The 55,869-nt window shown below is 72.7% G+C and carries 52 protein-coding genes and 2 pseudogenes (2 of these 54 running past the window's edge); 24 read left to right on the plus strand and 30 right to left on the minus strand.

Features of this window, described 5'->3' with window-relative positions; genetic code table 11:
• On the plus strand, positions 1–520 hold the final stretch of the coding sequence (locus AC3ET4_RS05100; RefSeq protein ID WP_431946336.1) for an alpha/beta hydrolase. Its footprint begins 767 nt before the window's first position; only the last 520 of its 1,287 coding nucleotides appear in the window; the start codon falls outside the window, past its left edge; it ends in the stop codon at positions 518–520.
• Positions 521–842: 322 nt separating this feature from the next.
• Here AC3ET4_RS05100 and AC3ET4_RS05105 read toward each other — a convergent pair whose 3' ends face one another.
• Positions 843–2,816 carry a hypothetical protein gene (locus AC3ET4_RS05105; protein WP_431946338.1) on the minus strand — a complete coding sequence of 658 codons (1,974 nt, stop codon included), beginning with the start codon at positions 2,814–2,816 and terminating at the stop codon, positions 843–845.
• Between the two features lie 141 nt (positions 2,817–2,957).
• Positions 2,958–3,977 carry a glutamine synthetase gene (gene glnII, locus AC3ET4_RS05110; protein ID WP_431946340.1) on the minus strand — a complete coding sequence of 340 codons (1,020 nt, stop codon included), beginning with the start codon at positions 3,975–3,977 and terminating at the stop codon, positions 2,958–2,960.
• Between the two features lie 299 nt (positions 3,978–4,276).
• Between glnII and AC3ET4_RS05115 the strand changes: the two genes are divergently transcribed.
• Positions 4,277–4,651: a 5-carboxymethyl-2-hydroxymuconate Delta-isomerase gene (locus AC3ET4_RS05115; protein WP_431946342.1), complete on the plus strand. Its 375-nt coding sequence runs from the start codon at positions 4,277–4,279 to the stop codon at positions 4,649–4,651.
• A gap of 2 nt (positions 4,652–4,653) precedes the next feature.
• Positions 4,654–5,523 carry a Gfo/Idh/MocA family protein gene (locus AC3ET4_RS05120; RefSeq protein WP_431946344.1) on the plus strand — a complete coding sequence of 290 codons (870 nt, stop codon included), beginning with the start codon at positions 4,654–4,656 and terminating at the stop codon, positions 5,521–5,523.
• A 447-nt stretch (positions 5,524–5,970) separates the two neighbouring features.
• Here the strand turns inward: AC3ET4_RS05120 and tnpA are convergent.
• Positions 5,971–6,196, minus strand: a pseudogene (gene tnpA, locus AC3ET4_RS05125) (IS200/IS605 family transposase); the annotation flags it as partial.
• Positions 6,197–6,325: 129 nt separating this feature from the next.
• Entirely contained in the window at positions 6,326–7,162 is an 837-nt protein-coding gene (locus AC3ET4_RS05130; RefSeq protein WP_431946346.1) for an undecaprenyl-diphosphate phosphatase, read from the minus strand.
• A gap of 405 nt (positions 7,163–7,567) precedes the next feature.
• Between AC3ET4_RS05130 and AC3ET4_RS05135 the strand changes: the two genes are divergently transcribed.
• From AC3ET4_RS05135 to AC3ET4_RS05145, 3 genes are all read left to right on the plus strand, one after another.
• Entirely contained in the window at positions 7,568–8,656 is a 1,089-nt protein-coding gene (locus AC3ET4_RS05135; protein ID WP_431946348.1) for a magnesium and cobalt transport protein CorA, read from the plus strand.
• 104 nt (positions 8,657–8,760) lie between these two features.
• On the plus strand, positions 8,761–9,462 hold the full coding sequence (locus AC3ET4_RS05140; protein WP_431946350.1) for a (2Fe-2S)-binding protein: 702 nt from the start codon (positions 8,761–8,763) through the stop codon (positions 9,460–9,462).
• A gap of 138 nt (positions 9,463–9,600) precedes the next feature.
• The gene (locus AC3ET4_RS05145; RefSeq protein ID WP_431946463.1) at positions 9,601–10,392 is read left to right on the plus strand and encodes an SAM-dependent methyltransferase; all 792 of its coding nucleotides are present in this window, start codon (positions 9,601–9,603) and stop codon (positions 10,390–10,392) included.
• 13 nt (positions 10,393–10,405) lie between these two features.
• Here AC3ET4_RS05145 and AC3ET4_RS05150 read toward each other — a convergent pair whose 3' ends face one another.
• Together AC3ET4_RS05150 and glnA are read right to left on the minus strand one after the other, a co-directional pair.
• Positions 10,406–10,864 carry an SRPBCC family protein gene (locus AC3ET4_RS05150; RefSeq protein ID WP_431946352.1) on the minus strand — a complete coding sequence of 153 codons (459 nt, stop codon included), beginning with the start codon at positions 10,862–10,864 and terminating at the stop codon, positions 10,406–10,408.
• Between the two features lie 210 nt (positions 10,865–11,074).
• On the minus strand, positions 11,075–12,487 hold the full coding sequence (gene glnA / locus AC3ET4_RS05155) for a type I glutamate--ammonia ligase (protein WP_431946354.1): 1,413 nt from the start codon (positions 12,485–12,487) through the stop codon (positions 11,075–11,077).
• A gap of 199 nt (positions 12,488–12,686) precedes the next feature.
• Here glnA and AC3ET4_RS05160 point away from each other — a divergent pair, with 199 nt between their 5' ends.
• Positions 12,687–13,154, plus strand: a complete 468-nt coding sequence (locus tag AC3ET4_RS05160) for an RDD family protein (protein WP_431946356.1) — start codon at positions 12,687–12,689, stop codon at positions 13,152–13,154.
• A gap of 105 nt (positions 13,155–13,259) precedes the next feature.
• On the opposite strand, the gene AC3ET4_RS05165 is transcribed toward AC3ET4_RS05160, so the two are convergent.
• The 4 genes from AC3ET4_RS05165 to lipB form a co-directional block, all read right to left on the minus strand.
• Entirely contained in the window at positions 13,260–13,940 is a 681-nt protein-coding gene (locus tag AC3ET4_RS05165) for a DUF4191 domain-containing protein (protein WP_431946358.1), read from the minus strand.
• Positions 13,941–14,064: 124 nt separating this feature from the next.
• Positions 14,065–14,289 carry an SCO2195 family GlnR-regulated protein gene (locus AC3ET4_RS05170; protein WP_431946360.1) on the minus strand — a complete coding sequence of 75 codons (225 nt, stop codon included), beginning with the start codon at positions 14,287–14,289 and terminating at the stop codon, positions 14,065–14,067.
• Positions 14,290–14,526: 237 nt separating this feature from the next.
• Entirely contained in the window at positions 14,527–15,501 is a 975-nt protein-coding gene (gene lipA / locus AC3ET4_RS05175) for a lipoyl synthase (protein ID WP_431946362.1), read from the minus strand.
• A 39-nt stretch (positions 15,502–15,540) separates the two neighbouring features.
• Complete coding sequence (gene lipB / locus AC3ET4_RS05180; RefSeq protein ID WP_431946364.1) at positions 15,541–16,347, minus strand: lipoyl(octanoyl) transferase LipB; 807 nt, start codon at positions 16,345–16,347, stop codon at positions 15,541–15,543.
• Positions 16,348–16,688: 341 nt separating this feature from the next.
• Here lipB and AC3ET4_RS05185 point away from each other — a divergent pair, with 341 nt between their 5' ends.
• A complete protein-coding gene (locus tag AC3ET4_RS05185) occupies positions 16,689–18,224 on the plus strand; it encodes an NsdA family TPR-like regulatory protein (RefSeq protein ID WP_431946366.1) in 1,536 nt (511 codons plus the stop codon).
• A gap of 380 nt (positions 18,225–18,604) precedes the next feature.
• On the opposite strand, the gene AC3ET4_RS05190 is transcribed toward AC3ET4_RS05185, so the two are convergent.
• Both AC3ET4_RS05190 and AC3ET4_RS05195 read right to left on the minus strand, forming a co-directional pair.
• Positions 18,605–19,846 carry an NAD(P)/FAD-dependent oxidoreductase gene (locus tag AC3ET4_RS05190; RefSeq protein ID WP_431946368.1) on the minus strand — a complete coding sequence of 414 codons (1,242 nt, stop codon included), beginning with the start codon at positions 19,844–19,846 and terminating at the stop codon, positions 18,605–18,607.
• Between the two features lie 154 nt (positions 19,847–20,000).
• Positions 20,001–20,903, minus strand: a complete 903-nt coding sequence (locus tag AC3ET4_RS05195; RefSeq protein ID WP_431946370.1) for a TIGR01777 family oxidoreductase — start codon at positions 20,901–20,903, stop codon at positions 20,001–20,003.
• A 50-nt stretch (positions 20,904–20,953) separates the two neighbouring features.
• Between AC3ET4_RS05195 and AC3ET4_RS05200 the strand changes: the two genes are divergently transcribed.
• Positions 20,954–21,439, plus strand: a complete 486-nt coding sequence (locus tag AC3ET4_RS05200; protein WP_431946372.1) for a GNAT family N-acetyltransferase — start codon at positions 20,954–20,956, stop codon at positions 21,437–21,439.
• A gap of 72 nt (positions 21,440–21,511) precedes the next feature.
• Here the strand turns inward: AC3ET4_RS05200 and AC3ET4_RS05205 are convergent, their stop codons facing one another.
• From AC3ET4_RS05205 to AC3ET4_RS05230, 6 genes are all read right to left on the minus strand, one after another.
• Complete coding sequence (locus AC3ET4_RS05205) at positions 21,512–22,027, minus strand: DUF4240 domain-containing protein (protein ID WP_431946374.1); 516 nt, start codon at positions 22,025–22,027, stop codon at positions 21,512–21,514.
• A 61-nt stretch (positions 22,028–22,088) separates the two neighbouring features.
• Positions 22,089–23,054, minus strand: coding sequence for a helix-turn-helix transcriptional regulator (locus AC3ET4_RS05210; protein ID WP_431946376.1), 966 nt, complete (start codon positions 23,052–23,054; stop codon positions 22,089–22,091).
• A 136-nt stretch (positions 23,055–23,190) separates the two neighbouring features.
• On the minus strand, positions 23,191–24,924 hold the full coding sequence (gene sucB / locus AC3ET4_RS05215; RefSeq protein ID WP_431946378.1) for a 2-oxoglutarate dehydrogenase, E2 component, dihydrolipoamide succinyltransferase: 1,734 nt from the start codon (positions 24,922–24,924) through the stop codon (positions 23,191–23,193).
• Between the two features lie 51 nt (positions 24,925–24,975).
• Complete coding sequence (gene lpdA / locus AC3ET4_RS05220) at positions 24,976–26,364, minus strand: dihydrolipoyl dehydrogenase (RefSeq protein ID WP_431946380.1); 1,389 nt, start codon at positions 26,362–26,364, stop codon at positions 24,976–24,978.
• A gap of 301 nt (positions 26,365–26,665) precedes the next feature.
• Positions 26,666–28,177, minus strand: coding sequence for a leucyl aminopeptidase (locus AC3ET4_RS05225; protein ID WP_431946382.1), 1,512 nt, complete (start codon positions 28,175–28,177; stop codon positions 26,666–26,668).
• A gap of 286 nt (positions 28,178–28,463) precedes the next feature.
• A complete protein-coding gene (locus AC3ET4_RS05230) occupies positions 28,464–29,327 on the minus strand; it encodes an adenosylcobinamide-GDP ribazoletransferase (protein WP_431946384.1) in 864 nt (287 codons plus the stop codon).
• A 69-nt stretch (positions 29,328–29,396) separates the two neighbouring features.
• On the opposite strand from AC3ET4_RS05230, the gene AC3ET4_RS05235 reads away from it, so the two are divergent.
• Positions 29,397–30,134, plus strand: a complete 738-nt coding sequence (locus tag AC3ET4_RS05235; RefSeq protein ID WP_431946386.1) for a hypothetical protein — start codon at positions 29,397–29,399, stop codon at positions 30,132–30,134.
• Between the two features lie 45 nt (positions 30,135–30,179).
• Here the strand turns inward: AC3ET4_RS05235 and cobT are convergent, their stop codons facing one another.
• Together cobT and AC3ET4_RS05245 are read right to left on the minus strand one after the other, a co-directional pair.
• Positions 30,180–31,223 carry a nicotinate-nucleotide--dimethylbenzimidazole phosphoribosyltransferase gene (gene cobT, locus AC3ET4_RS05240; protein WP_431946388.1) on the minus strand — a complete coding sequence of 348 codons (1,044 nt, stop codon included), beginning with the start codon at positions 31,221–31,223 and terminating at the stop codon, positions 30,180–30,182.
• A gap of 159 nt (positions 31,224–31,382) precedes the next feature.
• Complete coding sequence (locus tag AC3ET4_RS05245) at positions 31,383–32,585, minus strand: bifunctional adenosylcobinamide kinase/adenosylcobinamide-phosphate guanylyltransferase (protein ID WP_431946390.1); 1,203 nt, start codon at positions 32,583–32,585, stop codon at positions 31,383–31,385.
• A 69-nt stretch (positions 32,586–32,654) separates the two neighbouring features.
• Here AC3ET4_RS05245 and AC3ET4_RS05250 point away from each other — a divergent pair, with 69 nt between their 5' ends.
• A complete protein-coding gene (locus AC3ET4_RS05250; protein ID WP_431946392.1) occupies positions 32,655–32,861 on the plus strand; it encodes a hypothetical protein in 207 nt (68 codons plus the stop codon).
• A gap of 112 nt (positions 32,862–32,973) precedes the next feature.
• Here the strand turns inward: AC3ET4_RS05250 and AC3ET4_RS05255 are convergent, their stop codons facing one another.
• The 3 genes from AC3ET4_RS05255 to AC3ET4_RS05265 form a co-directional block, all read right to left on the minus strand.
• Positions 32,974–34,068 (minus strand): S1C family serine protease, encoded by a 1,095-nt coding sequence (locus AC3ET4_RS05255; protein ID WP_431946394.1) that lies wholly within the window; start codon positions 34,066–34,068, stop codon positions 32,974–32,976.
• 49 nt (positions 34,069–34,117) lie between these two features.
• On the minus strand, positions 34,118–34,831 hold the full coding sequence (locus AC3ET4_RS05260; RefSeq protein ID WP_431946396.1) for a class I SAM-dependent methyltransferase: 714 nt from the start codon (positions 34,829–34,831) through the stop codon (positions 34,118–34,120).
• A 68-nt stretch (positions 34,832–34,899) separates the two neighbouring features.
• The gene (locus tag AC3ET4_RS05265; RefSeq protein ID WP_431946398.1) at positions 34,900–35,535 is read right to left on the minus strand and encodes a DUF3043 domain-containing protein; all 636 of its coding nucleotides are present in this window, start codon (positions 35,533–35,535) and stop codon (positions 34,900–34,902) included.
• A gap of 150 nt (positions 35,536–35,685) precedes the next feature.
• On the opposite strand from AC3ET4_RS05265, the gene AC3ET4_RS05270 reads away from it, so the two are divergent.
• The 5 genes from AC3ET4_RS05270 (at position 35,686) to AC3ET4_RS05290 (ending at position 42,471) form a co-directional block, all read left to right on the plus strand.
• A complete protein-coding gene (locus AC3ET4_RS05270) occupies positions 35,686–36,474 on the plus strand; it encodes a PspA/IM30 family protein (RefSeq protein WP_361801667.1) in 789 nt (262 codons plus the stop codon).
• A gap of 20 nt (positions 36,475–36,494) precedes the next feature.
• A complete protein-coding gene (pspAA, locus tag AC3ET4_RS05275) occupies positions 36,495–36,800 on the plus strand; it encodes a PspA-associated protein PspAA (RefSeq protein WP_431946400.1) in 306 nt (101 codons plus the stop codon).
• Between the two features lie 293 nt (positions 36,801–37,093).
• Positions 37,094–38,314 (plus strand): sensor histidine kinase, encoded by a 1,221-nt coding sequence (locus tag AC3ET4_RS05280; protein ID WP_431946465.1) that lies wholly within the window; start codon positions 37,094–37,096, stop codon positions 38,312–38,314.
• Positions 38,311–39,099, plus strand: coding sequence for a response regulator transcription factor (locus AC3ET4_RS05285; RefSeq protein WP_431946402.1), 789 nt, complete (start codon positions 38,311–38,313; stop codon positions 39,097–39,099). The genes AC3ET4_RS05280 and AC3ET4_RS05285 overlap by 4 nt, the downstream gene beginning before the upstream one ends.
• A 228-nt stretch (positions 39,100–39,327) precedes the next feature.
• A complete protein-coding gene (locus tag AC3ET4_RS05290; RefSeq protein ID WP_431946404.1) occupies positions 39,328–42,471 on the plus strand; it encodes an efflux RND transporter permease subunit in 3,144 nt (1,047 codons plus the stop codon).
• A 37-nt stretch (positions 42,472–42,508) separates the two neighbouring features.
• On the opposite strand, the gene AC3ET4_RS05295 is transcribed toward AC3ET4_RS05290, so the two are convergent.
• The 3 genes from AC3ET4_RS05295 to nadA all read right to left on the minus strand — a co-directional run bounded on the left by AC3ET4_RS05295 (position 42,509) and on the right by nadA (position 44,511).
• Positions 42,509–42,667 (minus strand): hypothetical protein, encoded by a 159-nt coding sequence (locus AC3ET4_RS05295; RefSeq protein ID WP_431946406.1) that lies wholly within the window; start codon positions 42,665–42,667, stop codon positions 42,509–42,511.
• Positions 42,664–42,987, minus strand: coding sequence for a hypothetical protein (locus AC3ET4_RS05300; RefSeq protein ID WP_431946408.1), 324 nt, complete (start codon positions 42,985–42,987; stop codon positions 42,664–42,666). The genes AC3ET4_RS05295 and AC3ET4_RS05300 overlap by 4 nt, the downstream gene beginning before the upstream one ends.
• A gap of 348 nt (positions 42,988–43,335) precedes the next feature.
• Positions 43,336–44,511, minus strand: coding sequence for a quinolinate synthase NadA (gene nadA / locus AC3ET4_RS05305; protein ID WP_431946410.1), 1,176 nt, complete (start codon positions 44,509–44,511; stop codon positions 43,336–43,338).
• Between the two features lie 242 nt (positions 44,512–44,753).
• Between nadA and AC3ET4_RS05310 the strand changes: the two genes are divergently transcribed.
• Positions 44,754–45,107: a HesB/IscA family protein gene (locus AC3ET4_RS05310; protein ID WP_431946412.1), complete on the plus strand. Its 354-nt coding sequence runs from the start codon at positions 44,754–44,756 to the stop codon at positions 45,105–45,107.
• Between the two features lie 75 nt (positions 45,108–45,182).
• On the opposite strand, the gene AC3ET4_RS05315 is transcribed toward AC3ET4_RS05310, so the two are convergent.
• Positions 45,183–46,538, minus strand: a complete 1,356-nt coding sequence (locus AC3ET4_RS05315) for a hypothetical protein (protein ID WP_431946414.1) — start codon at positions 46,536–46,538, stop codon at positions 45,183–45,185.
• Positions 46,539–46,640: 102 nt separating this feature from the next.
• Entirely contained in the window at positions 46,641–46,847 is a 207-nt protein-coding gene (locus AC3ET4_RS05320; protein WP_431946416.1) for a hypothetical protein, read from the minus strand.
• Between the two features lie 137 nt (positions 46,848–46,984).
• Between AC3ET4_RS05320 and AC3ET4_RS05325 the strand changes: the two genes are divergently transcribed.
• A complete protein-coding gene (locus tag AC3ET4_RS05325) occupies positions 46,985–47,959 on the plus strand; it encodes a carbohydrate kinase family protein (RefSeq protein WP_431946417.1) in 975 nt (324 codons plus the stop codon).
• Positions 47,960–48,326: 367 nt separating this feature from the next.
• On the opposite strand, the pseudogene AC3ET4_RS05330 reads toward AC3ET4_RS05325, so the two are convergent.
• A pseudogene (locus AC3ET4_RS05330) lies at positions 48,327–49,706 on the minus strand (aminotransferase class V-fold PLP-dependent enzyme); the annotation flags it as partial.
• A 268-nt stretch (positions 49,707–49,974) separates the two neighbouring features.
• On the opposite strand from AC3ET4_RS05330, the gene ctaC reads away from it, so the two are divergent.
• The 4 genes from ctaC to AC3ET4_RS05350 all read left to right on the plus strand — a co-directional run bounded on the left by ctaC (position 49,975) and on the right by AC3ET4_RS05350 (position 54,459).
• Positions 49,975–50,940, plus strand: coding sequence for an aa3-type cytochrome oxidase subunit II (ctaC, locus tag AC3ET4_RS05335; protein ID WP_431946419.1), 966 nt, complete (start codon positions 49,975–49,977; stop codon positions 50,938–50,940).
• Positions 50,937–52,679, plus strand: coding sequence for an aa3-type cytochrome oxidase subunit I (gene ctaD, locus AC3ET4_RS05340; RefSeq protein WP_431946421.1), 1,743 nt, complete (start codon positions 50,937–50,939; stop codon positions 52,677–52,679). Before ctaC ends, ctaD begins: the two co-directional genes overlap by 4 nt.
• Positions 52,676–53,074: a cytochrome c oxidase subunit 4 gene (locus AC3ET4_RS05345; RefSeq protein WP_431946423.1), complete on the plus strand. Its 399-nt coding sequence runs from the start codon at positions 52,676–52,678 to the stop codon at positions 53,072–53,074. Before ctaD ends, AC3ET4_RS05345 begins: the two co-directional genes overlap by 4 nt.
• A gap of 119 nt (positions 53,075–53,193) precedes the next feature.
• Positions 53,194–54,459, plus strand: a complete 1,266-nt coding sequence (locus AC3ET4_RS05350; RefSeq protein ID WP_431946425.1) for a L,D-transpeptidase — start codon at positions 53,194–53,196, stop codon at positions 54,457–54,459.
• A gap of 2 nt (positions 54,460–54,461) precedes the next feature.
• Here AC3ET4_RS05350 and AC3ET4_RS05355 read toward each other — a convergent pair whose 3' ends face one another.
• The gene (locus tag AC3ET4_RS05355; protein WP_431946427.1) at positions 54,462–54,863 is read right to left on the minus strand and encodes a hypothetical protein; all 402 of its coding nucleotides are present in this window, start codon (positions 54,861–54,863) and stop codon (positions 54,462–54,464) included.
• Positions 54,864–55,032: 169 nt separating this feature from the next.
• Here AC3ET4_RS05355 and ctaE point away from each other — a divergent pair, with 169 nt between their 5' ends.
• Together ctaE and qcrC are read left to right on the plus strand one after the other, a co-directional pair.
• Positions 55,033–55,653 (plus strand): aa3-type cytochrome oxidase subunit III, encoded by a 621-nt coding sequence (gene ctaE, locus AC3ET4_RS05360; RefSeq protein ID WP_431946429.1) that lies wholly within the window; start codon positions 55,033–55,035, stop codon positions 55,651–55,653.
• Positions 55,654–55,733: 80 nt separating this feature from the next.
• A protein-coding gene (qcrC, locus tag AC3ET4_RS05365; protein ID WP_431946431.1) for a cytochrome bc1 complex diheme cytochrome c subunit crosses the window boundary here: on the plus strand, positions 55,734–55,869 show its 5' end (the start). 674 nt of this gene lie beyond the right edge of the window; 136 of the gene's 810 nt are visible here — the first part of the coding sequence; its start codon is at positions 55,734–55,736; its stop codon lies beyond the right edge, outside the window.

The following is a 55,869-nucleotide window of genomic DNA, read 5'->3' on the forward strand; positions in this document are numbered from 1 at the left end:
GATCGACGACAGCAACCGGGCGTCCTGGCCGCAGGGCGTCTCCATCCGCGCGGCGTTCGCCCTGGCCCCGGCACAGACCTGGGATCCCGTCACCGTGACCAAGACGCCGTTCGCGGTGATGTGGGGGACGTGCGACGTGACCAACGGCGGCACATACGTCGAGCAGAACGAGGGCGCCAACACCGTGCCCCTCCACAAGTTCACGGTCACCGGCGGGGTCCACAACTTCTACAACAGGCAGTGGTCGCCGGCCGGCGGGCAGGTCATGGCGGAGGACGACTCCGTACCCGGCAGCCGGCCCGGCACCTGCCAAGCGCAGTTCCAGGACGCGCCCCTGCCGCAGCCGGACCAGGACGAGCTGTCCGAGGCACAGCAGCGCCGCATCACCCAGGCATACGCCGGGGCGTTCTTCGCGCGGCACCTGCTGGGCGACAAGCGGTACGACCGCGTCCTGCGCGGCCAGGCGCGGTTCCCCGGCATACCCGACGTGATCGACGTGCGGTTCGACGCGGGCCGGTGACCGGCGTCCGAGGGGCGCGGCGCGTTCCGTGCCCCTCGGACGGGCTCGGGCGGGTCGGCGCTCGCGGTGGCGGCCCTCGCCGTCCCCACCCCGGCCCCCGCCGCCCTCCGACGCGGCGTTCGCCGCGCAGCCCGCGCGGCACGACCTCACACGGGGGCAGTTCTACTGCGTACTGCCGGATCGTTTCGCCGACGGCGACGGCTCCAACAACCGGGGCGGTCTGACCGGCACTCGGCTGAGCACGTGCTACGACCCCACCGACAGGCGGCCCGTCGTCGGCCCGTCACCTCACCCGCGCCCACCCGGCCCGTCCCCTCAGGGCTCAGCGCAGCGTCGTGAGCTCGGCGCCCGAGTCGAGTACCGCCGACAGTTCGGCCCGGGAGTCCTGTGCGGCCCGTACCGCCATCGTCGGGCCCTTCGAGGAGCCCGTCACGCCGCCCGTGGCCTTGATCCGCGCCACATCCCGGCTGCCCGCCGCCAGCAGATACCAGTGGCCGGCCGCCGACTTCCACAGCACTCCGGCGAGTACCCGCGGCACCGCCCGGCCGCACGCCCCGCCGTCCCGGTCGCTCTGGCCCACCGGCGCGCCCTGGGCGCCCGGTTCGGACACCGGGGGCAGGAACAGCGCCAGCGTCCGCCCGTCCGTGCCGCGCCAGGTGTCGGCGCGGGCGCAGACCCACGAGGCCTGCCCGTTGTCCTCCGGCAGGCGTTGCGTGGCGTACCGCCAGACATTGACCGAGCGCGTGCCCAGGCCGCTCATGGAGGAGAGGGTGCAGGCCGTCCGCGCCACGTGCGCCAGTGCCGCGGGGCCGGTCGCCTCCAGCGGTGTGCCGCCCTTCGGCGGCTGGTACGTCAGATGGGCCGGCACCAGGTCGCCGAGGTCGCTCAGGAGGAACGGCCGGTCCAACCCGAGCCCGTCCGCGGCCCGGAACTCCAGTGCGGGCCAGGTGTCCCCGCACACCCCGGGACGGCTGTCCGCACCCGGCATCCGCACCGGCTCGGTCACCCCGTCCGCCGTGCGGTCCAGCTTCGCCGGGGCGCGGCCCGGGTCCCGCAGGTCGCGCGAGGCCGCACCGGCCACCCAGGGGGCGGTCAGGAACCGGGTGTTGCCGTTCGTCCGCCCGAGGACGACGGCGGCCGTGGTCACCCCCGCGCCGTCCACCCGGGCGAAGTCCAGGGCGGCCGTGCCGCCGCCTCCACGCGGCTCGGCGTAGCGCACCAGCCGCAGACCGTCGTACATCAGCACCACGGTGGCCTCGTCCACGTCCCCCGCGTACAGCAACTGCGGCTGCTGCGCGGGCAGTCCCCCGGAGGTGCCCTTGGTGGCCGACACGGCGACCGCGGAGGAGGGCCGGGCCCATACCGCCATCGCCCGGACCAGCAGTGCCCGGTCGCCGGCCCGGCTGCCGCGGGTCGGCCAGGCCGTGAAGTCCACCCGGGAGGCGCGGGTCCAGGCGGTGTTCTCCACCCGTACCAGCTTCGCCGGATCCAGCAGCCCCGCGGCCCCGTACGGGCCCGGGGACCCGCCCGCCGCGTCCGGGCCCAGCCCGCCGGCCAGCACCGCGACCAGGGCCGCGGCCGCGGCCACGACGACCGCGCCGGCCGCGGCGAGGCCCACCCGCACGCGCTGCCGTCTGCGCAGCAGATCCGTCGGCCGGGCCCGCACGGTGCACGGGTCGAGTCCGCTGCCGCCCAGCAGCAGTCCCTCGGGCACCGCCTTGGCGGCCTTCAACGCGCCCCGCGGGTCGGCCACCCCGGCGGCCAGCAGCAGCCTGCGCACCTCGCGGCCGTCCGCGTGCCGGGGCCGCTCGAGTTCCAGCAGCGCATACGCCGCCCGCCCGGCCGCGTTCAGCCCGGCCAGCGCCCGGTCGAGCTCCGCCTCGTCCGTCCCGGTCGCCTTGGTGTGCAGCCGCAGGCCGAGGACGTGCGGCGCCAGGCCGGCCATCAGCGCCCTGCGCAGCCGCCCGCGCCAGCCCCGCTCGCGTCCGAACACCAGCGCCGTGTCCAGCACTTCATGACGCATGAGGGCGTACGCCGGGTCGATGGTCCCGCGCGGCCCGGCCACGTCCACCACGGCGGGGTCCGGTTCGCACGGCGAGCGCGGCAGCGCGCCCTGCGTGAGGGTGTGGGCGGTCAGCACCCTGCGGTGCCGGCCGAGCGACGGCGGCAGCGTCAGGTAGGCGAGCCGGACCAGGTGCGGGTAGTTCTCGACGAGTGCGGCCTCCGCCTCCTCGACGTCCACGATCACGGGTGCGCCGTGCCGGGGGCGGGTGGCGGTCGCGTGCTGGGCGTTCACGGTCCGTGCAACGAGTGGACCCCGGGGATGGTCACCGGGCGGCCGGGCGGGCGCCCGCGCCTTCGGCATCGGGCGGCGCACCCCGGACACGCCGAAGGCGCCCGACATGTGGACGGGCGCCTTCGGGGACGGTGCGGAGGGTCAGACGAGGTCGGCCTTCTCCAGGGCGGTGCAGCAGGTGTCGACGATGAGGCGGGTCACGACGTAGGGGTCGACGTTGGCGTTGGGCCGGCGGTCCTCGATGTAGCCCTTCTTGTCGACCTCGACCTGCCACGGGATGCGGACGGAGGCGCCGCGGTTGGAGACGCCGTAGCTGTACTCGCTCCACGGGGCGGTCTCGTGGGCGCCGGTGAGGCGGGCCTCGACTCCGGCACCGTAGTTCTTGATGTGCTCGGCCGGCTTGCCGTCGCGGCCGAGGGCCTCGCAGGCCTCGATGATCGCGTCGTAGCCCTCGCGCATGGCCTTGGTGGAGAAGTTGGTGTGCGCGCCCGCGCCGTTCCAGTCGCCCTTGGCCGGCTTGGGGTCGAGGGTGGCGGAGACGCCGAACTCCTCGGCGGTGCGGTAGAGCAGCCAGCGCGCGACCCACAGCTGGTCGGCGACCTCGAGCGGGCTGAGCGGGCCGACCTGGAACTCCCACTGGCCGGGCATGACCTCGGCGTTGATGCCGGAGATGCCCAGACCCGCGGCGAGGCAGTTGTCGAGGTGCTTCTCGACGATCTCGCGGCCGAAGATCTCGTCGGCGCCGACGCCGCAGTAGTAGCCGCCCTGCGGGGCCGGGTAGCCGGCCTCGGGGAAGCCCAGCGGGCGCGAGCCCTGGAAGAAGGTGTACTCCTGCTCGATGCCGAACAGGGACTCCTGGCCCTCGAAGCGCTCGGCGACCGGGCGCAGCAGGGCGCGGGTGTTGGACTCGTGCGGGGTGCCGTCGATGTTGAAGACCTCGCACAGGACCAGCAGGTTGTCGCCGCCGCGGATCGGGTCCGGGTAGCTGGCGACCGGCTTGAGCACGCGGTCCGAGCTGTGGCCCTCGGCCTGGTTGGTGCTGGAGCCGTCGAAGCCCCACACGCCGGGCTCCGCGCCGTCAGCAATGATCTTGGTCTTCGAGCGCAGTTTCGCGGTCGGCTCGGTACCGTCGATCCAGATGTACTCGGCTTTGTAGCTCACGGGATTCGTCCTTGTCGGCGCGTGCCTTGCGGGGCGTGATGTTGTGCTGTTGCAGCGTCACAATCCGTGATTTCGCATCGATTGCCCCAGTGTTAACCCGATGTGAACGCGCCGCTGTCCCGTGTGTCGCGCACCACGTCCACGGGAACCGGCCGACCGCGCGCGGACATCCGGTAGGGGTGCCGCGGAGGCCGGTGCGGCCGTGGGCGCGGGCGCTCCGGCGCCGTCGCACCGCCTCGGGGCGGGCGCCCGTGAAGCCGCCCGCGGGTGTGCGCGACCCGGGACGTAGGGTGTGTGCCATGCCTCACATCACCGTGGACTACACCGGCAACCTCGCGGACGCGTTCGACCGGCGCGGCTTCGCGACCGCGCTGCACCCGCTCGTCGCCGAGCTCATCGACACCAAGGTGGAGGCGTGCACGACCCGCTTCCGCCGGTCCGACGAGTACGTCCTCGCCGACGGCGCCCCCGAGCGCGCGCTGGTCCTCGTCCGGGCCGCCATCCTGTCCGGGCGGACCTGCGAGGCCAAGGCACGGCTGAGCGAGGCCGTCCTGGAACTGCTGCCCAAGCACCTCGCACCGTCCCCGGGGCTCGTCGTGCAGACCGCGGTCGACGTCGTCGACCTCGACCGCGCCTCGTACCGCAGCCGCACCGAGCCGGCGGGGGAGCGGTGACCATGCGCATCGGACTCCTCGGCACCGGCCCCTGGGCGGAGATCGCCCACGGTCCCGCCCTCGCCGCCCACCCCGACGTCGAGTTCACCGGGCTCTGGGGCCGCCGCCCCGAGGCGGCGGCCGCGCTCGCCGCCACCCTCGGCACCCGCGCCTACGCCGACGCGGACGAGCTCATCGCCGACGTGGACGCCGTCGCCATCGCCCTGCCCCCGGACGTACAGGCCCCGCTGGCCGTACGCGCCGCCGAGGCCGGACGGCACCTGCTGCTCGACAAGCCGGTCGCGACGACCGTGGCGGACGCCCGGCGCGTCGCCGACGCCGCCGAGGCCGCCGGGGTCGCGTCGGTGGTCTTCTTCACCCTCCGCTTCGACGCCGCCAGCTCCGCCTGGGTCGAGGAACAGGCCGCCGTCGACGGCTGGTTCACCGCCCGGGTGGAGTGGCTCGGCGCGGTGTTCACCTCCGGGGACAGCCCTTTCGCGGCGTCGCCCTGGCGGCGCGAGAAGGGCGCGCTGTGGGACGTCGGTCCGCACGCCCTGTCCGTGCTGCTCCCGGTCCTCGGGGACGTCACCGCGCTCACCGCAGTCCAGGGCCCGGGCGACACCGTCCATCTGGTGCTGCGGCACGACACCGGCGCCTCCAGCACGGCGGCGCTGAGCCTCACCACCCCTCCGGCCGCCGCGGGCATGACCGTCGAGCTGCGCGGCACCTCCGGCGTCGCCTCGCTCCCCGGCCGCGCCGACGGGCCCGGGCCGGCCTTCGGCAATGCCATAGACGCCCTGCTCACGGCCGTGCGCACCGGTGACCCCCACCCCTGCGACGCCCGCTTCGCGGCGCGCGTGACCGAGCTGCTGGCCTCGGCCGACGTCATGTGACGCGCCGTCAGGGCTCTGCGCCCGGTGGGCGACTTGCGCAGTGCCCGTCGTTTCGGGCTCGGCAGCGGACGGGTGGTCCATCGAGGTCCTCAACGCCGGCACCACCGTGCCCCCGCCGCGGCATGGCCTGGCGCGGACGCGCCGACGCTCGTGGAATCCGCGGTGACCGAGCGGGCACTGGCGTGGGAATGGCATACGCGACGGCGGGGCGTCGTCTTCGTGCGGCGCGACGGTGGAGGGTCCGTGGCTGCTGCACATCAGAGCCTCGAAGCCGTCGAGAACGGATGGCCGATAGCTCCCGCCCGGGCGTCCTGACCCGCGCTGCCGGGCGGTGAGAGCAGCCCCGTCCTCCCGGCGGGGACCGAAGCGCGGGAGCGGAAGCAGGGCGGTGACGGCGCGTACGTCGGCGCCGAGCGCCGCGGGGAACGCGGCCTCCAGGGGCGGCCGCTTGAGGCTGTTGATCAGGCTGGCGAGCGCGACCTTCGGCGGGTAGTGCACGAGCAGGTGGACGTGGTCAGCCTCGCCGTTGAACTCCTTCAGTTCCGCTCCGAAGTCCTCGCAGACCTTGCGCATGACCTCTTCGCAGCTCGTCAGCATCTCGTCGTCGAGGACGCCGCGCCGGTACTTGGTGACAAAGACCAAGTGCGTAAACGACCGTTCGACCCCTGCGAATATCGGGAACCGGCGGGTAACCGAGCGGGGCGGGCGGGCGGCCCGGCTGCCGCTTTCCTCCGGAACCGGCCGCCGTACCGTCCGCCCCTCGGGACGGGCGCGCGGCCGGGCCTGCCCGGCTGACCGGCGACTACGCGCTGATGACGTTCGTGCCGAGCAGGCCGAAGAGGAGCACGCCGATCACCAGCCGGTAGACGATGAAGGCGTTGAACGAGTGCTTGGCGACGAACTTCAGCAACCAGGCGATCGACGCGTAGGCGACGACGAAGGAGACGGCCGTCCCGACGACGAGCGGCGCCGTGTCCACCCCGGCGCCCAGCGCGTCCTTGAGCTCGTACAGGCCGGCGCCGGTCAGCGCGGGGATGCCCAGGAAGAAGGAGAGCCGCGTGGCGGCGACCCGGTCCAGGTCGAGGATGAGCGCGGTAGACATCGTCGCGCCGGAACGGGAGAAGCCGGGGAAGAGGAGGGCGAGGATCTGCGAGGAGCCGACGAGCATCGCGTCCTTGAACGTCGTGTCGTCCTCCCCGCGCTTGTGGCGGCCCATCTGGTCGGCCGCCCACATCACGCCGCTGCCGACGATCAGCGAGCCCGCGACCACCCACAGCGAGGCCAGCGGCCCCTCGATGAGCGGCTTGGCCGCAAGACCCACGATCACGATCGGGATCGTCGCGAAGATCACCCACCAGCCGAACTTGTAGTCGTGGTGGTAGCGCTCCTCGCGGTTGACGAGGCCGGTGAACCACGCCTTGCAGATCCGGACGATGTCCTTGAAGAAGTAGACCAGCACGGCGGCGATCGCGCCGGACTGGATGACCGCGGAGAAGGCGACGACCGCCTTGTCGTCCACCGGGATGCCCATCAGGCCCTCGGTGATCTTCAGGTGGCCGGTGGACGAGATCGGGAGGAACTCGGTGACCCCCTCCACAACGCCGAGCACAGCTGCCTGACCGATACTGATGGCGCTCATGTGACCCATCTCTGCGGAGTACGTGGCATGCCCGGGCCTGCACCGGCCGGAGCCCTACGGAGTGTAAGAGAAGTTCCGCGCGCCCGGCGAACCAGGTCCCGTCCCGGCCGCATGCCCCGGCGGGCGGCGCCCCCCTGAACGGCGCGGTGGGGCGGTGGCATGCTCCAACGCCGTGTCGCGTATGTCACATTCCTGGCATTACACGGTAATCGGACGTGGTGGACGCCTTTGGGAAGGCACGGCACGCCACTCGGCGGGCGGTGGCGCGGCCGTGTGCGAGCGCCTCCGCGGGCGGACGGCGGAGGCGTCGCACGTCCCTTGTGCGCACGGGCGGGAGGGCCGCCCGACCCGGCGGTCGTAGGCGATACTGGCGGCCGCACGCCGGTGGAGGAGCCTTCCTTGTCCATGATCAGCAATCTCCGCAAAGCCGTCCGCCTCACCCACATACGCCGACCGCGTGTGGACCTCAGCCATCCGGCGCGTTCCCCGCTGGGCAGCGCGGTGGTGAACTGCGTGCTCTACGCGGACGGAGTGCGGCAGGACGACTGCGCCGCCCACGAGGCGATCGCCCGGGTCCGCAAGTCCGGCCGGGGCTTCGTGTGGATCGGGCTGCACGAGCCGTCCGAGGCGGAGTTCGCCGGTGTCGCGGAGCTCTTCGGGCTCCACCCGCTCGCCGTCGAGGACGCCGTGCACGCGCATCAGCGGCCCAAGCTGGAGCTCTACGGCGACACCCTGTTCACCGTGTTCAAGACCGCCCGCTACGTCGAGCACGACCGGCTCACCGCCACCAGCGAGGTCGTGGACACCGGCGACCTCATGGTCTTCACCGGGCACGACTTCGTCATCACGGTACGGCACGGCGGCCACGGTTCCCTCGGCCCGCTCCGGGAGGGCCTGGAGACCGTTCCCGATCAGCTGGCCAAGGGGCCGGCCGCCGTCCTGCACGCCATCGCCGACCACGTCGTCGACGAGTACCTCGCCGTCACCTCCGCGGTGCAAGCCGACATCGAGCAGGTCGAGACGGACGTCTTCGCCGACCACGGCGGCCGCGGTTCCGACGTCGGCCGGATCTACCAGCTCAAGCGCGAACTGCTGGAGCTCAAGCGGGCCGTGGCCCCGCTCGGCCGCCCCCTCCAGCGGCTGGCCGAGGACCGGCTGCCCGGCGTCGACGCCGACCTGCGGACCTACTTCCGCGACGCCGCCGACCACCTCGCCCGCGCCACCGAGCAGGTCAACGCCTTCGACGAGCTGCTCAACTCGATACTCCAGGCCAACATCGCGCAGGTGACCATGGCCCAGAACGAGGACATGCGCAAGATCAGCGCGTGGGTCGCCGTCCTCGCCGTCCCCACCATGATCTGCGGCCTGTACGGCATGAACTTCGAGCACATGCCGGAACTGCGCTGGACCTACGGCTATCCGCTCGCGCTGGGCGTCATGGCCGTCATCTGCTTCGCCATCCACCGCGGATTCCGGCGCAACGGCTGGTTGTGAGCGGCGCCGTATGGCACAGTGCCCGGCGTGAGCACTCCGACCAGCCGCGATGCCGCCGTCGAGCGGGCCGACGCGAGCCGCTTCCGCCGGCTCGTCAGGGGCTGGTGGGCGCGCTGACCGGCGCAGGCGGCCCGGGACCGTTCTTCGCCGTACGCACCGGGCCGGGGCAGCCGCACGCGGAGGGCTTCGTGCCGCTCGCGGAGGTCTACGCGCAGCGGCCCTCGCCCGCCCTCACCGGACGGGTGGCGGCGGTGGGGCGACGGCTCGGCACCCCGGAGCCCCGCGTCGCCGCCTCGCTGGCCCAGCAGGGCCTGGCCGCGCGGCTGTGGTCGGTCGCGCTCGGCCCGGCGGCGCTGACCGGCCGCATGCCGGACCTGTCCGGCGGCCGCCTGTGGTGGCATCCCGGCCGCTCCACCCCGGACGAGCTCTGGCTGCCGGACGACGCCCCGGAGGTGCCCGCCGGCCGGCTGCGCGAGGACGTGCTCCTGGGACACCTGCTGCCCCTGTGCGAGGCCGTGCACGCGGTGTCGGGCGTCGCACCGGGATTGCTGTGGGGCAACGCCGCTTCGGCTCTCGCCGGTACCTTGCGTGTGCTGCACGCGTGGTGTCTGGGGGAGGGCGAGCGGCCCGGGGAGGCCGGCCGTGCCGTCGCGCTGGTCGGGGAGCTGATGGCGGACCCGCTGCTGCGGGACGCGGGCGGCCTCCGGGTCGGCGGGCCTGGCGCGCCCGCCTACACGCGGCGAAGCTGCTGCCTGTACTACCGGGTGCCCGGCGGCGGGTTGTGCGGGGACTGCGCGCTGCGCTGACCGCGGGGCCGGCCCGCGCCCCCGCACTCCCCCCGGACCAGGAACTATCCCCTTCGCCACCGCAGTTGACGATATGAAAGGCTGGCGTCAGCGGTGCCGGGCCGAGCCCCGGACGGCCGCCGAGAGGAGCGCAGCGTGATGGAGAACGGCTTCAGCGCCGAGGAGATCGACACCGGCAGGCCGCACCCCGCGCGGATCTACGACTACCTGCTGGGCGGCAAGGACAACTACGCGGTGGACCGCAAGGCCGCCGACGCGCTCGCCGTCGCGGCGCCCGAGGTGAGGATCGGCGTCCGCGCCAACCGGGCCTTCCTGCGCCGCGCCGTCCGCCACGTGGTCGGCAGCGGCGTCCGCCAGATCCTCGACGTCGGCACCGGCCTGCCCACGTCGCCCAACGTGCACGAGACCGCACAGGAAGTGGCGCCGGACGTCCGGATCGCGTACGTCGACAACGACCCGATCGTGAACGCCCACGCCAACGCCCTGCTCGGCCGCTCGGGCGCCACCAGCGTCGTGCTCGCCGATCTGCGCGATCCGCGGGCCGTCCTGGACCACCCCGACGTCCGCCGGGTCATCGACTTCGGCGAACCGGTCGCCCTGCTCCTCGTCGCGGTCCTCCACTTCCTCACCGACGAGGAGAAGCCCGCGGAGGTGATCGCCACCCTGCGCGACGCGCTCCCGGCCGGCAGCTACCTGGTGCTCTCGCACGCCACAGGCGACTTCGCCGACCGCAGCGACGCGCAGGCCGTCTACAACAACGCCACCGCCACCCTGAACCTGCGCACCCGAGCCGAGGTCGAGCGGTTCTTCGACGGCTTCGCACTCGAGGAGCCGGGACTCGTCCAGGTCCCCTTCTGGCGCCCCGAAGCCCCGCTTCCGCCGCGCTCCGGTGACATCGGCTTCTACGGCGGCGTGGCCCGTCTGGCCTGACGGGCGGCGCCCCTCAGGGGGGCCGCTCCAGCCGGCCCCTGAGGACCCGGGCCCTGGCCTGCTGGACGGCCCCGGCCTGGGCGGCGGCGAAGCGCAGCAGGCCGGGGGGTGTGCGCAGGCGCAGGGTGTCGGTGACGAGGCTGCCGGCGCCGTCGCGGTCGATGGCGAAGCGGTAGCCCATGCGCACCCGGGCGGGGCTGCGCACCTCGCCGCAGATCTCCGCGGCGTCCGGCAGCCGGTCCGGAACGACGACGAGCGTGACGTCGATGACGTTGTCGTGGCGCAGCAGGCCCAGGAACCTGAACCGCTCCACGGCGGTGTAGCGCACTCCACCGGCCTCTGGCCGCACATCGCGTACGTCGACCAGGAGCGGCGACAGCCCGATGTAGTGCGCGGGCTCGGCCAGGTGCGTGAAGACCTCCTCCGGCGGCGCGGCTATCCGGAAGGTGTGCTCCAGTACGGCGGACGGCATCGCGGATCCTCCTCGGCACGGCACAGGGCGCGGCGGGCACGGGCAGGGGCACGGACGGCACAGCACCGCGATCCTCCCACCCCCCGCGCCGTACGCGCCCCGGACGGCGGAAAGCCGTCGGCCGCGCCCTTCCCGGGAGGAAGGACACGGCCGACGGCCCACGCACAGCCCGGCCCGGGGGAGCGGAAGTCCACGTCCCCGGGGGCGGTATCACACGTCGAAGTAGAGCTCGAACTCGTGCGGGTGCGGGCGCAGCGCGATCGGGGCGATCTCGTTGGTCCGCTTGTAGTCGATCCAGGTCTCGATCAGGTCGGAGGTGAAGACACCGCCCTGGAGGAGGAACTCGTGGTCGGCCTCGAGGGACTCCAGGACCGCCGACAGCGAGGTCGGGACCTGCGGGACGCCCGCGTGCTCCTCGGGGGCGAGCTCGTAGAGGTCCTTGTCGACGGGCTCGGCCGGCTCGATCTTGTTCTTGATGCCGTCGAGGCCGGCCAGCAGCAGCGCCGAGAAGGCCAGGTACGGGTTGCCGGAGGAGTCCGGGGCGCGGAACTCGATGCGCTTGGCCTTGGGGTTCGCACCCGTGATCGGGATGCGGATGGCGGCGGAGCGGTTGCGCTGCGAGTAGACCAGGTTGACCGGGGCCTCGAAGCCGGGGACCAGGCGGTGGTAGGAGTTCACCGTCGGGTTGGTGAAGGCCAGCAGCGCCGGGGCGTGCTTGAGGATGCCGCCGATGTAGTAGCGGGCGGTGTCGGACAGGCCCGCGTAGCCCTGCTCGTCGTAGAAGAGCGGGTCACCGGCGGACCACAGGGACTGGTGGACGTGCATGCCGGAGCCGTTGTCGCCGAAGATCGGCTTGGGCATGAAGGTCGCGGTCTTGCCGGCGCGCCAGGCGACGTTCTTCACGATGTACTTGAAGAGCATCAGGTCGTCGGCCGCGGCGAGCAGCGTGTTGAACTTGTAGTTGATCTCGGCCTGGCCGGCGGTGCCCACCTCGTGGTGCTGGCGCTCGACCTGCAGGCCGGACTTGATCAGCTCCAGGGTGATCTCGGCGCGCAGGTCGGCGAAGTGGTCGACCGGCGGGACGGGGAAGTAGCCGCCCTTGTACTTGACCTTGTAGCCGCGGTTGTCCTGCTCCGCACCGCTGTTCCAGGCGCCGGCCTCGGAGTCGATGTGGTAGAAGGACTGGTTCGCGCTGGTCTCGAAGCGGGCGCTGTCGAAGACGTAGAACTCGGCCTCGGGGCCGAAGTACGCGGTGTCGGCGATGCCGGAGGAGGCGAGGTAGGCCTCGGCCTTCTTCGCCACGTTCCGCGGGTCACGGCTGTACTGCTCGCCGGTGATCGGGTCGTGGATGAAGAAGTTGACGTTGAGCGTGGAGTCCTTGCGGAACGGGTCCAGCTTGGCCGTGGAGAGGTCCGGCACCAGGGCCATGTCGGACTCGTGGATGGCCTGGAAGCCGCGGATCGAGGACCCGTCGAACATCAGCTGCTCGTCCGGGTCGAAGGACTCGACGGGGACGGTGAAGTGCTGCATCACACCGGGCAGGTCGCAGAACCGGACGTCCACGAACTTGACGTCGTTGTCCGAGATGAACTTCTTCACCTCGTCGGCGTTTTGGAACGACATCCAACTCCTCCTTGGCCCGGCCCCGGGAGGCCGGATTGCAGCTCATGGGTGCGACCAGTGCGGTGGCGCACGTTCTACCGACCCTACGGATCGGGCATTTCCCTCTCGTGACCCGACTGTTTCCTGCAGGTTAACCGAGCCGGTGCGCGGGTGACGGGTCGGACGCGGGCGTCCCGGCGCGGCGGGTTACGGTGGTGCCGTGGACAACAGGGATGTCATCGGATCGTGGATCGAGGGCCCGAAGGCCGCCGCGGAGCGGATGGGCGTCGACTTCGGCTACCGCGGGAAGCGCCTCGGACTGCCGGAGCACGGCCCCGGTTCGATCGCCCCGGTCGGGCGGCGCGTCGGCGCCCTCTTCATCGACTGGGGCCTGTGCGCGCTGATCGCATACGGGCTGATCGCGCACCGTGACGCCGCCGCGGCCAACCCGTGGACCACGGTGGTCTTCGGCGTCATGAGCGTGCTGCTGCTGGGCACCGTCGGCACCACCCCCGGCAAGCGCCTGCTGGGGCTGCGGGTGGTGCGGCAGGACGGCGGGCGGCTCGGCCTCGGCGCGGCGGTGCTGCGGACGCTGCTGCTCCTGCTGGTCGTCCCCGCGGTGGTCTGGGACCGCGACACCCGCGGCATGCACGACCGGGCCGTGAAGGCGGTCCAGGTCCGGATGTGACCGCGCCGCGACGCGTCGCCCAGAAGACGGGAGTGCCCCGGACGAGTCGGTCGTCCGGGGCACTTCGTGTTCCGTTCGTATGTGATCAGCGACAGCGATCAGCGATCAGCGGCCCTTCGGCATGCGCATGCCCTTGGGGAGCGGGCCCTTCGGCACCGGCATGTTGCTCATCAGGTCGCCGAGCGCCCGGAGCCGGTCGTTGACCTCGGTGACCTTGGGGCCGGGCAGGACCCGGGGCAGCTTCATCAGTGTGGTGCGGATCTTCTTCAGGGGCACTTCGCCCTCGCCGTTGCCCACGATGAAGTCGGTGACCGGGACGTCGACGACGATGCGCGCCATCTTCTTCTTCTCCGAGGCCAGCAGGCCCCTCAAGCGGTTCGGGTTGCCCTCGCCCACCAGGACGATGCCGGCCTTGCCGACCGCGCGGTGCACGACGTCCTGGCTCCGGGTCATCGCGACCGCCGGGGTCACCGACCAGCCGCGGCCGACGTTGTCCAGCACCGCGGCTGCGGCGCCGGGCTGTCCGTCGAGCTGGCCGAACGCGGCCTTCTCGGCACGCCGTCCGAAGACCACCGCCATCGCCAGCAGGGCCAGCAGAAAGCCCAGGATGCCCGCGTAGATCTCGTGACCGATCAAGAAGCCGATGGCGAGGATGACACCGAAGGTGACGATTCCCACAGCCGCAAGGACGAGACCGACCTTGGAGTCGACCCGCTTGGTCATCTTGTAGGTCTGGGCGATCTGCTTCAGGCGCCCAGGGTTGCTCTCGGATGTATCCCTCGCCATGCCGCACAGGATACGTGCCCCAGGCTCCCAGGGCCCCACCGGAGGGGGTCCGCTCCGCGCCCGGGGGTGGCGCCGCGGTACTTCGCGGACGTCCGGGGCGTCGGGGACGTCCCCGGAAGGCTCTCTACAAGACGTCGCCGCGCGGGGTCCTCGAGGCCACCAGGGCGTCCATCACGTGCTGGGCCTCGCGGCGGTCCTTGGCGCGCTTGCGGTCCTCCAGCACCGCGGACCAGGCGTTGCGGCGGGCCGTCTCCTCGGCGCGGCGGAACAGCAGGTGCTCCACGGCGCGCAGCGCGCCGGCGGCGGCGCCGGGAAGGGTGCTCTGGCGGTGGAGGTGTGCGGCCTGCATGGTGGTGTCCCCCTCAGGACGGCTCAGACGCGGTCGGATGGTCCGCTTATCCAGAGTCACCACATTGTGTTACCAGCCAGTGACCGGTCGGTCAAACCGTCGTGAAGCCCCGGCGGTGGCTGCGGGCGGTCGCCGGGCGAGCGCCGCACGTCAGAAACACGTCGAGGGCCTTGAGAAGGCCCCCGACGTGACGAACCGCACGTTGCCGGCGGCGAGTTGGAGATCAGCGCAGCGTGATCAGACCGCCTGCGCGGCGACGATCTCGCCGCGCTCGCCGCGGCGCTCGACGGCCTGCTGGAAGAGCCGGCCGGCCCGGTACGAGGAGCGCACGAGCGGGCCCGACATGACGCCGGCGAAGCCGATCTCCTCGGCCTCCTCCTTCAGCTCCACGAACTCCTGGGGCTTCACCCAGCGCTCCACCGGGTGGTGCCGCAGGCTCGGGCGCAGGTACTGGGTGATGGTGATGAGCTCGCAGCCCGCGTCGTGCAGGTCCTGCAGCGCCTGGCTGATCTCCGCGCGCTCCTCGCCCATCCCGAGGATGAGGTTGGACTTGGTCACCAGACCCGCCTCGCGCGCCTTGGTGATGACCTCCAGGGAGCGCTCGTAGCGGAAGCCCGGTCGGATCCGCCGGAAGATCCGCGGCACGGTCTCCACGTTGTGGGCCAGCACCTCGGGACGGGCGCCGAAGACCTCGGCGAGCTGCTCGGGGACCGCGTTGAAGTCGGGGATCAGCAGCTCGACCTTGGTGCGGCCGGCGGCCCGGTCGGCGGTCATGGCGTGGATCTGCCGCACGGTCTCGGCGTACAGCCAGGCGCCGCCGTCCTCGAGGTCGTCGCGGGCGACGCCGGTGATGGTGGCGTAGTTCAGGTCCATGGTGACGACGGACTCGCCCACGCGGCGCGGCTCGTCACGGTCGAGGGCCTGCGGCTTGCCGGTGTCGATCTGGCAGAAGTCGCAGCGCCGGGTGCACTGGTCGCCGCCGATGAGGAAGGTGGCCTCTCGGTCCTCCCAGCACTCGAAGATGTTGGGGCAGCCCGCCTCCTGGCAGACCGTGTGCAGGCCCTCGCGCTTCACCAGGCCGTGCAGCTCGGTGTACTCCGGACCCATCTTGGCCCGGGTCTTGATCCACTCGGGCTTGCGCTCGATGGGGGTCTGGCTGTTGCGGACCTCCAGACGCAGCATCTTGCGGCCTTCAGGCGCGACAGCGGACACGTCCGACTCCCTCTCGAGGCTTCGTTTCCTTGGTGAACATCAGCGTACGCCTGTGGATTCCTGGACGACCCTCGGGAGCGGCTTGGCCGACTCCAGGACCAGCCGCAGGTGCTTCTCCACCACCGGGACCACCTCGGCGACGGAGACCTCGCGGCCGAGCTCGTTGCTGAGCGAGGCCACGCCGGCGTCCCGGATGCCGCACGGCACGATCCGGTCGAACCAGGTGTTGTCGGGGTTCACGTTCAGCGCGAAGCCGTGCATCGTCACGCCCTTCGCGACGCGGATGCCGATCGCGGCGAGCTTGCGGTCCTCGCGGCGCTGGCCGGCGTTGGACGGGGCGTACTCGGGGCCCGAGAGGCGGGGGTCGAACTCCGGGTCCTGCAGCCGCGGGTCGAAGTCCAGCGTCAGCCCCGGGATCACCGGCGGCCGGTCCTCGACCGGGTCGCCCAGCACCCACACGCCGCTGCGGCCCTCCACCCGCGTGGTCTCCAGGCCGAACTCGGCGCACGCGTTGATCAGCGCCTCCTCCAGCCGGCGCACATGGGCCACCACGTCCACCGGTCGCGGCAGCTTCAGGATCGGGTAGCCGACCAGCTGGCCCGGCCCGTGCCAGGTGATCTTCCCGCCGCGGTCCACGTCCACCACAGGGGTGCCGTCCAGCGGGCGCTCGCTGTCCTCGGTGCGGCGGCCCGCGGTGTAGACGGGCGGGTGTTCCAGCAGCAGGCACGTGTCGGGGATCTCGTCGGCGAAGCGCGCGGCGTGCACGCGGCGCTGCTCCTCCCACGCCTCCCGGTACTCCACCGCGTCCTCGCCGAAGCCCAGGTGGACGAAGCGCAGGTCACTCACGGCCGCTCCCTTTGTGGTCCTTTGCGGCGCCCCACCACGCGTCTAGGGCGCCTCAGCAACTGTACGTCGGGCGGGGTGGCGTCCTGCACGCGGCCGGGTGACCTAGCAGCAGGGCGGAGGAGAGGGGAAGCGTTCCGCCGATATACGGGTGCAGGTTCACCCGATGCGGGGAATGCGGAGCGCTCGTGCGGGGAGCGAGTCGATACAGAACGTTACATTCACGCCGTTCTGCGGACGGGCCGCGAGCTGCGGGCGGCGCACGCCCGGATGTCCGCGACGCCGCGCCTGAACGCGACCGCCCGCACACCCGCACGCCCGGAAGGCAGGGGACCGCACCACTGATGTCCGACCGTTCCTCGCAGCGCCCCCCGAACCGCCGACTTGCCACCCTGATCGCCGAAGCCGGGTTCTCCAACGCCGGGCTCGCCCGCCGGGTGGACCAGCTCGGCGTCGAGCACGGCCTGGACCTGCGGTACGACAAGACCTCCGTCACCCGGTGGCTGCGCGGCCAGCAGCCCCGCGGCACGACGCCCGCCCTCATCGCCGAGGTCTTCACCCGGCGGCTCGGCCGGCGGCTGTCCGCCCACGACCTCGGCCTCGACGCGGTCGCGCCCGTCTACGCGGGTCTGGAGTACGCCTCCACGCCCGAGGAGGCCGTGGAGATCGCCTCCGGGCTGTGGCGCAAGGACACGGGCAACCAGGCCGACCTGCGCAAGATCGCGTTCACCCCCGCGGGACTGGTCGTGCCCAGCCGCGACTGGCTGATCGGTCGGGCGGACGACCGGGTGGGGCGCGGGCCCGAGCCGGGGGCCGTGCCGGCCGGCGGGCCGGGCCCGGGGAACGGATGCGGTCCGGGGGCGGCGCGGCTGCCGGCGCAGCGCGCGGGCGGCGCCTTACACGGGGCGCCCGCGCAGGCCGCGGCCGCCGCGCCTGTGGCGTCCGCGGGGCCAGGGGGCGGCGGACAGCGGGTGGGCACGGGGGACATCGCCGCCCTGCGGACCGTCGGCGAGCTCTTCCGCACCCTGGACAACGCCTATGGCGGCGGCCACGCGAGGCAGGCCCTCGTCCGCTACCTGGAGCACGAGGCCGAACCCATGCTGCGCGGCAGCTACGGCGAGACCACCGGCCGCCGCCTCTTCGCAGCGGTCGCCGACCTCACCCGGCTCGCGGGATGGACCTCGTACGACATCGGCGCCCACGGGCTCGCCCAGCGCTACTTCGTGCAGGCCCTGAGACTCGCGCAGGCCGCCGGGGACCGGGTCTACGGCGGGTACGTCCTGATCACCATGAGCCGCCAGGCGGTCTATCTCGGGCACGGCCGCGAGGCCGTCCAACTGGCCCGGGTCGCCCAGCAGGGCGTCGGAAGCGGTGCCTCGCCGGCCGTACAGGCGCTCTTCCACGCGGCGGAGGCGCGCGGGCACGGACTGCTCGGCGACGTCCGGGCCTGCACGGCGGCACTGGTGCGGGCCGAACGCGCCCTGGAGGCGGCCAGGAGCGGCGACGACGTCCCGTCCTGGGCGCGCTTCTTCGACGAGGCCCAACTGGCGGACGAGTTCGGCCACTGCCATCGCGATCTCGGTCAGTACCGCGCGGCCTCCCAGCACGCCGAGCGCTCGCTGCACCTGCGCGGCCACGCGTACGCCCGCAGCCGCGTCTTCTGCCGCACGGTGCTGGCCACCGCGCGGCTCGGCCTCGGCGAGGTCGACGCCGCCTGCGCCCTCGGCGCGGAGGCCATGCAGGCCGCCGTCGAGATGCGCTCGCTCCGCGCCGTCGAGTACGTCCGCGACTTCAGCCGCCGTCTCGACCACCACCGCGACGCCGTCCCGGTCCGCGCCTTCCATGAGCGCGCGGCGGCCCTGGGCGTCCCCGTGGGGTGACGTCCCGGGAGTCGCAGGCGATCAGGTGGTCGCGCTCGTGGGTGGGTGCGGATCCGTCTCGCGTCCTTCAGGGCGCGAAGACGCGGGTTGTGGACGGGGCGGTTGGGACAGCTCTCCCCCGGTGTGTGCGGACGGGTGCGTGGCGGGGGTTCAGGCTCCGGAGCGGGTGCCTTCCGGTGCCGGAACCCTTGCCGCCCACCAACCCGCGTGTCGGAGCCGACCCCCAGCAGGCACCCTCCCCGTCCGCTGCCCGCCGCTCTGCGCCCGTAGGGCGCGAGACGCAGGGAGAGCCGAAGCGCCCGGGAGGGTCGAAGCACCCAGCAGATCCGACACCACTGAGACCGGCGGAGGCCCTGCGTCCCCTACGCCCCCTGCGTCCTCTACGCCGCCAGCGGCTGCGCGCCGGGGCTCTGGCGCAGCCCCGCGTCGCGCAGGAGGCGCCGGGCGGCGCGGCGGCCGGAGAGGAGGGCGCCCTGGACGGTGCTGGTGTCGCGGTGGTCGCCGCAGACGTAGAGGCCCTGCATGATCCGCACCGGCCGGCGCAGGTCGTGCGGTGCGGTCATCGCGGGCAGCGCTTGCGCGTCGTGGTGGACGGCGAGCAGCTCCCACCCGGCCGTGGACGTGCCGTACAGCTCCGCGAGGTGGGCTCGGACGGCGATGTCGTCCGGCGCGGGGGTGGCGGCACGGCCCAGCAGCACCGACGTGACCAGGGCGCGGCCCACGGGAGCGCGGGTCGGGTCGACCAGGCTGGCCGGGAACGTGTGCGAGACGGGGCCGCGCCGGTCCCCGTCGAGTACGAGCGTGGGCTGCTTCAGCGGCGCCGACGGCGCGGCGTGGTGCAGGACGGTGACGCCGTGGAAGGCGGGCAGGCGCAGCCCGGGCAGCAGTCCGGCCGCCGCACCGGCCCCGGTGGCGACGACCACGGCGCGGCAGGGGATCTCGTCGCCGCCCTCGGTGCGGACGCCGTTCGTGGCCGCGGCGACGGCCCGCACCCCGGTGCGGACCGTGCCGGCCGGCAGCGCGGCCGCGAGTGCCTGCGGCACCGTCGCCGCGCCGCCGGCCGGCAGGCATGTGCGGCCGAGGGCGAAGCCGCGCAGGACCAGGTCGGCGACCCGGCTGGACGTCGTGAGGTCGGGGTCGCAGAGCAGTGCGGACAGCAGCGGCCGCAGGTACCCGTCCACCGTGCGGGGTGCGAAGCCGCGCGAGGCCAGGGCGGCGGCGGCCGTGGACTCCGGGCGCTCCATCAGGCGCTCCGCGGGCGCGTCGGCAAGGCGGTTGAGGGCCGTCCGCAACCGGGCCTTGTCCAGGGGCGAGCCGATCGGCGCGCGGGCCGCCGCGAGCGCGGCGCGCGGATCGCCGACGCGGTAGCCGCGTCCGGCGGACCGCACCAGGACCCCGGGCGCCAGCGGCCGCAGCTGCAGCCCCCGTAGTTCCGGGATGCGGCCAAGCTCCGGATAGGAGCTGTTGAGCAGCTGCGGCCCGCGGTCCAGGAGGAAGCCGTCGACCTTCTCGGTGGCCATCCGGCCACCGACCCGGTCCTCGGCCTCGAGCACGGTGACGGTGAGTCCCGCATCGCTGAGGTGACGTGCCGCGGAGAGACCGGCGAGGCCGGCCCCTATCACGCACACGTCCGTTCGTGAACCCGTAGAGCGTGCTGTAGAGAGCACGATGCCCCTCCCCGAGGTCGGCACGTTTCCCCGCTCGCGTCAGCTGGCGCTGGAACCGTCATGCCCACTACCGCGCCAAGTGATGCCGGAAAACGGCGGCGGGTGGCATTCAGTGCCTTTCTTCGGCCAGCGCGGCGCGGATCGCCTCGTCGATCCCGGGGTGGGCCCAGCGGAACCCGGAGTCCAGCAGCACGCGCGGCACCGCACGGGTGCTGCCGAGGATCTCGGTGGCGAACTCCCCGACCACCGCCCGCAACACGGGTCCGGGAACCGCGAAGACCGTGGGCCGGCGCAGCACCCGTCCCATCGCGCGGGTCACTTCGGCGTTGGTCAGCGCCTCGGGCGCGCACATGTTGACCGGCCCGGAGACGGAGTCGGTGTCGACGATGTGCCGCAGCGCCGCGATCTGGTCGTGCAGCGAGATGAAGCTCCAGTACTGGCGTCCGTCACCGAGCCGGCCGCCCAGACCCGCCTGGAAGAGCGGGAAGAGCCGGCCCCACGCGCCGCCCCTGCCGGAGACGACCAGGCCGGTACGGGCGAAGGCGGTGCGCACACCGGCGTCACGGGCCGGCTCGGCCGCGGCCTCCCAGTCGCGGCACACGGATGCGAGGAAGCCGGTGCCGAGCGGGGCGCCCTCGTCGACCCGGCGGTCACCGGTGTCGCCGTACGCGGTGATGCCGGAGCCGCTCACCAGCAACCGCGGCGGGGTGTCCAGGGAGGCGAGGGCCCGCGCGAGGGTGGCGGTGCCCCGCACGCGGCTGTCACGGATGGTCCGCCTGTACGCGTCCGTCCAGCGGTGGTCGCCGACTCCGGCGCCCGCGAGGTGGACGACGGCCTCCACGCCCTCGAGCGCCGCGATGTCGACGGTGCCGCCCTGCGGGTCCCAGCGCACCTCGCCCGGCCCCGACGGCTCCCGCCTGACGAGGCGTAGGACCTCGTGCCGGTCGGAGCGCAGGGAGCGGACCAGGGTGGAGCCGATGAGGCCGGACGAGCCGGTGATGGCGATGCGCATGGTGCCATCGTCGCGCGGAACGGCCCTGCAGGTGTGGGAGGGTGATGCTCATGTCCGAGATACGTGTGCGCCCGGCCCTGCTCTCCGACGACCCCGAGCTCGCCCGGCTGGACCGGGTGACCTGGTCGACCCTGCATGCGGTGCGGCCGCCGCTGGGGGAGAACGAGGACTTCTTCAGCGAGCACTCGGGGCCGGACACTTTCCTGCTGGCGGAGATCGACGGCCGGCTCGCGGGCTTCATCAAGATGGTGCCGCCCACGCCGCTGGCCTCCAACGCCCATGTGCGCCAGATCCGGGGCCTGGCGGTCGACACCTGGGCGCGGGGCCGCGGGGTGGGGCTGGAACTCGTCCTGGCCGCCGTGGCGTGGGCCCGTCGGCAGGGCGCGCTGCGCGTCACGCTGCGGGTGCTGGGCCACAACACCCCGGCCCGGCGGCTGTACGAGGCGGCCGGCTTCACTGTGGAGGGCGTCCTGCCGGGGGAGTTCTTCCTGGACGGTGCCTATGTGGACGACGTGTGCATGGGGCGCCTCGTCTGACGGCCACCGGTCCGCATACGCGGCGGCGCGGGGCGCCCGGAGTCCGGCGCCGGGCACGCGTCGCGGGCCGGCTCAGCCGAAGCGTTCCCAGAGCCGGGGGAACCGTTCCGCCACCGCGGCCTGGTTCTCGAAGTCGATGTAATCGCCCTCCGGCTCGGCGGGCTGCGGCGGCAGCTCCAGGTCCGGCATCCGGACCCCGGTGAGCTGCTCGTACGCCTCGTCCGCCGCGTAGCCGAGGTCCTCGGCGTCGCCGTCGACCTCCGGATCGAAGGAGCCGGCCAGCTCCGCGAGATGGTCCGGGTCGTGCAGGGCCCCCTCGAAGACGTGCCGGCCCTGGCCGATGAGCCAGCACCGGAAGAAGTCGAACGCGTCGTCGCCGGCGCTCCCCAGCATCAGGTCGGCGGCGCCCCACACGTCCCAGCGGTAGGCCCGGTTGAAGCGGCTCTCGAAGTGCCGCGCGAAGTCGACGACGGACTCCGGGTCGAGCCGGGTCAGCCGTTCCACCAGCAGGTCGGCGTGTTCCTCCGGGTCGCCCCCCGCTGCCTGACGCGTGCTGTCCACGATCTCCCAGAACTCCGTCTCGTCCATCACCGCTCCAGCATGGCTGGCCGCGGCCCTCCCGCGCACGCGGGACACGGCTGTGCGGCCCTCAGGCGTAGCGGGCGGCCATGGCGCGGGCGGCGGCGGCCAGGCGCTCGCGCAGGGCGTCCGGGGCGAGCACCTCGGCGTCGGGGCCGAGGGAGAGGAGTTGTTCGCAGGCGACGTCCTGGCTCTCGACGGGGAGTGTGAGGGTCACCCGCCCCCGCGGGTCCGGCGGCGCGGCCGCGGCGAGGGCCTCGCGCGCGGCGGCGCGGTCGGTTACGTACGGCAGGCGGCGGGCGCCGCGGGGCGTGAGGCGCACGACGACCTCCTCGCGCAGCATGGAGCGGGCGAATGCGGCGGCGCGGGCCTCCCAGAACGCGGGCAGGTCGAAGCCCTGGTCTCTGACGAAACGATCCTCCGTGGGCTCCGCCGCGGTGAACCGGTCCGCCCGGTAGACCCTGAGGTCCGCGCCGCAGCGCGCCACCGCGTACCAGACGCCGCCCTTGAGCACGAGGCCGTACGGGTCCAGCTCGCGCTCCACCTCCTCCTCCCCGCGCCGGTACCGGGCCCGCAGCCGCCGGTCTCCCCACACGGCCGCGGCGAGCGCGGGCAGCAGCGGTGGCGTCTGCGGTTCCTGCCACCAGCCGGGCGCGTCCAGGTGGAAGCGCTGGGCCGCCGAGTGCGGCGCGTCGCGCAGCTCGGGCATCAGGGCGGCCGAGACCTTCAGCCGGGCCGAGGAGCCCGCGTCGTGCAGCCCCATGGCTCGCAGGGCGGCGGGCACCCCCGAGAGGAAGAGCGCCTCCGCCTCCGCGCGGGCCAGCCCGGTCAGCCGGGTGCGGTAGCCGTCGACCAGGCGGTAGCCGCCGGCGCGCCCGCGCTCGGCGTAGACCGGCACCCCGGCTTCGGACAGGGCCAGCACGTCCCGGCCGACCGTGCGCTCGGACACCTCCAGGGCCGCGGCGAGCTCGGCCGCCGTCATCGACTCGCGGGACTGGAGCAGGAGGACGAGGTGGATGAGCCGGGCCGCACGCATCCTCCGAGGCTATGCGGTCGCCCCGGGGCCATGGTGCCGGGCCGTCCGGGAAGGGCGGGTCCACAAAGGCCGAGGCCCCAGCCCGGGAAGGGCTGGGGCCTCGGCCGTCGTACGGTCCCGCGAGGACTCCGGTCGGTTACAGACCGAGGTCGCCCTCGAACTCGCCAACCTCGAGACGGGCCTTGACGTCGTTCAGGTAGCGGGCGGCGTCCGCGCCGTCGACCAGCTGGTGGTCGTACGACAGGGTCAGGTACGCCACGTCGCGGATCGCGATGGTCTCACCCAGGTCCGGGTGGTTGACGACCATCGGGCGGCGCACGGTGGCGCCGATGCCGAGCTCGGCGACCTGCGGGTAGTTCACGATGATCGTGTCGAACAGCGCACCGCGCGAACCGGTGTTGCTGATCGTGAACGTGCCGCCGGACAGGTCGTCCGGGCTGATCTTCTTGTTGCGGACCTTGCCGGCCAGCTCCGCGGTCTTCTTGGCGATGCCGGCCAGGCTCAGGTCGCCGGCGCCCTTGATGACCGGGACCATCAGGCCCTGCTCGGAGTCCACCGCGATGCCCACGTTCTCGACATCGTGGTAGGTGACGGTGCCGTCGTCGTTGATCTTGGCGTTGATGACCGGGTGGGCCTTCAGCGCCTCGGCGGCGGCCTTGACGAAGAACGGCATCGGCGAGAGCTTGACGCCTTCGCGGGCCAGGAAGGACTCCTTGGCCCGGGCCCGCAGCTTCATGATCTTGGTGACGTCCACCTCGACCACGGTCGACAGCTGCGCCTGGCTGTGCAGGGCCTTCATCATGTTCTCGGCGATGACCTTGCGGATGCGGGTCATCTTCACCGTCTGCCCGCGCAGCGCGGCGGCCGCGGCCGGAACCGCGACGCCCGCGGACGGGGCCGGGGCGGCCGGCGCGACGGCGGCCTTGGCGGCCTCGGCGGCGGCCAGGACGTCCTGCTTGCGGATGCGGCCACCGACACCGGTGCCCTTGACCGCGGCGAGGTCCACGCCGTTCTCGGCGGCGAGCTTGCGCACCAGCGGGGTCACGTACGCGCCCTCGTCGGTGGGCGCCGTGGCCGCGGGAGCGGCCGGGGCAGGCGCGACGGGAGCCGGGGCCGGGGGAGCGGCCGGAGCAGCCGGCGCGGCGGCGACCGGAGCGGGCGCGGGAGCCGGGGCAGCGGCCGGGGCGGGGGCCGGAGCCGGTGCGGCCGGGGCAGGGGCAGGGGCGGCGGGAGCCGGGGCGGCCGCGGGCGCGGCACCGGCGGCGCCGATGACGGCGAGCTTGGCGCCGACCTCGGCGGTCTCGTCCTCACCGACGAGGATCTCCAGCAGGGTGCCGGCGACCGGCGACGGGATCTCGGTGTCGACCTTGTCCGTGGAGACCTCGAGCAGCGGCTCGTCGGCCTCGACGCTCTCGCCGACCGACTTCAGCCAGCGGGTGACGGTGCCCTCGGTCACCGACTCGCCCAGGGCCGGCAGCAGCACCGGGGTGCCCTCGGCACCACCGGCAGGAGCCGCGGCCGGGGCGGCAGCGGGGGCGGGGGCCTCGGCGACGGGCGCCGGAGCCTCCTGCACCGGAGCCGGCGCGGGGGCCGCGGCGGCGGCCGGGGCGGGGGCGGCAGCGGGGGCGCCCGTGCCGTCGTCGATGACGGCCAGCTCTGCGCCGACCTCCACCGTCTCGTCCTCGGCCACCTTGATGGAGGAGAGGATGCCGGAGGCGGGCGCCGGGATCTCGGTGTCGACCTTGTCGGTCGACACCTCGAGCAGCGGCTCGTCGGCCTCGACGCGTTCACCCTCGGCCTTGAGCCAGCGGGTGACGGTGCCCTCGGACACGCTCTCGCCGAGCGCCGGCAGGGTTACGGAAACCGCCATGGTTTCGGTTGCTCCTAACGATCTGTGCGGATGGTTGCGCGTGTCCGTGGGTCAGTCGTGCGAGTGCAGCGGCTTGCCGGCCAGCGCGAGGTGGGCCTCGCCGAGGGCCTCGCTCTGCGTCGGGTGCGCGTGGATGAGCTGGGCGACCTCCGCGGGCAGGGCCTCCCAGTTGTAGACCAGCTGGGCCTCGCCGACCTGCTCGCCCATGCGGTCACCGACCATGTGGACGCCGACCACCGCACCGTCGCGAACCTGGACGAGCTTGATCTCGCCCGCGGTCTTGAGGATCTTGCTCTTGCCGTTGCCGGCCAGGTTGTACTTCAGGGTGACGACCTTGTCGGCGCCGTACAGTTCCTTGGCCTTGGCCTCGGAGATGCCCACGGAGGCGACCTCCGGGTGGCAGTACGTGACGCGCGGCACGCCGTCGTAGTCGATCGGCACCGTCTTCAGGCCGGCCAGCCGCTCCGCGACGAGGATGCCCTCGGCGAAGCCGACGTGGGCCAGCTGCAGGGTCGGGACGAGGTCGCCGACGGCGGAGATGGTGGGCACGTTGGTGCGCATGTACTCGTCGACGAGGACGTAGCCGCGGTCCATGGCGACCCCGGCCTCCTCGTAGCCCAGGCCCTGGGAGACCGGGCCGCGGCCGACGGCCACGAGCAGGACCTCGGCCTCGAACTCCTTGCCGTCGGCCAGGGTGACCTTGACGCCGTCGGCGGTGTACTCGGCCTTGGAGAAGAAGGTGCCGAGGTTGAACTTGATGCCCCGCTTGCGGAAGGCGCGCTCGAGCAGCTTGGAGCTGTTCTCGTCCTCGGCCGGCACGAGGTGCGGCAGGCCCTCGACGATGGTGACGTCGGCCCCGAAGGACTTCCACGCCGAGGCGAACTCGACGCCGATGACGCCGCCGCCGAGGATGATCGCCGACCTCGGCACGCGGTCCAGGACCAGCGCGTGGTCGGAGGAGATGATGCGGTCGCCGTCGATGGCCAGGCCCGGCAGCGACTTCGGCACGGAGCCCGTCGCCAGCAGCACATGGCGGCCGGTGTAGCGCTGGCCGTTGACATCCACGGAGGTGGGGGAGGAGAGCCGGCCCTCACCGGTCACATAGGTGACCTTGCGGGAGGCCACGAGGCCCTGCAGGCCCTTGTACAGGCCCGAGATGACGTCGTCCTTGTACTTGTGGACCCCGGCGATGTCGATGCCCTCGAAAGAGGCCTTGACGCCGAACTGCTCGGCCTCGCGGGCCTGGTCCGCGATCTCACCGGCGTGCAGCAGAGCCTTCGTGGGGATGCAGCCGCGGTGCAGGCAGGTGCCGCCGAGCTTGTCCTTCTCGATCAGGGCGACGTCCAGACCGAGCTGCGCCGCACGCAGCGCCGCGGCGTAGCCGCCGCTGCCGCCACCGAGGATCACTAGGTCGAAAACGGTGCTGGCGTCGTTCGCCACGTCACGTCCTCCATGCATGGATACGCCGGAGCCGGTCCGTCGTGACCGGGCGGCGGCTTTTGTTCGGCCGCTTCTTATACGGGGCCCTGTCGTGCCGAGACAACATCTTCGCACCTGTTCGGGGCGGACGAGGCACCGGGCCGGTCTCTGGGGCGCGCGGAACGCGCCCGGCCGGGGCTACTCGCCCGTATCCCCAACGGAATACGGAGCGGTCCCACTCTTTGCTCGCTCTTGGCGAACGCGTACGGCCCCGGATGCCATACCCGGGGCCGTACGGAATGTGCCGAGGCTTACACCGCCGTCACAGGAGCTCGCCCGCGCCCGCCTTCTCGGCCACGCGCACCAGGGTGCGGATGGCGGAGCCGGTGCCGCCCTTGGGGGTGTAGCCGAAGGGGCCCGACTCGTTGAAGGCGGGGCCCGCGATGTCCAGGTGGGCCCAGGTGATGCCCTCGCCGACGAACTCCTTGAGGAACAGGCCGGCCGCCAGGCCGCCGCCCATGCGCTCGCCCATGTTCGAGATGTCCGCGGTGGCGGAGTCCAGCGGCTTGCGCAGGTGCGTCGGCAGCGGCATCGGCCAGGACTGCTCGCCGACCTCGGTCGCGATCTCGTGCAGGGAGGTGCGGAAGGCGTCGTCGTTGGCCATGACGCCGAAGATGCGGTGGCCCAGGGCCAGCACCATGGCGCCGGTCAGGGTCGCCACGTCGATGATCGCGTCGGGCTTCTCCTCCGAGGCGCGGGTGATCGCGTCGGCCATCACCAGACGGCCCTCGGCGTCGGTGTTGAGCACCTCGACGGTCTTGCCGCCGTACATCCGCAGCACGTCGCCGGGACGGGCGGCGCTGCCCGAGGGCATGTTCTCGGCGAGCGCCAGCCAGCCGGTGACGTTGACGGGAAGACCCAGGCGCGCGGCGGCGACCACGGTGGACAGCACGGCCGCGGCGCCGCTCATGTCGCACTTCATCGTCTCGTTGTGGCCGGCCGGCTTCAGGGAGATGCCGCCCGAGTCGTAGGTGATGCCCTTGCCGACCAGCGCCAGGTGCTTGGCGTTCCGGCCCTTGGCGCCCGTGTAGGCGATCTTCACCAGGCGGGGCGGGTTCGCCGAGCCCTGGCCGACGCCCATGATGCCGCCGTAGCCGCCCTTGACCAGCGCCTTCTCGTCCAGGACCTCGATCTTGAGGCCGTGCTCCTTGGCGGCCTCCTGCGCGACGGCGGCGAAGGACTTCGGGTGGAGGTCGTTCGGCGGCATGTTGATCAGGTCGCGGGCGCGGTTGACCTCGGCCGCGATGACGGTGGCCCGCTCGACGGCGGCCTTGTGCGCCTTGTCCCGCGGCTTCGCGCCGACCAGCGCGACCTCGGCGACCGGCGCCTTGCCGTTGGACGACTGGTACGCGGTGTACGCGTACGCGCCGAGCAGGGCGCCCTCGGCGAGCGCCTGCACGGCGTCCGCGTCCTGCACCGGAAGGGCGTAGGCGGCCTTCTTCGACCCGGCCAGCGCGCGGGCGGCGGCGCCGGCGGCCTTGCGCAGCGCCTCGGTGTCGTAGGCGGCGCCGTCGGCGGGGCCCTCGCCGAGTCCGACGGCCAGCACGACCGAGGACTTCAGGCCGTTCGGAGCGGGGAGCTTGGTCACCTCACCCTCAGCGCCGGAGGCACCCAGCGTCTCGAGCGTCGCGGCGAGCCGGCCGGAGAAGGCCTTGTCCACCGCCTCCGCCCCGGCGGCGACCTCGGGGCCCTTGGCTCCCTTGGTCACACCGACGACGACGGCGTCAGCGCGCAGCGCTGCCGCGGAGGAGGTGCTGAGAGTCAGTGCAGTCACGGTGATGCGGATCCTGTTCCTTCGGGGTCCAATACTTGACGCCGGACTCCGTCCGGCTCCCCATGGTGTCCCGCTGCCGGGCGTCTTTCGCGGCGACGGGACGGGGGTACAGCATCGACCTTACGCTCACTGCTGTCACTTGCGCCCACGGCCTGCGCCGATGGCGGCGAAGGCTGGGGTTTTCCCTTGGCGGCGCGCCCGCGCGGCCTCCCCCACCGGACGCCGCCGCCCGGTGCTGCGGCGGGAGTTGGGGTACGCCGGCGCCGCGCAGGGTCGCCGCCGGCTCTCAGCCCACGGTCAGCACCAGCAGCGCGGTCGTCGCCGCGGTCTCGCACAACGCGCCGAAGACGTCACCGGTGACGCCGCCCAGGCGCCGGCGGCACCGCCGCAGGAGCACTTCCGCGGACGCCAGCGCCAGCACCGCCGCCGCCGAGCAGCGCACCGCGTCCGGCAGGCCGAAGGCGGCCCCGCAGGCGGCGCAGAGGGCCACTGTCAGCGCTGCGACCGCCCAGGCGGCACGGGCGGGCACGGCGCCGGCCACGGCCGCGCCGAGGCCGCCCGGCCGGGCCGGGGGCACAGCGCTGCGGCAGGCCAGCGTCATCGCGGCGCGGGCGGTGAACCCGGCCAAGGCGGCGGCCACCGCGCCCCTGGTCCAGGAGTGGCCGTACAGCTCGGCGAGCGCCGCGACCTGGGCCAGCAGGACGAGGACGAGGGTGAGCACGCCGAAGGGCCCGATGTCGGACTGCTTCATGACGCGCAGCGCGTCCTCGGCGGGCTTGCCGCTGCCCAGGCCGTCGGCGGTGTCGGCGAGCCCGTCCAGGTGCAGTCCGCGGGTCAGGGCGGCCGGAACGGCGGCGCTCGCGACCGCGGCGAGCAGCGGCCCCGCACCCAGGAGCAGCAGCAGGCCGCCGGCCGCCGCCGCGCACGCTCCGACGACCAGTCCGGCCAGCGGCGCCCAGAGCATCCCGGCACGGGCCGCCGGGCGGTCCCAGCGGCCCACCCGGACCCGCAGCACCGTCAGCGTGCCGAAGGCGAAGCGCAGTCCGTCTGCCGCCGTCACCGCCGTTGTCGCGGCGGGAGCGGGCAGGGGCGGGGAGCCGGGGACCGGGTCGGGTCCGAGAGCAGGGCCGGAGCCGGGGTCGGCGGTCATGGTCCGCAGGGTAACCGCCGAGCCGGAACCGTATAGTGCCGCGTACGGGGCGAATACGGAGCAATCGGCATGAGTGACTGGTGGTACCGCAACATCATCGAGCCGGGAAAGCTGCCGCTGCTCCTCGCCCTGGGCGCGTTCGTGCTGACCTTCCTGGTCACCCGGGTGATCACGCGTCTCATCCGGGCCGGCAGGGGCCCCTTCCGCAACCTCTCCTCCGGCGGCACCCACATCCACCACGTGGTGCCCGGGATCATCCTCATGACGATCGGTGGCTTCGGGGGCGTGGCCAGCGCCTCACGGGGATTCGGCGCCTACCTCTCGGCGGTCCTGTTCGGCGCCGGAGCGGGCCTCGTGCTCGACGAGTTCGCGCTCGTGCTCTACCTCGACGACGTGTACTGGAGTGATCGCGGCCGCAAGAGCGTCGAGGCCGTCGTCGTCACTTTCTCCGTCGTCCTGATGATGCTCTGCGGCCTGGTCCCCTTCGGCGTCGACGCGATCACCCCGGACGAGCAGCAGAACCGCGTCTCGGTGATCCTCACGATCGCCGTCAACTTCCTGTTCGTCCTCGTCGCCCTCGTCAAGGGCAAGCTGCGTTCGGCTGTTCTCGGTGTCTTCGTGCCGTTCGTCGCCTTGTACGCCGCTCTGCGGTTGGCGCGTCCCGATTCGTTGTGGGCCGAGCGGGTCTATGCGCGCAGGCCGCGGACGGCTCGGCGGGCCGAGGCGCGTGCGGCGCGACATGACGCGCGGTGGGCGGTGCCGTTGCGGCGCGTGCAGGACTGGATCGGTGGTTTCCGTGAGCATTGAGCGGGAGCCGGGCGCGGCGCGCCGCCCGGCCCGGCGGGCGGCGCGTCAGTGACGTTCGGGGAGCTCCGCCGACAGGGCGGCCGCCGCCTTCAGCAGGGGAAGCGCCAGCAGCGCCCCGGTGCCCTCACCCACCGTCACCTTCTGATCCAGCAGCGGCTCGATGGAGAGCCGGTCCAGCGCTTTGGTCTGCGCCGGCTCACCGCTGGCCTGCCCGGCCAGCCACCAGTCCGGAGCCCGGAAGGCGATCCGCTGCGCGACCAGCGCGCACGCCGCCGACACCACGCCGTCCAGCACCACCGGAAGCTTCCGCACCGAGGCCTGCAGCAGGAAACCGGTGATCGCCGCCATGTCGGCGCCGCCGACCGCCGCCAGCAGCTCCAACTGGTCGCCCAGCACGGGCCTGGCCCGGCGCAACGCGTCACGGATCGCCGCGCACTTGCGCATCCAGGCGATGTCGTCGATGCCCGAACCGCGGCCGGTCACCACCGAGGCGTCCGTGCCGCACAGCGCCGCGATCAGCACCCCGGCCACCGTGGTGCCGCCGACGCTGAGATCACCGAGAAGCACCAGATCCGTGCCGGAGTCCGCCTCCTCGTCCGCGACGGCCATGCCGGCCCGGAACGCCGCCTCGGCCTCCTCGGCCGTCAGCGCGTCCTCCAGGTCGATCCGGCCGGAGCCGCGCCGCACCCGGTGCGCCGTCACGTCGGCGGGCAGCTCGTCGGCCTGGACGTCCACGCCCATGTCCACCACCCGGACCACGGCACCGTGCTGACGGGCGAGCACATTGACCGGTGAGGCCCCGTCCAGGACCCGCCGCACCAACTCCACAGCGGTGCCCTCCGCGCGGGCCGACACCTTCAGCGCCGCCACCCCGTGATCCGCGGCGAAGAGCACCACCTTGGGGCGCTCGATGGGGCGTACGGTCGCCGTGCCCTGGGCCGCCGCCAGCCAGTCGGCCAGCTCCGCCAGCCCGCCCAGCGCGCTCGCCGGGCGAACCAGCCGCTGCCAACGGTCGTGTGCGTCGCGGCGCACACCGGCGTCCGGGCGCTCCACCAGGGTCGCGAAGTCATCGAGGTTCAGACCGCTCACGGGGTCGAACACTACCGGGGCACGGCACTCGCGGCCGCCCCAGAACGCCGTCCCGCCCCACGGGCCGTCGGCCACGGGGCGGTACGCGGGCGGTGGGCGGCCGGGGGCGCCCGCAGGCCGGGCGCTCGGGCGGGAGGGCGGGGGCACCGCCGGCCGAGGTCAGCCGCGCAGCGCCAGCACCTGTCCCGCGACCACCAGCACCACGTGCTCGGACTCCTCGGCCAGCGCGACGTTCAGCCGCCCCAGCTCGTCCCGGAACCTGCGCCCGCTGGCCGTGGCCGGCACGACCCCGGAGCCGACCTCGTTGCTGACCGCCACGACCGTGCGGCGGGTCGCCCGCCAGGCCGCCGCCAGCTCCGTGACGCGGCGGCGCAGTTCTCGCTCGGCGCCCTGCGCCCACCGTTCGTCGTCCCACGCGCCCAGTTCGTCCATGGTGTGCGTCAGCCACAGCGACAGGCAGTCGATCAGCAGCGCCCGCCCGTCCCCCTCGGCCAGCAGCGGCACCAGGTCGCAGGTCTCCACCGTCTGCCAGGACGGCGGACGCCGCTCCTGGTGCAGCGCCACCCGCTCCGCCCACTCGGCGTCACCGCCCCGGGTCCCGCCGGTGGCCGCGTACACCACACCGGGGAAGCCCATGAGCCGCCGCTCGGCCTCCACCGACTTTCCCGAACGCGCTCCGCCCAGCACCAGGGTGCGCCGCGGCACGTCGGGCACCTCGTGGAGGTCGCCCACCGTCAGTGTCGTGCCGTCCGGCACCGCCCGTACGCCGAGCGGGGCCAGGCGCCGCCGCAGTTGCGGGCCGGGGTGGACACGGTGGTCGAGGTGGAGGGCGACGACGTCGGTGGTGTGCCCGACCGCCCCGGCCGCGCGCAGCCGCGCCAGCGCCTCCGGCCGGCCCACGGCGTCCAGCAGCACCAGGTCATACGGCTCCATGGCCTCGGGCAGCCCTGCGGGCGCGCACTGCGGCGGCAGGTACAGCAGGCGCTCGCCGTCCGGGCCCGTCACCTCGTACCCGGAGCCGGGCGCGTCGAGCGGCACCGACCGCACCCGGTGCCCGGTCAGCAGGGTGATCTCCTGCCCCGGCGCGAGCCGGCCCGGCGCGGGCAGACCCGCCGGGATCTCCACGGCAGGCCCGTCGTGCGGGTGCGACAGCAGCACCTGGCGGACCGCGGCGAGGGAGTGGCCGGAGCGCGCCGCCGTGAACGCGAGACCCGGCGTCAGGTCGAGCAGCAGGACCCCGTCCACCAGCAGCGAGGTCGCAGCCCGTGCGTGGGCGCCCACCGCCGTCGCGCACGCGGCGCACGGGCAGCCGGGGAGGGGCAGGCCGTCGGGGCCCCCGGTGCCGAGCAGAGTCAGTTCCACGTGCAGATCCTCTCGCGTCCGCGCACGCTACGCTGCCGGGCAGGCACCCCCAGGGACGAGGAGACGGACATGGCGTGGACGTGGCGTTTCGAGAAGGCCGACGGCACGGAGGTCACCCCCGCGGTCGAGCCCGAGGAGTTCACGACGCAAGGTGACGCCGAGTCATGGATCGGCGAGGTCTGGAAGGACCTCCTCCAGGGCGGCGCCGACCAGGTCCACCTCTTCGACGACGGCACGAAGGTCTACGGCCCGATGAGCCTGCACGCCGACGAGTAGAGCCCGTGCCGCCTGCGGCCGCGAGAGCCGGCGGCCGCACCGTACCGGAAGCCGGGCCGCGAGGGACGCGAACGTCCCACGCGGCCCGGCCCCGGTCGTACGAGCGGGCCCCCTACGAGAGTTGCCCCAGGGTGACCTTGACGGTCTTCTGACCGCTGCCGCGCTGGAAGGTGACGTCCACGGTGTCCCCGGGGGCGTGCTGCACCAGGGCCTCGGACAGGGACTGCAAGGTGGTGATGTCGTCGTTGCCGACCCGGACGATGACGTCCCCCGGCCTGATGCCGGCCTTCTCCGCCGCGCCGCCCCTGGTGACCTCGACGACGCCCACCCCGGCGGGCTGGAAGTCCTCGTCGAGGACGGTGCGCGCGACGATGTCCAGTGCCGCGCGGCCGGAGTCGACGACCTTGCCGTGCTCGATGATCTGGTCCGCGATGCGGGTGACGGTCGCCGAGGGGATGGCGAAGCCGATGCCCGGCGCTGAGGAGTCGCCCATGGTGGGGTTGACCGCGGCGAGCGTCGGGATCCCGATGACCTGGCCGGAGAGGTTGACCAGCGCACCGCCGCTGTTGCCCGGGTTGATGGGCGCCGAGGTCTGCACGAGGTCGGCCAGGGTGGCGCCCGCGGCGCCCCCGGGCCCGCTCTCGCTGACCGTGCGGTCGACGGCCGAGACGATGCCCTGTGTGACGCTGCTGTTCAGGCCGAGCGGGCTGCCCATGGCGAGCACGATCTGCCCGACCTCGACGTCGTGGGAGCTGCCGAAGGTCGCCGCACGCAGCCCGCTCGGCGGGTCGTCGAGTTCGATGACGGCGAGGTCCATCTCGGGGTAGGAGGCCACGAGCCGCCCCTTGTGCGGGGTGTCGCTGTTGGCGAGGGTGACCTCGAAGGTGTCCGCGTCGCCGACGACATGGGCGTTGGTGACGATGTGGCCCTTGGTGTCGTAGACGATGCCGGAGCCGAGCCCCTCGGACGTGTTGATCTGGACGACGGACGGCAGCACCGCCTTGACCACCTGCTGGTAGGCGCGCTCCAGATCGCGGGCGCCGGCCGCCTCGGTGGCGGGTGCGGGCGCCGAGGACGCCGCGCTGGGGGCGGGGGAGTCCCCCGTGCATCCGGCGGTCAGGCCTCCGCAGCACGCGACGGCCAGCAGCAGGGCCGCCGCCCGGGGCGCCGCCGTCGGCCGCCATGGGTTCCGCTTCGTATCGCGCATGACCGAAGTGTCGCGTTCGCAGCACCCCGTCCCCGGTATCCCGCCCCGGTCAGTCCCGTACGCCGCACAGATGCAGCAGTGCCGCGACTGCCCGGTAGGGGTCGGTGCGCCCGGCCAGCTCCTCCGCGGCCAGCAGTTCGTCCGGGACGCCGTCCACGGCGTCGTCCGGGGCCGTGTCGGTGAAGACGCGCACCCCGTACCAGGCGTGCAGCGGCGCGCCGATGGCACTGAGGGTCGTCGTCAGGTCCGCGCGCCGGTCGGCGCGGGCGGGCAGCCCCAGCCGGTTGGTGTACGTGTCGCCCGCGAAGGCGGCCAGCGCCGCGGCCCAGTCGCCCTGCAGCGCGGGCCGCATCGCCAGGGCGTCGGCGTTGCGCACCAGCAGCGACAGCAGCCCGCCGGGGGCCAGTACCCGGGCGAGCCCGGCGACCATGGCGTCCGGCTCGGGCAGGTACATCAGCACGCCGTGGCAGAGCACCACGTCGAAGGTTCCGGGCCCGAAGTGCCGGCCTGCCTCCCGGCCGTCGCCCTCGATGAGGGTGATCCGCTCGCGTATGCCCTCGGGCTCGGCGGCGACGGCCTCACACAGGACGCCCGCCATCTCGGGATCGGCCTCCAGGCCGGTGATCAGGTGACCGGCGCGGGCGAGCCGCAGGGCCTGGGTGCCCTGGCCGGGGCCGACGTCGAGGATCCTGAGCCGGCGCCCGACGGGGAAGCGCGCGGTGATCTGCTCGTCGAGCTGGCGCGCGACCAGCTCCTGGCGCACGGTGTTCCGGAGTCCGCCCAGCAGGTCCAGCCACGAGCCGGCGGCGCCGGCGAAGGCGCCGTTCCCGTTCAGGGCTTGGTACCGCGCTTGACCTGCGGCTTCGGCAGGCGCAGTCGGCGCATCTGGAGGGTCCGCATGAGGGCGTAGGCCACCGCGCCCTTGGTGGGCTTGTCCGGGAAGCGCTTCGCCAGCTCGCGGCGGAGCAGGAAACCGGTGACGACGGAGTCGATGACGATCAGCACGATCACCACCAGCCACAGCAGCAGCGAGAGGTTCTGCAGGGCGGGGTTGCGGAGCATGCTGAGCACGAGGATGACCACGGCGAGCGGCAGGAAGAACTCCGCCACCCGGAACCGCGAGTCCACGTAGTCGCGGGCGAACTTGCGCACCGGGCCCCTGTCGCGGGCGGGCAGGTAGCGCTCGTCGCCGTTCATCAGCGCCTCGCGCTGCTTGGCGAGGTCGGCGCGCCGGGCCTCACGGGCCTGCTTCGCGGCGGCCTTGGGGTCGGCGGGCGTGGCCACCGCCCTGCGGCGCTGCGTCTGGGCCTCGCTGCGCTTGGGGGTGGGGCGGCCCTTGGGCGCCTGCGGATCGCGGGGCCGCTGGTCCTCCACCATGGTGGTGGACGCGGCCTGCTCGTTTTGAGAACGACGTCGGAACACGCCTCCAAGGTTACGTGCTCGCCGACTCGACCCCCAGCCCCTCACCTACTCCCTGGGCCGGAGGTCATCGAACTGTGATCGTTCCTGAGGAGGAGCGTATCCGGGGCAGAACAGTGGGGTAATGGAACCAGGCCCCGTACTGTGGGGTCTGTAGAGGTGTGCCGGCGAGCTGAATGAAGGGGGCGCGCGAGGCCCATGAGCGGTGTCATGAAGCGGATGGGGATGATCTTCCGCGCGAAGGCCAACAAGGCCCTTGACCGGGCCGAGGATCCGCGCGAGACCCTCGACTACTCGTACCAGAAACAGCTGGAGCTGCTGCAGAAGGTGCGGCGTGGTGTCGCGGACGTAGCCACCTCGCGCAAGCGCCTGGAGCTGCAGCTGAACCAGCTGCAGCAGCAGTCCGCGAAGTACGAGGACCAGGGCCGCAAGGCGCTCGCCCTGGGACGGGAGGACCTGGCCCGTGAGGCGCTGTCGCGCCGGGCCGCCCTCCAGCAGCAGGTGACGGATCTGGAGACGCAGCACCAGACGCTCCAGGGCGAGGAGGAGAAGCTCACCCTCGCCGCCCAGCGCCTGCAGGCCAAGGTGGACGCCTTCCGCACGAAGAAGGAGACCATCAAGGCCACCTACAGCGCGGCCAAGGCCCAGACCCAGATCGGCGAGGCCTTCTCCGGCATCTCCGAGGAGATGGGCGACGTCGGCCTCGCGATCCAGCGGGCCGAGGACAAGACCGAGCAGCTGCGCGCCCGGGCCGGGGCCCTGGACGAGCTGCTGGCCTCCGGCGCCCTCGACGACCCGACCGGGATCGCCAAGGACGACATCCAGGCCGAGCTCGACCGCCTCTCCGGCGGCAGCGACGTGGAGCTGGAGCTGCAGCGCATGAAGGCCGAGCTGGCCGGCGGCTCCCCGCAGCAGGCCATCGAGGGCGGGCAGCAGGGCCAGACCCAGTCCCAGACCCAGGACCAGCCCCGGTTCGACAAGCAGTAGCGACCCTGGAGGAGGGCGTCGTGATCGTTCGGATCATGGGCGAGGGCCAGGTGACGGTGGACGAGAGCCACCTTCCCGAGCTCAACAAGCTCGACGACGAGCTCCTGGCGGAGACGGAGAGCGGTGACGAGGCCGGGTTCCGGCGTACGCTCACCGCTCTTCTCGACGCCGTCCGCCGGCTCGGCACACCCCTGCCGGACGACTCCCTGGAGCCGTCCGAGCTGATCCTGCCGGCCCCGGACGCCACGGTTGAGGACGTCCGGGAGATGCTGGGGTGGGGGCCGTCCTCCCGGACGGAGCCCGGGGAAGGGCTGATCCCCGGCTGAGGCTTCACCGCGTCGGCACACTCTCGGTCGTGCCCCGGCCCGGTACCGCGCCGGGCCGGGGCACGGGCGTGCGCGGGCGTCGTGCGGGCGGTTGGGTGCCCCCTGATGTGAGGGGCGGCTGATCCAGGGGACGGCTGATGTGTCGCGGCGTGCGCTCCACCGCGCTCCCGTACGCCGGCCGGCGGAACCTGCGTGGGTGAGGGCCGGTCCCCGGCCGGCACGTCACCGGCCGGGCACAAGGGGCAGGGGCGTGCGCGGGGGCCGTACCGTTGGTGGGCGTGCAGCATCGATCCATGCGGGACCGCGCCCGGCTGTGGCCGCAGGCCCACCCCATCGCCCTTGACGCCGGGCTGGCGCTCGCCGTCCTCGCGGTGATCCTCGGCAACATGCTCATCGGGCCGCACGCCGAGCGGTACGACGCCTCGCCCCTGAGCGTCGCGCTCACCGTCCTCGGCTCCGCGGCGCTGCTGCTGCGCCGGCGCAGTCCACTGGGCGTCCTCGCCTTCACCTGCGCGGTCACCGTGGTCTACCTGCTCACCGCGACCGGCGCGGGCCGCGCCCCGGTGGCGGCCACCGTCGTCGTCGCGCTGTTCTCCGCCTCCACCCGCACGGACCGCACCACCACCTTCCGGATCGGCCTGGCCACCTGCCTGCTGCTGCCCGCGATCGCCATGCTCTTCGGGGCCCGGCCCTGGTACTCCGCCGAGAACATCGCCCTGTTCGCGTGGAGCGGTATGGCCGCGGCCGCCGGCGAGGCCACCCGCAACCGCCGCGCCTACGTCGCCGCCGTCGAGGAGCGCGCCGAGCGGGCCGAGCGCACTCGGGAGGAGGAGGCCAAGCGCCGCGTCGCCGAGGAGCGGATGCGGATCGCCCGGGAGCTGCACGACGTGGTCGCCCACCACATCGCCCTGGTCAACGTGCAGGCCGGAGTCGCCGCCCACGTCATGGACAGCCGCCCCGACCAGGCCAAGCAGGCCCTCGCGCACGTCCGCGAGGCGAGCCGCTCCGCGCTGTCCGAGCTGCGCGCGACCGTCGGCCTGCTGCGGCAGACCGGGGACCCGGCCGCCCCCATGGAGCCGGCGCCCGGCCTCGGCGTGCTGGACCAGCTCGTCGACGGCTTCCGCAGGGCCGGGCTGCCGGTGCGGGTCGTCGAGGAGGACCCCGGCACGCTCCCCGCGAGCGTGGACCTCACCGCGTACCGGGTCATCCAGGAGTCGCTCACCAACGTCCACAAGCACGCCGGCCCGGGCGCCCGTGCGGAGGTCCGTATCGCGCGCGGCGCCGAGGCGCTGGAGGTCACCGTGGTCGACAGCGGCGGCAGCCCGCAGGGGCCGGACAGCGCGGGCGGCGGCCACGGCCTGATCGGCATGCGCGAGCGGGCCGCGGCGCTCGGCGGCACCTGTGAGGCCGGCCCCGGCGCGCAGGGCGGCTTCCGCGTCCACGCCCGCCTGCCGCTCGCGGTGCAGGGCCGCCAGTCCGCCGGTCCGACCGGGGATGGGAGAATCCCGGCATGATCAGGGTGCTGCTCGCGGACGACCAGGCGCTGCTCCGGGGCGCGTTCCGCGTCCTCGTGGAGTCCGAGCCGGACATGGAGGTCGTGGGAGAGGCCTCGGACGGCGACGAGGCCGTGGCGCTGGCCCGCAGCACCCGCGCGGACGTCGTCCTGATGGACATCCGGATGCCCGGTACGGACGGCATCGCCGCCACCCGTGCGATCACCGAGGCCGAGGACCTGACCGGCGTGGCGGTCCTCGTCCTGACGACCTTCGAGGCCGACGAGTACGTCGCCCAGGCGATCCGCGCCGGCGCCGCCGGCTTCCTCGGCAAGGGCGCCGAGCCCGACGAGCTGCTCGCCGCGATCCGCACCGTCGCCTCGGGCGACGCCCTGCTCTCCCCGTCCGCCACCAAGAGCCTGATCGCCACGTTCCTGGCGCAGGGCGGTGGGCAGCGCCCCCCTCAGAGCGAGGGAGCGGCGGCCGCCCCCGGCCTCGACGCGCTGACGGCGCGCGAGCGCGAGGTGCTGGTCGAGGTGGCGCTGGGGCTGCCGAACGACGAGATCGCCGAACGCCTCGGGGTGAGCCCGCTCACCGTCAAGACACATGTGAACCGCACCATGGCGAAGCTCGGCGCCCGCGACCGCGCACAGCTGGTCGTCGCCGCCTATGAGTCAGGTCTGGTGCGCCCAGCGCACGCGGCGTACGACCGGCGTGTACCGCATCCGCAGTACGCCCCGGGGGCCAACCGGGACCTCGGGCTGAGAAAACCACCGTCCGCGGCAGGAGAAGGTGGCATGGGCTGATAAGAGGCCGCGCGGACAGGCGGGGCGGCGTCGCGGGTCGACGGCTCTCGCCTGGCGGCGTTGTCGTCGGTCGCCGCAGCTCCGCTGCGTCTTGCTTCTCCGCCTTGCCGGACTCGGCCCTCGACCCGCTCCTTGCTCCACCCCACCTGTCCGCGCGGCCTCCAAGTCCGCAAACCCGCAGCCCCGCAACCGTCCGCACCGCGAGCACAGAGAAGAGACCGCACCACGATGTCCTGGCTGTCCCGATTCAGCCTCACCCAGCGCAGTCTGGTGGCGCTGATGGCCGTGGTCGCCATCGCCTTCGGCGCCATCGCGATACCGTCCCTCAAGCAGCAGAAGCTGCCCCCCTTCGACCTGCCCCTGGTGTCGGTGATCACGACCTACCCGGGTGCCTCCCCCGACGTCGTCGAGAAGCAGGTCGTCGAGCCGATCGAGAACGGCGTCCGGGGCGTCGACGGCATCACCGGGATCACCTCCACGGCGAGCGAGGGCGCCGCCGTGATCATGGCCCGATTCGACTACGGCAACGACAGCGACAAGCTGGTCGCCAACGTCCAGCAGGCCGTGAACCGGGTCTCCGCGCGGCTGCCGAAGGACGCCGACCCGCAGGTCGTGGCCGGCTCGACGGACGACATCCCGGCCGTCGTCCTCGCCGCCACCTCCACCGGCATGGACCAGCAGGCGCTCGCCGACGCCCTCGACCGCTCGGTCGTCCCGGTGCTGCAGGACATCGACGGCGTCGGCCAGGTGAGCGTCACCGGCGTCCAGAACCAGATCGTCACCGTCACCCCCGACGACAAGAAGCTCGCCGCCCGCCGGCTCGGCGCCGCCGCCCTCGTGCAGGCGCTGCAGGCCGGCGGACACGCCGTGCCGGCCGGGTCCTTCGAGGACGGCGGCAAGAGCCGCACCGTGCAGGTCGGCGGCGAGTACGCCTCGGTGCGCGAGATCGAGGAGCTGCGGATCCCCGCGGCCCCGCGGCCCGTGCGCCTCGGCGACGTCGCCACCGTCGCGGAGCGTCCCGACGCCGCCGCGTCCATCACCCGGACCGACGGCGAGCCCAGCCTCGGGATCGCCCTCACCATGGACCAGGACGGCAGCGCCGTCGCGGTCTCCTCGGCCGTCAAGGACAAGCTGGCCGACCTCGAGCGCGACCTCGGGAAGGGCTCCAAGCTCACCGTCGTGAGCGACCAGGGCCCGGCCGTCTCCAAGTCCATCCACGGGCTGACCACCGAGGGCCTGCTCGGCCTGCTCTTCGCGGTCGTGGTCATCCTCGTCTTCCTGGCGTCGCTGCGCTCGACGCTGGTGACCGCGGTGTCCATCCCGATCTCCGTCGTGCTGACGCTGATCGTGCTGTGGACGCGCGGCCTGTCGCTCAACATGCTCACGCTGGGCGCGCTGACCATCGCCATCGGCCGTGTCGTCGACGACTCGATCGTGGTGCTGGAGAACATCAAGCGGCACCTCGCCTACGGTGAGGAGAAGCAGACCGCGATCATCGCCGCGGTGCGCGAGGTGGCCGGCGCGGTCACCGCCTCGACTCTCACCACGGTCGCCGTCTTCCTGCCGATCGGCCTGGTCGGCGGCATGGTCGGCGCCCTGTTCGGCGGCTTCTCGCTCACCGTCGCGGCGGCGCTGCTGGCCTCGCTGCTGGTGTCCCTGACCATCGTCCCGGTGCTGTCGTACTGGTTCCTGAGGCCCCCGGCCGACGCGGGCAGCGCTGATCCCGCGGAGATCCGCCGCAGGGCCGAGGAGGAGGAGTCCCGCGGCGCGCTGCAGCGGCTGTACGTGCCGGTGCTGCGCTTCGCCACCCGCCGCCGGCTGACCAGCGTCCTCATCGCCGTCGCGGTCCTGGTGGTCACCGTCGGCCTCACCCCGCTGCTGAAGACGAACCTCTTCGAGCCGGGCGACCAGGACACGCTGACCGTCAAGCAGGAACTCCCGCCGGGCACCGGCCTGTCGGCCTCCGACGCGGCCGCCCGCAAGGTCGAGACGCTCCTCGAGGGCATCGACCAGGTGCAGGACTACCAGGTCACCGTGGGCTCCTCCGGCTTCCTGGCGGCCTTCGGCGGCGGCACCGGCGCCAACCAGGCCAGCTTCCAGGTGAAGCTGAAGGACGCCGACGACAGCGCCGCCGTCCTCGACGAGATCCAGAAGGGTCTGAAGAAGCTCGACGGCGTCGGGACGACCTCGGTCTCCGCCGGCGGCGGCGGCTTCGGCAACCAGGACCTGTCGGTGGTGGTCAAGGCCGCCGACGCCGACACCCTGGCCAAGGCCAGCGCCAAGGTCCGCGACGCCGTCGCCGAGCTGGACGGCGTCACCGACGTCAGCAGCGACCTGGCGCAGAGCGTGCCCCGGGTCGAGATCCGCGCCAAGCAGGCCGAGGCCGCCACGTACGGCCTCACCGACGCCACCATCGGCGCCGCCGTCACCCAGGCCGTGCGCGGTACGACCGTCGGCACCGCGGTGCTCGACGACACCGAGCGCGACGTGCGGGTGGTCTCCGCGCAGAAGGCCGGGACGGTCGCCGAGCTCAAGGCCCTCACCATCCCGACCCCCGCGGGACCGGTGAAGCTGGGCAAGGTCGCCGAGGTCGTCGAGGCCCCCGGACCGGTGCAGAAGACCCGGATCGACGGTGCCCGCGCCGCGACGATCACGGCGAAGCCCACCGCTGACGACACGGGCGCGGTGAGCAAGGCCCTGAAGGACAAGATCGAGAAGCTCGAGCTGCCCAAGGGCGCCACCGCCGAGATCAGCGGCGTCTCCTCCGACCAGGACGAGGCCAACAGGTCGCTCGCGCTCGCCATGCTCGCCGCGATCGCCATCGTCTTCCTGCTGCTGGTCGGCACCTTCCGCAGCCTGATCCAGCCGCTGGTGCTGCTGGTGTCCGTCCCGTTCGCCGCGACCGGCGCCATCGGCCTGCTGCTGATCACCGGCACCCCGATGGGCGTCCCGGCCATGATCGGCATGCTGATGCTCATCGGCATCGTGGTGACCAACGCGATCGTGCTGATGGACCTCGTCAACCAGTACCGGGCACGGGGCTACGGCGTGGTGGAGGCCGTCATCGAAGGCGGCCGGCACCGTCTGCGGCCGATCCTGATGACCGCGCTCGCGACCATCTTCGCCCTGCTCCCGATGGCCCTCGGGATCACCGGAGAGGGAGGGTTCATCGCCCAGCCGCTGGCCATCGTCGTCATCGGCGGTCTGCTCACCTCGACGCTGCTGACCCTGCTGCTCGTCCCGACCCTCTACACGGCGGTCGAGATCCGCAAGGAGCGCCGGGCCAAGCGCAAGGCGCTCAAGCGGGCGGCCCAGGCCGGCGGCCCGGGCGGCGCGGAGCCGCAGAAGGAGGCGGAGCTGGCCGGGGTCTGAGACCGCGAAGGCCAACCTGCGGCAGGGCCCCGGGCGTTCAACGACGCCCGGGGCCCTGCCGCGTCTGCAGGATGAACCCGGACGGGATGTACGGCTCGGGCGGACGCGTCCCGCGCAGGCGGAACCAGCCGGACGTGCCGATCCGCAGCCCGGCGGCCGACCCCGCGTCCACCGCCCCCTGCTGCTCGGCCGTCACATGGGCTGCCTGTGCCGGGTGCCCTCGGGCAGGCTCAGCAGCGCGGCGGTGAGCAGGCGGGTCGCCGGCCGGCGGGAGGTGGCGGCGAGCAGCCGTACGCTCCCGTGCCGGTCGATGCGGCAGTAGCCGCTCCCGGTGAGGTCGTCCACAACCGACAGCGGGCACTCGGTGAGGAGTTGGTCGCGGTCGGGGCCGTGGGCGCCGCCGCGGGTGCGCCGGTCCACGGAGTCAGTGAGGTCGCGGTGCTCGGCGGAGTTCTCGTGCACCGCCCCGTCCGGCGCGGGCAGGTCGCCCGTGCGGACGGCACCCTCCAGGCGCATGGCCGGATGCAGCGCGAAGCCCGACCCGCGGTAGGCCCGCCGCCTCCCGCGGGTCGGGGGAGCCGCAGATGATGCCGCGCAGGCAGCCGCGCCCGTAGGCCGGGGCGGCGGCCGGCAGTTCGCGGCCGACCCCCTGCCGCTGCGCGGAGGGCGGCACGGCGAGAAGCGACAGCCCCCATGTCCCTCGCGGTGCGTCGCAGGGCGGCCGCCTCGGGAGGCGTCCGCTCGGGCGGGCTGCCGCCGGCAGGGCGTCGGCGGCGCCGACGCGGCGGCGGCCACGACCGCCACCGTGTCGGCGTCCTCGTCGGTGCCGCGCGGCGGGCGCAGGATCATGCGCCCGTCCTGCCCCTACGGCAGGGCGAGCATCTGCTCCAGCGCGAGCTTCGCGAAGTGCTCGGTCTCCCGGTCGACCTGGATGCGGTTGACGACCTTGCCGTCGGCCAGCGACTCCAGCGCCCACACCAGGTGCGGCAGGTCGATCCGGTTCATGGTCGAGCAGAAGCACACGGTCTTGTCGAGGAAGACGATCTGCTTGTCCGGGTGCGCCTTGGCCAGCCGGCGCACCAGGTTGAGCTCGGTGCCGATCGCCCACGACGAGCCGGCCGGGGCCGCCTCCAGGGCCTTGATGATGTACTCGGTCGAACCGACGTGGTCGGCGGCGGCGACGACCTCGTGCTTGCACTCGGGGTGCACCAGCACGTTGACGCCGGGGATGCGGGCGCGCACGTCCTCGACCGAGTCCAGCGAGAAGCGACCGTGCACCGAGCAGTGGCCGCGCCACAGGATCATCTTCGCGTCGCGCAGCTGCTCGGCGGTCACTCCGCCGTTCGGCTTGTGCGGGTTGTAGACGACGCAGTCCTCCAGCGAGAAGCCCATCTCCCGGACCGCGGTGTTGCGGCCGAGGTGCTGGTCGGGGAGGAAGAGCACCTTCTCGCCCTGCTGGAACGCCCACTCCAGGGCCCGCTGGGCGTTGCTGGAGGTGCAGATGGTGCCGCCGTGCCGGCCGGTGAAGGCCTTGATGTCGGCGGAGGAGTTCATATAGGAGACGGGCACGGTGACGTCGGCGACGCCGGCCTCGGTGAGCACGTCCCAGCACTCGGCGACCTGCTCGGCGGTGGCCATGTCGGCCATGGAGCAGCCGGCCGCCAGGTCGGGGAGGATCACCTGCTGGGCGTCGGAGGTCAGGATGTCCGCCGACTCGGCCATGAAGTGCACGCCGCAGAAGACGATGTACTCGGCCTCGGGCCGGGCGGCCGCGTCCCGCGCCAGCTTGAAGGAGTCGCCGGTGACGTCGGCGAACTGGATGACCTCGTCGCGCTGGTAGTGGTGGCCCAGGACGAAGACCTTCTCGCCGAGCTTGGCCTTGGCGGCACGGGCGCGCTCCACCAGGTCCGGGTCAGAGGGGGCGGGCAGGTCGCCGGGACAGTCGACGCCGCGTTCGCTGCGCGGGTCGGACTCGCGGCCCAGGAGGAGCAGGGCGAGCGGGGTCGGCTGGACGTCCAGCGGTTCGGATGTGATGGTCACGGGCCCGAAGCCCTTTCTCTGCGGAACTGCGGCTCAACCTTTTCGTCTATTTGACGCTATCTATCATAACCCGTTCGCGTCAGAATGACGATGGCCCCTCGCGTCAGTGTGACGCATTACCCGAAGCGGGTCCGGTGTGCGAGCATGGAGGGCGCGAACACCCATCGGACCCGGAGGAATGAATCCGGGACGCCACCGGTTCACTGTTGTGGCAGCATCCGTACAACCCGGGAGTGGATCAGATGACGGTTCAGGACGAGACCAGCCAGAGCGAGGGCATCATCCTGTCCGACGCGGCGGCCTCCAAGGTCAAGAGCCTGCTCGAGCAGGAAGGCCGCGACGACCTCGCGCTGCGCGTCGCCGTCCAGCCGGGCGGTTGCTCCGGCCTGCGCTACCAGCTGTTCTTCGACGAGCGTTCTCTCGACGGCGACGTCGTCAAGGACTTCGGCGGTGTGAAGGTGGTCACCGACCGTATGAGCGCCCCCTACCTCGGCGGCGCCTCCATCGACTTCGTCGACACGATCGAGAAGCAGGGCTTCACGATCGACAACCCGAACGCCACCGGCTCCTGCGCCTGCGGCGACTCGTTCCACTGAGCCCCGCGCAAGGACGGCGGGCACCCACGGTGCTCGCCGTCCTCGGCGTGTCCTGACGCCTCGGGCCGGGCGCCGTCACTTCCCCGGCACCGTGCTGCCGTCGGAGAGATCGACGACCTTGCGGCCGCCCAGCGGCGCATCGAGGCGGACCGTGCGCGTGAAGCGTTCGGCGACCATGACGCAGGCCTTCCCCGGGTCCTCCTGCACCCCTGTCACCCGCACCGTCACCACCGCGCCCGACTCGTCGGCCGAAGCCGTGTAGCGACTGCACACCCCGCCCCAGAAGCGCAGTGTCAGCTCCGTGCCCTCGGCGCTGTACGACTCCACCTTCACCGGCGAGACGACCGGCGCCACCGGCCTCGTCGGCGCGGGAGAGGCGCCGCCGCCGCGCACATGGGCCGGGTCCACGGCGGGCTGGGCCAGCACCGAGGTGCGCGTCTCGCCCTTTCGCGCCACCTCGAAGAGCCAGGACGGCACCAGGGCGAGCCGCCCGGCCACCTGCTGCGCCGACAGGCCGAACTCGGCACGGCGCACCTCCAGCTGCCGGTGCGCCGTCGGCAGGCAGGGGAGCACCTCCGGCAGCCTCGGCCCGTCGCCGGACCCGCGGGGGTGCTTCGGCACCACGGTCGGGCAGGAGCCGATTCCCGGGTCACCGCCCGCGCCGGGGCGCTCGAGCAGCTTCAAGGCCTCCTTCGCCGACACCACCGGATAGGTGTCGCCCCTGGTGAGCGGCGCCATCATGCCGTGCCCGGCGACCAGCAGCCCGTCGGAGGCGACCAGGACCGCCGACCGCCAGCCGTGCGTCGGCAGCCCCGCCGGCCGCGGGTCCGCGGTGACCGTGCGCAGCACCCCCGAGACCTCGCGCGCGTCCGTTCGCGCGTCCTGCAGCCCGAGCGCCGCGAAGACCGGTGCCGCCACGCGCAGCGCCTGCGCCGCCGGTACCGCGAGATCCTCCCGAACCGGGGCGCGGCCCTCGCGGGGTGCGCCGCCGTAGTAGGCGTACGACCAGGCGCCCGGCGCTTCCTTGCCGACCCGGAGCACCGGCCCGCCGCCGTCCGGCGTGCCGCCGGCCTTCCAGACGCCGTGGTCGGACGTCACCGTCCCCGGCACATCAAGGGCGCGCGCCAGCCGTACCACCGCGGCACGCGACACGTCACCCGGGAGCCGCACGGCCGCGGAGGACGGGCCGTCGGGCAGGTCGCCCCGGACGGTGAGGTCGACACCCGCATCGCGGCCGGCGCCATCGAGCTCCAGCGGCCGAGGGGAAGCGCCCCCGCTGCCGCCCGAGCCGCGCGGCACGGCGCCGTCCGCCGCCGACGAGGCCCAGTAGGCTCCGCCGCCCCCGGCGGCCAGCACGGCGGCCGCCACCGCCGTCACCGCCCACGATGACCTGCTCCGGCGGCGGTGCGGTCGCGTCGGCTCGCTCTCCACGATGGCTCCTTCGGCTCCGCTCAGCCGGCACAGCCGGCGACGTCCCGGCCGGGCGGCCGGAGGGACGTCGCTTGGACGGGCAGGAGCGCCTCGCGGTTCCGATCAGTCGGCGTACTCCGCCATGCCCTCGACGACATGCGACGACGCGGCCGGCACCGTGATCCCGCGCAGACTGGCCGGGCTGACCGGAGCGGACGCGTCCTGCGCGGAGACCTCCCAGTGCGCGGCCATCTTGCGGCAGTCGCCGACCAGCTCCGCGAGCGACTCGGGGTCGTCGAGGAGGGGAGCGGCGCGAAGAGGAGTGGTCATAGACACGACCATAGGGACCCGAGGTGAGGGGAGAAAGCCCTACTATCGGGTAGTTTTCCCTAGTCGGCGCCCCCCGGCCCAGCCGGTAGCGTGGACAGGTACCGTCCGCCGCCCGCCTCCGCAGGAGCATCCCAGCCGTGCGTATCGCAGTCACCGGCTCCATCGCCACCGACCACCTGATGACCTTCCCCGGCCGATTCGCCGACCAGCTCGTCGCCGATCAGCTGCACACGGTCTCCCTCTCCTTCCTGGTCGACACGCTCGACGTACGCCGCGGTGGCGTCGGTGCGAACATCTGCTTCGGGATGGGCCAGCTGGGTGTCCGGCCCATCCTCGTCGGCGCCGCCGGCTCCGACTTCGACGAGTACCGCGCCTGGCTCGACCGGCACGGCGTGGACACCGCGTCCGTCCGCATCTCCGAGGTGCTGCACACCGCGCGCTTCGTCTGCACCACGGACGCCGACCACAACCAGATCGGCTCCTTCTACACCGGCGCCATGAGCGAGGCCCGCCTCATCGAGCTGCACTCCGTCGCCGCCCGCGTGGGCGGCCTCGACCTCGTGCTCATCGGCGCCGACGACCCCGAGGCGATGCTGCGCCACACCGAGGAGTGCCGCTCCCGCGGCATCCCGTGGGCGGCGGACTTCTCGCAGCAGATCGCCCGTATGAACGGCGACGAGATCCGGATACTGCTCGACGGCGCGGCCTACCTCTTCTCCAACGAGTACGAGAAGGGCCTGATCGAGTCCAAGACCGGCTGGACGGACGCCGAGATCCTCGGCCGGGTCGGCACCCGCGTCACCACGCTCGGCTCGCGCGGCGTCCGCATCGAGCGGGCCGGCGAGGAGCCGATCGTCGTGAGCTGCCCGGAGGAGGAGGCCAAGGTCGACCCCACCGGCGTCGGCGACGCCTTCCGGGCGGGTTTCCTCTCGGGTCTGGCGTGGGGCGTGGGTGCGGAGCGGGCGGCCCAGGTGGGCTGCATGCTGGCGACGCTGGTGATCGAGACGGTCGGCACGCAGGAGTACCAGTTGCGGCGGGCTCACTTCATGGACCGCTTCACCAAGGCCTACGGCGAGGACGCGGCCGAGGAGGTCCGCGCGCACCTTCACTGAGGCGCTGCGAGGTCGGCCGCCTGGTCGCCTCCCACCGCGGCCGCCCGGGAGGGGCGGCACGGCGGCGGACATGGCGGTCGGGGCGGGCGCCGGAAAAGCGATCGGGGTGCGTGCGCGCCGCACCTCGGATGCGATGGCGTACGCGTCCTCCCGCGCCGACGGCCGAGCGGCAGGGGACCCGGGGCGGTGGCGTCGGGGCGGGCGCCTCGCGTCCCGGTCGCACCGCCCCCCCGCGGCGGCGCGCGCCCCGGGGCGAGGGCCTCGGTGAGGACGCGGGGGACCGGCTGCGCACAGCCGCGCCCACCCGTGGGCCCCCGCACCAGGCCGGAGGCCGAGCGTGCCATACAGCTGTGCGCGCCCACCCGGCGCCCAGGTACTCCTGCTCGCGCATGTCGCACCACGCCGGGATGTCGAGCCGGGCGGCCTCGTCGTCGGAGAGCACCGACACGATCCCGCCCACCGGCACGTCCCCGATGACCTTCGCCAGCTCGATGACCGGAATCGGGCACCGCTTGCCGAGGGAGTCCACGACGAGATCCGGCCCGCCCTCCTCCTCGACCGCCTCCTTCGCGGACGGGCGCGCCGCCGGCCCTGACCCCGGCGTCGGCGCGCCGAGCCGCTCGCGCACCGCACGCACCACGCCGGGCAGCACCTCGAGGAAGCGGTCGACGTCCCCCGCCTCCGTCCCCGCCGGCAGCGAGACCCGCACGTTCCCCTCGGAGAGCACGCCCATCGCCTTGAGCACATGGCTCGGAGTCAGTGTGCTGGCCGTGCACGAGGACCCCGAGGACACGGAGAAGCCCTCCCGGTCCAGTTCGTGCAGCAGGGCCTCGCCGTCCACGTAGAGGCAGGAGAAGGTCACCACGTTCGGCAGCCGCAGTTCGGGGTGCCCCACCACCTCGACGTCCGGGACGAGTTCGGGCACCGCGGCACGGATGCGGCCGACAAGGGCGGACAGCCGCGCCGCTTCCGCCGCGGCCTCGGCGCGCACCGCCCGCAGGGAGGCGGCCGCGGCGACGATCGCGGGGAGGTTCTCGAAGCCGGGCGCGCGGCCCGACTCCCGTTCGTCCGCGGGTCCCTGGGACGCGAAGCGGGTTCCCTTGCGGACCGCCAGCAGACCCACCCCGGACGGCCCGCCCCACTTGTGGGCGCTCGCCGCCAGCAGCGACCAGCTCCCCGGCACCGCTCCCCAGCCCAGCGACTGGGCGGCGTCGACCAGCAGCGGCACACCCGCCGCCTGGCACAGCTCCGCGACCTCCTCGACCGGCTGCACCGTGCCGACTTCGTGGTTGGCGGACTGCAGGCAGGCCAGCGCGGTGTCCTCGCGCAGCGCCGCGCCGAAGGCGCCCGCGTCGACCAGTCCGGTGCGGTCGGTGCCGACCTGCGTGACGTCGGCGTCCTCTCCGCCCTGCGCGTGGTTCACCGTGTACGACGCCGCGTGCAGCACGCAGGAGTGCTCGACGGCGGAGACGACCACATGCCGGCCCACCCGGCGCCGGCCGGCGAGCGCCCCGGCCACTCCCGCGTGGACGGCACGTGTACCCGAAGGAGTGAAAACGAGTTCGTCCGGACGGCACCCGACGGCGTCCGCGGCGGCCTCCCGGGCGGCGTCGAGCAGCAGCCGCGCGCGGCGCCCCTCGCGGTAGAGCCGGGAGGGGTCGGCCCACCCTTCGTCGAGGGCGGCGAGGAGGGCCTGCCTGGCGACGGGATGCAGCGGTGCGGCGGACGCGGCGTCGAAGTAGGGCACGTGGTGAACGCTACGCCCCGGTGCCCCGGCGAGCGTCTGGGGACCAGTCAAAAGCCCCCGAAACGGGGCCCTCCGCAGGTGCGGAGCGGTGCCCGACACCCCTTCGGGGGCCGCCCCGGCGCGTTGGCCCCCCTCCCCGCGCGCCCCAAAATCGAGTCCAGTAGGGTTTGGTCCGCATAAACATCCACACCACTGCCCGCGCCAGGGCGACCGACCAGCACAGGCCGGGCATCCGGACGCGTGGGCGAGACTCTCGGGAAGGCGCTACGTGAGTCCCTACGGCTCCGACCGCTCGTCGCGGCGCCCGATGCGGCGGATTCTGCCGCAGGCGCTGGCCGCGGGCCTGGTCCTTGCGACCGCCACCGGTTGCACATACGAGGACTTCCCCCGCCTCGGCATGCCCAGCCCCGTCACGGAGCAGGCACCGCGAATCCTGTCCCTCTGGCAGGGCTCCTGGGCCGCCGCGTTGGCGGTCGGCGTGCTCGTGTGGGGTCTGATCATCTGGAGCATCTTCTTCCACCGGCGCAGCCGCACGAAGGTGGAGGTCCCGCCCCAGGTCCGCTACAACATGCCGATCGAGGCGCTCTTCACCACGGTCCCGCTCGTCATCATCTCGGTGCTCTTCTACTTCACCGCCCGGGACGAGTCCAAGCTGCTGGAGACCTCGGCGCGCCCCGACCACGTCGTCAACGTGGTCGGCTTCCAGTGGAGCTGGGCCTTCAACTACGTCGAGGACGTGGACGGCAACCCGTCGACGCCGGCGGCCGGCACGGTGCCCGCGGAGCTGTCCTCGATCCCCGCGAAGAAGCTGGACGCCCCCGCGGGCGCCGACGGCGTCTACGACTACGGCACGCCGGCGACGCGGAACCCGGACACCGGCAACCCGGGCCCCACGCTGTGGCTCCCCAAGGGCGAGTCGGTCAGGTTCGTCCTCACCTCGCGTGACGTCATCCACTCCTTCTGGGTGGTCCCCTTCCTGATGAAGATGGACGTCATCCCCGGCCACACCAACGTCTTCCAGGTGACCCCCAGCAAGGAGGGCACCTTCGTCGGCAAGTGCGCCGAGCTGTGCGGCGTGGACCACTCCCGGATGCTCTTCAACGTCAAGGTCGTCTCCCCCGAGGAGTACAGGCAGCACCTGAAGGACCTGGCGGACAAGGGCCAGACCGGTTACGTCCCGGCAGGCATTGCCACCACGGGCAACGCCAAGAACGCGGAGACCAAGACCCAGTGAGCATTCTCAACGAACCCCACGGTGCGGCCGCCGCGCACGGCGACGTGTACGCGGACGAGCTGCCGGTCCGCACCAAGCAGCCCGGCAACGTCGTCGTCAAGTGGCTGACCACCACCGACCACAAGACGATCGGCACGCTCTACCTGGCGACGTCGTTCTTCTTCTTCCTCATCGGTGGCGTGATGGCGCTCGTCATGCGCGCCGAACTCGCCCGCCCCGGCACGCAGGTGGTGTCGAACGAGCAGTTCAACCAGCTCTTCACGATGCACGGCACCGTGATGCTGCTGATGTTCGCGACCCCGCTCTTCGCCGGCTTCGCGAACTGGATCATGCCGCTCCAGATCGGCGCGCCCGACGTCGCCTTCCCGCGGCTGAACATGTTCGCCTACTGGCTCTACCTGTTCGGCTCGCTGATCGCCGTCGCCGGCTTCCTCACCCCGCAGGGCGCCGCCGACTTCGGCTGGTTCGCCTACTCCCCGCTGACCGACGCGGTCCGCTCCCCGGGCATCGGCGGCGACCTGTGGATCATGGGTCTGGCGTTCTCCGGTTTCGGTACGATCCTCGGCTCGGTCAACTTCATCACCACGATCATCTGCATGCGCGCTCCCGGCATGACGATGTTCCGTATGCCGATCTTCACCTGGAACGTGCTGCTCACCGGTGTGCTGGTGCTCTTCGCCTTCCCGGTGCTGGCCGCCGCGCTGCTGGCCCTGGAGGCCGACCGCAAGTTCGGCGCGCATGTGTTCGACGCCGCCAACGGCGGCGCCTTGCTCTGGCAACACCTCTTCTGGTTCTTCGGGCACCCAGAGGTGTACATCATCGCGCTGCCGTTCTTCGGCATCATCAGTGAGGTCATCCCGGTCTTCTCCCGGAAGCCGATGTTCGGCTACGTCAGCCTCATCGCGGCGACGATCTCCATCGCCGGCCTCTCGGCGACGGTGTGGGCCCACCACATGTACGTCACCGGTGGTGTGCTGCTGCCGTTCTTCTCCTTCATGACCTTCCTGATCGCGGTGCCGACCGGTGTGAAGTTCTTCAACTGGATCGGCACGATGTGGAAGGGCTCACTGAGCTTCGAGACACCGATGCTCTGGGCGATCGGCTTCCTGATCACCTTCACCTTCGGTGGTCTGACCGGTGTCATCCTGGCCTCGCCGCCGCTGGACTTCCACGTCTCGGACTCCTACTTCGTGGTGGCGCACTTCCACTACGTCGTCTTCGGAACGGTCGTCTTCGCGATGTTCTCCGGCTTCCACTTCTGGTGGCCGAAGTTCACCGGCAAGATGCTCGACGAGCGCCTCGGCAAGATCACCTTCTGGACGCTGTTCATCGGCTTCCACGGCACCTTCCTCGTCCAGCACTGGCTGGGCGCCGAGGGCATGCCCCGCCGCTACGCGGACTACCTGAACGCGGACGGCTTCACCACGCTGAACACCATCTCGACCATCAGCTCCTTCCTGCTGGGCCTGTCGATCCTGCCGTTCATCTACAACGTGTGGAAGACGGCGAAGTACGGCAAGCAGGTCGAGGTCGACGACCCGTGGGGCTACGGCCGCTCGTTGGAGTGGGCGACCTCCTGCCCGCCGCCGCGGCACAACTTCCTCACGCTGCCGCGCATCCGGTCCGAATCCCCGGCGTTCGACCTCCACCACCCGGAGATCGCCGCCCTGGACCAGCTGGAGAACGTCGGCGCGGCCCCGGCCGTCTCCGGCGGCGACGAGAAGGAGAGCGGCAAGTGAAGTTCCAGGGCAAGCTCTTCCTGTGGCTGTCCGTCTTCTTCCTGGGCATGGCCATCGTGTACGGCCTGTGGTCCAGGGAGCCGGTCGGCACCACGGCGCTCTTCCTCTCCTTCGGCCTCGCCGTGATGGTCGGCTTCTACCTGGCCTTCACCGCCCGGCGCGCCGACACCGGCGCCCAGGACCGCGAGGACGCGGACGTCGCGGACGACTCCGGCGAGCTGGGCTTCTTCAGCCCGCACAGCTGGCAGCCGCTGCTGCTGGCCTTCGGTGGCGCCCTGGCCTTCCTGGGCATCATCTTCGGCTGGTGGCTGATCTACTTCTCGTCCCCCTTCATCCTCGTCGGCCTGTGGGGCTGGGTCTTCGAGTACTACAGGGGTGAGAACCGCACCCAGTGAGCGCCCCGCGTCCACGTACCGCACGGCGACGGCCCGGAACCCCGGCAGGGGTCCGGGCCGTCGCCCGTTCGTACGCGCTCGACGGGCGCCGGAGATCGCCGGTGCTTAGCGTGGTGACCATGGGTCACTTTTCTCCGCGCCGCATGGCGACCGCGATCGTCGCAGTGACACTCTCCGCGCCGCTGGCCTCCTGTACGGGCAGCGGCGACCCCCTCGCCAACGCCCCCTACGACGCGGTCGGCCAGGTCGTGTGGACCGGGGGAGTCACCGGGTCGAAGAAGGCCGACCCCAAGAAGCCGCTGGAGATCACCGTCAAGGGTGAAGGCAACCGCATCACCGATGTGACGGCCTCCGACGGCTCGGGACGCTATGTGGGCGGGCGGCTGTCCGCGGACGGCAAGCGCTGGCGCAGCACGTCGAAGCTCTCCGGCGCGACCCACTACGTCGTGAAGGTGACCACCGAGGACGCGAAGGGCCGTCAGGGACGCAAGACGCTCACCGTCGACACCACCGGGACCAAACGCCACCTGAAGGTCACCTTCGGCCCGGAAAGCGGCACCTACGGCGTCGGCCAGCCCATCACGGCCGAGCTGAGCACCGCCGTCAAGGACACCCTCAGCCGGAGCGTGGTCGAGCGCAACCTGCACGTCAACGCCTCGCCGGCGGCCGACGAGGGCGCCTGGTACTGGGTCGACGACAAGACCCTGCACTACCGCCCGCGCACCTACTGGCCCGCGAACGCCCGCATCGAGGTGCGCAGCACCCTGGACGACGTGCACATCAAGGGCTCGCTCTACGGGGCCGATGTCAAGCCGCTGACCCTGCGCACCGGCGACCGCATCGAGGCCGTCACCGACGCCGCCGCGCACACCATGACCTTCAAGCGCAACGGCAAGCTCGTCCGCACCATCCCGGTGACGACCGGCAAGCCCGGCTTCTCCACCCGCAACGGCATCAAGGTGGTGCTGGGGCAGGAGGCCAACGTGCGGATGCGCAGCGAGACCGTCGGCATCGCCTCCGGCAGCTCCGAGTCCTACGACCTGCCCGTCCAGTGGGCCACCCGCGTCACCTGGAGCGGGGAGTACGTGCACGCGGCGCCGTGGTCGGTGGGCTCGCAGGGGATCGCCAACGTCAGCCACGGCTGCGTCGGCATGAGCACCGAGAACGCCCGCTGGTTCTTCGACAACGTGCGCGTCGGCGACGTGGTGTCGGTCGTCAACAGCCTGGGCGAGGACATGCCCGCCTTCGGCAACGGCTTCGGCGACTGGAACCTGTCCTGGAGCGAGTGGCGCAAGGGAAGCGCGACGGGAACGCGCAAGGGCGCCGACCCGGCCGTGGCCGACCGTACCGACGCCCCTGAGGCCCGACTGCGGCCCGAGATGTGACGCTACGCGTCGACGGCCAGCCGCTGCCGCAGCAGCCCCGTCAGAGCCTCGCTCAGCTCGACCGGGTCGACCGGGTGGCTCACCGCCGCGTCGGCCCGGCTCCAACTGGCCAGCCAGGCGTCCTGGGGACGCCCGATGAGCACCAGCACCGGCGGGCAGCGGAAGATCTCGTCCTTGACCTGACGGCACACACCCATGCCGCCGGCGGGGACGGCCTCGCCGTCGAACACGCAGGCGTCGACGCCGCCGTGCTCCAGCGCGCTGAGGACGGCCGGGAGGGTCGCGCACTCCTGGTACTCGACCGGCGGCAGGTCGCTCGCCGGGCGGCGGCCGACGGCCAGACGGACCTGTTCCCGGGTGTTCCTGTCGTCGCTGTAGACCAGCACCGTCGCGGTCGTCTGCATCCGTGCCTCCTCGCCCTCGTGGAGTCGCCTGCCTGTGGCCGAACCTTACTCCCGAGCAAGGGGCTTCGAGGAGGGTTAGCTCCTTCGAGCGACGCCCTTCCCTACCTCAAGGGCCTTGACACACCGAATGGCACCCCCCGGAGTGAGCGCGGGATAAGCGACCGACATAATGTCGGGCGTGGCGACAGCAACAGCAGTAGAAACCGGGCACGCGCACCCGTCGGTCAACCGGCCGAACCTCACCAGCGTCGGAACCATCATCTGGCTGAGTTCCGAGCTGATGTTCTTCGCGGCCCTCTTCGCGATGTACTTCACCCTTCGCTCGGTGACGGGTGCCGAGTACTGGAAGGCGCACGCCGACTTCCTGGACATCCCGTTCTCGGCGACGAACACCACGATCCTCGTGCTCTCCTCCTTCACCTGCCAGATGGGTGTCTTCGCCGCGGAGCGCGGCGATGTGAAGAAGCTGCGCTCGTGGTTCGTCGTGACCTTCGTCATGGGCGCGGTCTTCATCGGCGGTCAGATCTTCGAGTACACCAACCTGGTCAAGGAGCACGGGCTCTCGCTCTCCTCCGACCCCTACGGTTCGGTGTTCTACCTGACCACCGGCTTCCACGGTCTGCACGTGACGGGTGGTCTCATCGCCTTCCTGCTGGTCCTGGGACGGACCTACGCGGCACGGCGGTTCACCCACGAGCAGGCCACCGCGGCCATCGTCGTGTCCTACTACTGGCACTTCGTCGATGTCGTCTGGATCGGCCTCTTCGCCACGATCTACCTGATCAAGTAGTCGGACGCACGCGCGAGACGCGCACACGGCCACGACATCCAGAACCATCGACGCAAGAGATCCTGACACCGGGGTAATCCGTGAAAAAGCTCTCCGCACGACGGCGCCACCCGCTGGCGGCGCTTGTCGTCCTACTTGTCGCGCTCACGGCCATCGGGGGGCTGTACGCCGCGCTCGCGCCGGCGCCCAAGGCGCAGGCCGACGACAGCTCCCAGT

Source organism: Actinacidiphila sp. bgisy167, from assembly GCF_057707665.1.

What these genes read in the sequence shown, in the direction of transcription:
- AC3ET4_RS05285 (WP_431946402.1), top strand. Translation starts at nt 38,311, where the DNA reads ATGATCAGGGTGCTGCTCGCGGACGACCAGGCGCTGCTCCGGGGCGCG.
- AC3ET4_RS05270 (WP_361801667.1), top strand. Translation starts at nt 35,686, where the DNA reads ATGAGCGGTGTCATGAAGCGGATGGGGATGATCTTCCGCGCGAAGGCC.
- AC3ET4_RS05320 (WP_431946416.1), bottom strand. Translation starts at nt 46,847, where the DNA reads ATGACCACTCCTCTTCGCGCCGCTCCCCTCCTCGACGACCCCGAGTCG.
- sucB (WP_431946378.1), bottom strand. Translation starts at nt 24,924, where the DNA reads ATGGCGGTTTCCGTAACCCTGCCGGCGCTCGGCGAGAGCGTGTCCGAG.
- AC3ET4_RS05300 (WP_431946408.1), bottom strand. Translation starts at nt 42,987, where the DNA reads ATGCGCCTGGAGGGTGCCGTCCGCACGGGCGACCTGCCCGCGCCGGAC.
- AC3ET4_RS05235 (WP_431946386.1), top strand. Translation starts at nt 29,397, where the DNA reads ATGAGTGACTGGTGGTACCGCAACATCATCGAGCCGGGAAAGCTGCCG.
- AC3ET4_RS05130 (WP_431946346.1), bottom strand. Translation starts at nt 7,162, where the DNA reads ATGAGCGCCATCAGTATCGGTCAGGCAGCTGTGCTCGGCGTTGTGGAG.
- AC3ET4_RS05165 (WP_431946358.1), bottom strand. Translation starts at nt 13,940, where the DNA reads ATGGCGAGGGATACATCCGAGAGCAACCCTGGGCGCCTGAAGCAGATC.
- AC3ET4_RS05145 (WP_431946463.1), top strand. Translation starts at nt 9,601, where the DNA reads ATGGAGAACGGCTTCAGCGCCGAGGAGATCGACACCGGCAGGCCGCAC.
- AC3ET4_RS05210 (WP_431946376.1), bottom strand. Translation starts at nt 23,054, where the DNA reads ATGCGTGCGGCCCGGCTCATCCACCTCGTCCTCCTGCTCCAGTCCCGC.
- AC3ET4_RS05135 (WP_431946348.1), top strand. Translation starts at nt 7,568, where the DNA reads ATGATCAGCAATCTCCGCAAAGCCGTCCGCCTCACCCACATACGCCGA.
- AC3ET4_RS05120 (WP_431946344.1), top strand. Translation starts at nt 4,654, where the DNA reads ATGCGCATCGGACTCCTCGGCACCGGCCCCTGGGCGGAGATCGCCCAC.
- ctaE (WP_431946429.1), top strand. Translation starts at nt 55,033, where the DNA reads ATGTCGGGCGTGGCGACAGCAACAGCAGTAGAAACCGGGCACGCGCAC.
- AC3ET4_RS05205 (WP_431946374.1), bottom strand. Translation starts at nt 22,027, where the DNA reads ATGGACGAGACGGAGTTCTGGGAGATCGTGGACAGCACGCGTCAGGCA.
- AC3ET4_RS05170 (WP_431946360.1), bottom strand. Translation starts at nt 14,289, where the DNA reads ATGCAGGCCGCACACCTCCACCGCCAGAGCACCCTTCCCGGCGCCGCC.
- AC3ET4_RS05195 (WP_431946370.1), bottom strand. Translation starts at nt 20,903, where the DNA reads ATGCGCATCGCCATCACCGGCTCGTCCGGCCTCATCGGCTCCACCCTG.
- AC3ET4_RS05280 (WP_431946465.1), top strand. Translation starts at nt 37,094, where the DNA reads ATGCGGGACCGCGCCCGGCTGTGGCCGCAGGCCCACCCCATCGCCCTT.
- AC3ET4_RS05355 (WP_431946427.1), bottom strand. Translation starts at nt 54,863, where the DNA reads ATGCAGACGACCGCGACGGTGCTGGTCTACAGCGACGACAGGAACACC.
- AC3ET4_RS05185 (WP_431946366.1), top strand. Translation starts at nt 16,689, where the DNA reads ATGTCCGACCGTTCCTCGCAGCGCCCCCCGAACCGCCGACTTGCCACC.
- AC3ET4_RS05150 (WP_431946352.1), bottom strand. Translation starts at nt 10,864, where the DNA reads ATGCCGTCCGCCGTACTGGAGCACACCTTCCGGATAGCCGCGCCGCCG.
- AC3ET4_RS05310 (WP_431946412.1), top strand. Translation starts at nt 44,754, where the DNA reads ATGACGGTTCAGGACGAGACCAGCCAGAGCGAGGGCATCATCCTGTCC.
- AC3ET4_RS05250 (WP_431946392.1), top strand. Translation starts at nt 32,655, where the DNA reads ATGGCGTGGACGTGGCGTTTCGAGAAGGCCGACGGCACGGAGGTCACC.
- AC3ET4_RS05290 (WP_431946404.1), top strand. Translation starts at nt 39,328, where the DNA reads ATGTCCTGGCTGTCCCGATTCAGCCTCACCCAGCGCAGTCTGGTGGCG.
- AC3ET4_RS05230 (WP_431946384.1), bottom strand. Translation starts at nt 29,327, where the DNA reads ATGACCGCCGACCCCGGCTCCGGCCCTGCTCTCGGACCCGACCCGGTC.
- AC3ET4_RS05350 (WP_431946425.1), top strand. Translation starts at nt 53,194, where the DNA reads ATGGGTCACTTTTCTCCGCGCCGCATGGCGACCGCGATCGTCGCAGTG.
- AC3ET4_RS05200 (WP_431946372.1), top strand. Translation starts at nt 20,954, where the DNA reads ATGTCCGAGATACGTGTGCGCCCGGCCCTGCTCTCCGACGACCCCGAG.
- AC3ET4_RS05255 (WP_431946394.1), bottom strand. Translation starts at nt 34,068, where the DNA reads ATGCGCGATACGAAGCGGAACCCATGGCGGCCGACGGCGGCGCCCCGG.
- AC3ET4_RS05115 (WP_431946342.1), top strand. Translation starts at nt 4,277, where the DNA reads ATGCCTCACATCACCGTGGACTACACCGGCAACCTCGCGGACGCGTTC.
- glnA (WP_431946354.1), bottom strand. Translation starts at nt 12,487, where the DNA reads ATGTCGTTCCAAAACGCCGACGAGGTGAAGAAGTTCATCTCGGACAAC.